The following is a 57,671-nucleotide window of genomic DNA, read 5'->3' on the forward strand; positions in this document are numbered from 1 at the left end:
TTGCTGGCCGTAGTGGTCAGCCTGGGTTATAACGCCTGGCGGCTGGTGCAGCGTCGGCGCATCAATCAGCACCGCGTCGCCGATATCCAGCGTTACTACGACAGCTGCTTCAACCCGCAGCTCAATCCGATGTCGATGCGGCCGATGGCCTGAACCTGACGCCGGGGGCTTCGGCCCTGTCATCCGCTTATGCTACGCTAACGCTATTATTCTCATCTGCGGACTGCCCGTCGGTCCGCCCGTGGAGTTTTTATGGTTCCCGAGTTTGATTGGCCGCAGATCGATACCGTGCTGCTGGACATGGACGGCACATTGCTGGATCTGGAGTTCGACAGCCACTTTTGGCTCAGCCTGGTGCCGCAGGCGTTGAGCGAAAGGCGCGCCATTCCGTTCGACGAAGCCCGCCACATCATCGAGCGGGAATACCAGGCGGTGCAGCACACCATGAACTGGTATTGCTTCGATTACTGGAGCGAGCGGCTGGATCTGGACATTTACCGCATGACCAGCGAAGTGGGCAGCCGCGCCCGGCTGCGCGAAGACACCGAGCCTTTTTTACGGGCGCTGCGCGACGCCGGCCTGCAAACCATTTTGCTGACCAACGCCCATCCGCACAGCCTGGCGGTGAAAATCGAGCATACCGGCCTCGATCGGCACCTTGATTTATTGTTTTCCACCCACACATTTGGTTATCCGAAAGAAGATCAGCGTCTGTGGCAGGCAGTGCAACAGCACACCGGATTCAACCCGCAGCGCACGCTGTTTGTCGACGACGGCGAGCCGATCCTCGACGCGGCGCGCACTTTCGGCATTCGTTACTGCCTGGGCGTGCAAAACCCGGACTCCAGCACGGCGGAGAAAAGCTTCCAGCGCCATCCGTCGATGCGCGACTACCGCCTGCTGATACCGGCGCTGCCCAAGGGGGAAGCATGAAGGAAAAAGCGACGCGCGACGACGCGGTCCGACTGGATAAGTGGCTGTGGGCCGCACGCTTCTACAAGACCCGCGCGCTGGCGCGCGAAATGATCGACGGCGGCAAGGTGCATTACAACGGCCAGCGCGGCAAGCCGAGCAAGATTGTCGAGCTCAACGCCGAGCTCAAACTGCGGCAGGGCAACGAAGAACGTACGGTGATCGTGCTGGCGCTGACCAGCCAACGCCGCGGCGCCAACGAGGCGCAGCAAATGTATCAGGAAACCGAAGCCAGCATCGCCAACCGCGAAAAAATGGCGCTGGCGCGCAAGATGAACGCGTTGACCATGCCGCATCCGGACCGACGTCCGGACAAAAAGGAGCGGCGCGACCTGATGAAATTTAAATTTGGTGAGCAGGAATAACCCCTCACCGCAATGAGAGAAGATTATGTCCAACCATGACCAATTGCACCGTTACCTGTTTGAAAACTACGCGGTGCGCGGCGAGCTGGTTACCGTCAGCGAAACCTATCAGCAGATCCTGAACAACCACGACTACCCGGCGCCGGTGCAAAAACTGCTGGGCGAGCTGCTGGTCGCCACCAGTCTGCTGACCGCAACCCTGAAGTTCGACGGCGACATCACCGTTCAGCTGCAAGGCGACGGCCCGCTGAAGCTGGCGGTGATCAACGGCAACAACCGCCAGGAGATGCGCGGCGTTGCGCGCACCCAGGCGCCTATCGCCGACGACAGCACCCTGCATCAGATGATCGGCAACGGCGTCATGGTCATCACCATTTCCCCAACGGAAGGCGAGCGCTATCAGGGCGTGGTCGGTCTGGAAGGGGAAACGCTGGCCGAATGCCTGGAAGCCTACTTCCGCCAGTCTGAACAGTTGCCGACCCGCCTGTTCATCCGCACCGGCGAAGCGGAAGGCAATGCCGCGGCGGCCGGCATGCTGCTGCAGGTGCTGCCGGCGCAAGACGGCAACCTCGATGATTTCGATCACCTGGTGCAACTGACCAACACGGTCAAAAGCGAAGAGCTGTTCGGCCTGCCGGCCAACGAGGTGCTGTACCGTCTGTATCATCAGGAAGAAGTCACGCTGTATGAACCGCAGGACGTGCAATTCCGTTGTACCTGTTCACGCCAGCGTTGCGCCGACGCGCTGCTGACGCTGCCGACCGACGAAGTGGCGGACATGCTGGAGCAGGACGGCAATATCGACATGCACTGCGACTACTGCGGCAGCCACTATGTCTTTGACCCGGTTGATGTTGCCGCGTTGTATGCGGGCAACGCCGGCGAAAGCGACCGGTTGCACTAAGTCACACCCTCTCGGCGGGCGCGCCCGGCGCCCGCCAAGCCCCGCCGTTTGCACGTTTGCTTTTTTCCGTGTGCTATCTCTCAGATCGTAACGAAATACCGCCTAAAACGTTAAATATTTGATACCCATCGCGGTTACGCACCGTTAGATCCCTACAATTGCCGCCAGAAATTCTGTGACCAAGGAGTAGTAACATGCGCGTTAAAGGTATAACCCCTCAGGATCTGGCCGCTTACGGCATTCACGACGTCAGCGAAATCGTTCACAACCCGAGCTATGAACTGCTGTTTAAGGAAGAAACAGACCCATCTCTGGAAGGTTTTGAGCGTGGGGTAGTCACCAAGCTGGGTGCCGTCTCCGTCGATACCGGCATCTTCACCGGCCGTTCGCCGAAAGACAAATACATCGTCCGCGACGACATCACCCGCGATACCGTGTGGTGGGCCGATCAGGGCAAAGGCAAAAACGACAACAAACCTCTCAGCCCGGAAGTCTGGGCCGATCTGAAACACCTGGTCACCGAGCAACTGTCCGGCAAGCGCCTGTTCGTGGTGGATACCTTCTGCGGCGCCAACGCCGACTCGCGCCTGAAAGTGCGTTTCATCACCGAGGTGGCCTGGCAGGCGCACTTCGTGAAAAACATGTTCATCCGCCCGAGCGACGAAGAGCTGGCAGACTTCGAACCGGACTTCGTGGTGATGAACGGCGCCAAATGCACTAACCCGAACTGGCAGCAGCAAGGCCTGAACTCGGAGAACTTCGTCGCCTTCAACCTGACCGAGCGCATGCAGCTGATCGGCGGCACCTGGTACGGCGGCGAAATGAAGAAAGGCATGTTCTCGATGATGAACTACCTGCTGCCGCTGAAAGGCATCGCCTCGATGCACTGCTCGGCCAACGTGGGCGAGAAAGGCGACGTGGCGGTGTTCTTCGGCCTGTCCGGCACCGGCAAGACCACCCTCTCCACCGATCCTAAGCGTCAGCTGATCGGCGATGACGAGCACGGCTGGGACGACGACGGCGTGTTCAACTTCGAAGGCGGTTGCTACGCCAAGACCATCAAGCTGTCTGAAGAAGCCGAGCCGGACATCTACCACGCCATCAAACGCGATGCGCTGCTGGAAAACGTCACCGTGTTGGCCGACGGCAGCATCGACTTCAACGACGGTTCGAAAACCGAGAATACCCGCGTTTCTTACCCGATCTACCATATCCAGAACATCGTCAAGCCGGTGTCCAAGGCGGGTCACGCCACCAAGGTGATCTTCCTGACCGCCGACGCCTTCGGCGTGCTGCCGCCGGTATCGCGCCTGACCGCCAACCAGACTCAGTACCACTTCCTGTCCGGCTTCACCGCCAAGCTGGCCGGCACCGAGCGCGGCGTGACCGAGCCGACGCCAACCTTCTCCGCCTGCTTCGGCGCCGCATTCCTGTCGCTGCACCCGACGCAGTACGCCGAAGTGCTGGTGAAACGCATGCAGGCCGCCGGCGCCCAGGCTTACCTGGTCAACACCGGCTGGAACGGCACCGGCAAACGCATCTCGATCAAAGATACGCGCGGCATCATCGACGCCATCCTGAGCGGTGAAATCGACAAGGCGGAAACCGTTACCCTGCCTATCTTCGATCTGGCGATGCCGACCGCGCTGCCTGGCGTGAACCCGGAGATCCTCGATCCGCGCAACACCTACGCCAGCCTCGAGCAGTGGCAGGAAAAAGCGCAGGCTCTGGCCGAGCGCTTCATCACCAACTTCGACAAATACACCGACACGCCTGCGGGCGCCGCGCTGGTCAGCGCCGGCCCGAAGCTGTAATTCGGTAACGTTACCTCTTCAGCTAAGGCGCGGATCCCGCGCCTTTTTTTATTTCAATTGATTGCTTTTTAACCGGGGAGACGAGAGAATAAGTCAATGCAATCATTGATAGCAAAGGAGGTTTCAATGGCTACTATCACCGTCAGAAATCTGGACGACGAAATCAAAGAGCTGCTGCGTATCTCAGCGGCGAAAAACGGCCATTCCATGGAAGAGGAAGCGCGCATGATCCTGAAACAGGCGCTGGTGAAAAAGCCGCCGCGCTATGGATTGGGTACCTGGATGCATCAGCACTTCGCCGAATTCGGCGGCGTTGAGCTGGAGATCCCACCGCGTGACGCCGTGCCGCCACGCATCGTCACCTTTGATGATGAAGATGACAACGCATGATCATTATCGACACCGACGTCATTTCAGAAACGCTGCGTCCCAGCCCGTACTACAACGTCATTAACTGGTTAAATGAAAAGGACAATGACGAGCTCTATCTCAGCGCCATTGTCCTCGCCGAACTGTTCAGCGGCGTGGCCTGCATGCCTGACGGCAAACGCCAGCGGGATCTCAAGCTGAAATTGGCGGACGCCATTGAATTGAAGTTCGAGGGGCAGATATTGCCGTTTGATGGGCTGTGCGCGATGCAATACGCGGAATTGACGGCAAGGAATCGGCTGTTGGGTAAAGCGATGAGCGTGCCCGATACCCAAATCGCCGCCACCTGCCTGCATTACGGCGCCGCGCTGGCCACCCGCAATACCAAAGACTTCCTCCACTGCGGCATCGAATTAATCGATCCGTGGCAGGCGCCGACCGGCCGCCGGTTGCATGAGGATGCGGCGGAATACTACGTGATGAGCAGAAAATCCTGACGGGGCCGCAGCGGCGCGGCCCACATCAGAGGTCAGGCGGTTTCCCTGGCCGTTTGATGGCCGTTGGTCGACTCTTTTTTCTCCATCGGCAACGGAATATAAGCGCGGATCAATAGCCCGCCGCGCTCGCTGGTGCCGATATCCAGTTCGCCATCATGCGCGTCGATAATACGCTGCACGATCGCCAGCCCCAGGCCGGTGCCGCTGGTGCTGCGCGCGCTGTCACCGCGTACGAACGGCTGCAGCAGGTGCTTCAACTCGTCCGGCTTGATGCCCGGGCCGTCATCTTCCACCTGGAACCAGCCGCGCTGCAGCTCACGGCCGCTGCTGACCTTGATCCAGCCGTTGCCGTAACGCGCCGCGTTCACCACCATATTCACCGCCGCCCGTTTAATCGACAGCGGATGCACGTTCATCATCAGCTCGCCCGGCGACAGCGCGGTTTCAATCACCCGCTCATAGCCGCTCTCGGCCGCGACCACTTCGCCTAAAATGGCGTTCAGATCGCTGCTTTCGGTCGGCATTTCCTGCCCGGTGCGCAGATAATCGATGAACTGCTCGATGATGGCGTTGCACTCTTCGATGTCTTTATTGATCGACTCGGCCAGATAGCCGTCTTCGGCGCTCATCATCTCCGTCGCCAAGCGGATGCGCGTCAACGGCGTGCGCAGGTCGTGGCTGACTCCGGCCATCAGCAAAGTGCGGTCATCCGCCAGCTGTTTGACGCCCGACGCCATCTGATTGAATGCGCGAGTCACCGACCGCACTTCGGAAGCGCCATACTCGCGCAGCGGCGGCGGAATAATGCCCTTGCCCACCTGCAGCGCCGCATGTTCCAGCTCCACCAGCGGGCGGTTTTGAATACGAATAAACAGCCAGGCGCCGCCGATCGCGAGCAGCATAATCGCCAGCGTATAGCGGAACAGCGGCGAGAAATCGCCCTGGTGGATTTCCGTCAGCGGCACGCGCACCCAGATATCGGGCTGCAGCCAGGTTTTCAGCCACACCACCGGGGAGTTCTTGTTCACCTCCACCCGCACATCGGTCGGCCCGCCGAGCTGCTGCGCCATCTGCTGGCTGAGGAACTGGTAGTGCTGCGCCCAGCGCAGGCCGCTCTCCTCCGCCGCCGAGTTGGTGTAGAGAGAGATGCCCAGCTCGCGGTAGATCTCACGGCGGAACGCCGGCGGCACCTCCAGCAGCGTGCCGTCCTCCAGCTGCAGCCGATCGGTCATCAGCATACGCACTTCGTAGGCCAATACCTTGTTGAACTGCTGCAGGCTGGGCAGGATGGCGAAGTTCAGCACCACCAGATAGGTCGTCACTAGGCTGACGAACAGCAAGGTGACGATCAACAACAGGGTTCGGGCAAACGAGCTACGCGGTGAAAAGCGCAATCGCCTCATGCCTTACTGCCGTCCGGGACGAAGACGTAGCCGAGACCCCACACGGTCTGGATATAACGCGGATGCGCCGGATCTTCTTCAACCATACGGCGCAGACGAGAGATCTGCACGTCGATGGAGCGTTCCATGGCGCTGTATTCGCGGCCACGCGCCAGGTTCATCAGCTTATCGCGCGACAGCGGTTCACGCGGGTGGCTGACCAGCGCCTTCAGTACCGCGAACTCGCCGCTGGTCAACGGCATCGGCTCGTCTTCGCGGAACATCTCGCGGGTGCCGAGGTTCAGTTTGAATTTGCCGAAAGCGATCACCGCTTCTTCCTGCGAAGGCGCGCCCGGCAGTTCGTTCGCCTGACGGCGCAGCACCGCGCGGATACGAGCCAACAGCTCACGCGGGTTGAACGGTTTAGGAATGTAGTCATCGGCGCCGATTTCCAGGCCCACGATGCGATCGACCTCTTCGCCTTTCGCGGTGACCATAATGATCGGCATCGGGTTGCTCTGGCTGCGCAGGCGGCGGCAGATGGACAGGCCGTCTTCGCCCGGCAACATCAGATCGAGCACCATCAAATGGAAGGATTCACGAGTCAGCAAGCGATCCATTTGCTCAGCGTTGGCAACGCTGCGAACCTGGAAGCCCTGCTCGGTTAAATAACGTTCTAAAAGCGCGCGCAGGCGCATGTCATCATCGACAACCAGGATCTTATGATTCTCTTGCATGGTATTACTCCCAAAGGCTTTATTGCCTGACTCGAATATTGTTAGAAAACCTTGCCATTTGAGACAGCGTTTAATGGTATGTATTCTAGACGAAATTGTTACAAAGCTTATTCTTTTCCCCATTTATCAACAATTTTCAGTGAATGTCGACGGGGGTTCGTCAAAATTTCGCCCTTTATCGGCGCAATGTGGGGCGACGGCCCAATTTTGTGCAATTTCGCCACCGGGAAGCGCCCGGTGGCGTTCAGCTGTCGGGTCAGGAAGTTTGCAGGAAACGCGCCAGCTGCCTGCGCAGCTGCCGGTTCTCTTGCTGTAGCGCATCAACCCGGTCGAGCAGCGTCAGCGCCATGGCGATCCCCGGCCAGTCCAGATCCAGCTCCGCCCGCAGCCTGCGTGCGCGCTGCAGATGGCTCAGCGCCGGATAATCAAACTCCCAGCGCGGCTGCGCCGGCTCCAGCGGCACGATAACGCCCAGGCCGACGATCTCGACCAGCTCGTCCTCTGAAATCTCCACCCTCTGACACAATTCCACCACGGTGAAAGTGATCTCTTTTTTCATCATCTGCTTTACTCCCATTCCGCGCGCGGGTTGAACGCCGCCTGTTCAGCCAGTTCCCGCCACAGGGCGCTGGCCTTCTCGTTCGGCTTCGGCGGCATCACCACCTTGAGAATAACGTACAGGTCACCGGGCTCTTTCTTGCCCGCCAGCCCTTTGCCTTTGACCCGCAGCCGTTTGCCGCTCTGGCTGCCGGCCGGCACGGTCAGCGCGATTTTGCCGGTCAGCGTCGGCACCTCAATGCTGGCGCCGAGCGCCGCTTCCCACGGAGCGAGCGGCGCCACGATGCTCAGGTTGTGGCCGTCTATCTCAAACAGCGGGTGCGGCGCGAGGCGGATAACCAGATACAGGTCGCCGTTCTGGCCGCCGCCCACGCCGGCAACGCCCTGCCCCTTGAGGCGAATGCGCTCGCCGTCGCCCACGCCGGCCGGAATTTTCACGTTCAGCGTCTTGCTGGCTTCGCTTACCTGCCGCCCCAGTTCGTCGTACACCGGCAGCTTGTAGGAAATCTCGCGGCTTTGACCATGCAGCGTTTCCTCGAGGAACAGCGGCACCTCCATCTCCAGATCCTGGCCGCGGAAGCCATGCCCGCCGTGCGAATGCGAAGCGGAACGGTGCCCGCCCGCCGCTCGCCCGCCGAACATGCTCTCGAAGAAGTCGGAGAAGTCTTGCGCGTCGGCGCCGCCGCCGTGCCATGAGGCGCTCTGCTGATAGCCGCCGTGATCGCCGCGCGCCTGGCGGCCAAAGTTCGGATCGTTGCGATGCAGCCGGATCTGATCGTACTCGGCGCGGCGCTCGTCGTCCTTCAGTACCTCATAGGCTTCGGCCAGTTCCTTGAACTTGCTCTCGGCGTCGTCTTCGGTGCTCACGTCAGGGTGATATTTACGCGCCAGCCGGCGGTAAGCCGTTTTGATGGTTTTCAGATCGGCGTTGGGCTCAATGCCCATCGTGGCGTAGTAATCTTTAAATTCCATGCGGTAATACCTTCAATGTGTTGGGTTGTGCGCCAAAATTCCTTGTCTCTCTCGCCAGATATCCTCCTTTCGTCACATTCTTTTTCCGCTATCGCTAAGCATACTCCCGATTGTTAAAAGCTGCGCAAACTGAATAAAAACCGTGCGACAAGGCGCAGGCCCGCGCGCCATTTTTAAAGCCCTCCGCATTCACGTACACTGTGGCGGTGGCCCCATAAAGATAAATCACGATGAGAACTCAACTGATAACCCGTGAAGGGTATGACAAGCTCAAACAAGAGCTGGATTACCTCTGGCGCGAAGAACGCCCCGAGGTGACCAAGAAAGTGACCTGGGCCGCCAGCCTGGGCGACAGAAGCGAAAACGCCGATTACCAATACAACAAGAAGCGGCTGCGCGAGATCGATCGCCGCGTCCGCTATCTGACCAAATGCCTGGAGCAGTTGAAGATCGTCGATTACTCCCCGCAGCAGGAAGGCAAAGTGTTCTTCGGGGCCTGGGTGGAGGTGGAGAATGACGACGGCGAGATCAAACGTTTTCGCATCGTCGGCTACGATGAGATTTTCGGCCGCAAGGATTACATCTCCATCGATGCGCCGATGCGCGCGCCCTGCTGAAAAAAGAGGTCGGGGACGTCGCCACCGTCAATACCCCGCTGGGCGAGGCGCAGTGGTACGTTAACGAGATAAACTACCCGAAGTAAGCTTTCAGCTTTTTCCGAACCGCCGCCAACGCCGCCGCCTGAGCTGTTCTCCACGCCGCGGCCGCGCGGCGGCGGCCCGCTCCGCTGGCATTTTCCGCGATCAATCCGTATAACTGTCCCCTGTTTATTCACCGTTCTCAATACAGATACCAGACCTATGAATGACCCACTGAGCCGCATTATTGCAACAGAACTGCAGGCCCGGCCGGAGCAAGTCGACTCCGCCATCCGTCTGCTGGATGAAGGTAATACCGTGCCCTTTATTGCACGCTATCGTAAGGAAGTCACCGGGGGCCTGGACGACACCCAACTGCGCCAGCTGGAAACCCGCCTGGGTTATCTGCGTGAACTGGAAGATCGTCGTCAGACCATCCTGAAGTCGATCGATGAACAGGGCAAACTGACCGAACAACTGGCGGGGGCGATCAACGCCACGCTGAGCAAGACCGAACTCGAAGACCTCTACCTGCCGTACAAACCCAAGCGCCGCACCCGTGGCCAGATCGCCATCGAAGCCGGTCTGGAACCGCTGGCGGACACGCTGTGGCAGGATCCGCAACAGCAGCCGGAACAGCTGGCTGAACGCTACGTCGACGCCGAGAAGGGCGTGGCGGACGTGAAAGCCGCCCTCGACGGCGCGCGCTATATCCTGATGGAGCGCTTCGCCGAAGACGCCGCGCTGCTGGCCAAGGTGCGCGACTACCTGTGGAAAAACGCCCATCTGGTCTCCAAAGTGGTCGAGGGCAAGGAAGACGAAGGCGCCAAGTTCCGCGACTACTTCGATCACCACGAACCGATTTCCCAGGTGCCTTCGCACCGCGCGCTGGCGATGTTCCGCGGCCGCAACGAAGGCGTGCTGCAGCTGGCGCTGAACGCCGATCCGCAGTTTGAGGAAGCGCCGCGCGAAAGCCAGGCGGAGCTGATCATCATCAATCACCTCAATCTGCGCCTGAACAACGCTCCGGCCGACGCCTGGCGCAAGGCGGTGGTCAACTGGACCTGGCGCATCAAGGTGTTGCTGCACCTGGAAACCGAACTGATGGGCACGGTGCGCGAACGCGCGGAGGATGAAGCGATCAACGTCTTCGCCCGCAACATGCATGATCTGTTGATGGCCGCGCCGGCCGGCATGCGCGCCACCATGGGCCTCGATCCGGGCCTGCGCACCGGGGTGAAAGTCGCCGTGGTCGACGCGACCGGCAAACTGGTGGCCACCGACACCGTCTATCCGCACACCGGGCAAGCGGCCAAAGCCGCCGCCATCGTCGCGGCGCTGTGCATCAAACACAACGTGGAGCTGGTGGCGATCGGCAACGGCACCGCTTCGCGTGAAACCGAGCGTTTCTATCTCGACCTGCAAAAGCAGTTCAGCGACGTCCGGGCGCAAAAAGTGATCGTCAGCGAAGCGGGCGCGTCGGTGTACTCCGCGTCCGAACTGGCGGCGCAGGAGTTCCCGGATCTCGACGTGTCGCTGCGCGGCGCGGTGTCCATCGCCCGTCGTCTGCAGGATCCGCTGGCGGAGCTGGTGAAGATCGACCCGAAATCCATCGGCGTCGGCCAGTATCAGCACGACGTCAGCCAGAGCCTGCTGGCGAAAAAGCTGGACTCGGTGGTGGAAGACTGCGTGAACGCCGTCGGCGTCGATCTGAACACCGCTTCGGTGCCGTTGCTGACCCGCGTGGCCGGCCTGACGCGCATGATGGCGCAGAATATCGTCAACTGGCGCGACGAGAACGGCCGCTTCAGCAACCGTGAACAGTTGCTGAAAGTCAGCCGTCTGGGGCCGAAAGCGTTCGAACAGTGCGCCGGCTTCCTGCGCATCAACCACGGCGACAACCCGCTGGATGCCTCTACCGTCCACCCGGAAGCCTACCCGGTGGTGCAGCGCATTCTGGCCGCCACCGAGCAGGCGCTGCAGGATCTGATGGGCAACGCCTCGGCGGTGCGCAGCCTGAAAGCGGTCGATTTCACCGACGACAAGTTCGGCGTGCCGACGGTCACCGACATCCTGAAAGAGCTGGAGAAGCCGGGCCGCGACCCGCGTCCTGAGTTCAAAACCGCCACCTTTGCCGAAGGCGTAGAAACCCTCAACGATCTGCAGCCGGGCATGATCCTGGAAGGGTCGGTGACCAACGTCACCAATTTCGGCGCCTTCGTGGATATCGGCGTGCATCAGGATGGCCTGGTGCACATCTCCTCGCTGGCGGACAAGTTCGTCGAAGATCCGCACACCGTGGTGAAGGCCGGCGACATCGTCAAAGTGAAGGTGATGGAAGTCGATCTGCAACGCAAACGCATCGCGCTGAGCATGCGTCTGGATGAGCAACCGGGCGAAGGCTCGCCGCGCCGCGGCGGCAACGCGCCGGCACAGCGCGACAACGCCAACCGTTCGGCGCCCGCCAACAAGGCTAAACCGCGCAATGCGGCGCCGGCCGGCAACAGCGCCATGGGCGACGCGCTGGCGGCGGCTTTCGGCAAGAAACGCTAAGTCAGACCAACAGGGCGGAGCCTGCTCCGCCCTTTCCAATGAAGAAAACTTGCGGCATTTTTGACCCGCCTCAATAAACCATCATCTTTTTATTTCCCGTTCTTGTGTGACCGTCCTCCCATTATTCAGCCAGCAAAAATCCCTTCTGCAGCCGTTTATTAACAACTCCGTTAACACGTATTTTTCATTTTGCGAATTGTGAGCGAAACACAAATGGTTACCGCTCGCATTACGGCGGAATAATGTTATTGAATTGCCTTTCACCAGAAATAAAAAAGGAAAAAACGCCATCGCCATTTGCAAACGAGATAACCTGGCTACAAATACGTAACTGATTTAACTCGCCATTCTCATTTGTTCCCAAGTGCAAGCAGTGATAAAACATCGTTAATCAAGACAACTCCATTAAAAACTGCCGTCACCATAATAATTGGTTACAATACCCTTACTTTTTGTATTGAACGCGATAATGATAATTACTATTATTTTCGCTCACTTTATTGCATGACCTTATGGATGAATACCGCCGACGGCGTGGCATTTTCGCCGGCAACGTCCAATTATCATCAGCCCGATGCTCATCGGCACCCGGAAGGTTAATGACATGCAGCTTCAACCTAAACACACATATAAGATTGTCGGCTTTTCCAGCGAGATTGCGCCGGCCTACCGCCAAAAATTGTTATCGCTCGGCATGCTGCCCGGCTCTTCGTTCGACGTGGTGCGCGTCGCGCCGCTGGGCGATCCGATAGAAATTAAAACCCGCCGCGTCAGCCTGGTGCTGCGCAGGAAGGATTTGGCTCTGCTGCAGCTCGACGGCCAGCCCTGAGCCGGCGCGCCCTCCGTTTGCCGGTGCGCCTTTGCGCCGGCGCTGTTCTCCTTGAAGACGACACGCAGAACTATGAAAAAACTCACCATCGGCTTAATCGGCAACCCGAACTCCGGCAAAACCACGCTGTTCAACCAACTGACCGGCGCGCGCCAGCGGGTCGGCAACTGGGCGGGCGTGACGGTCGAACGTAAGGAAGGCCATTTCACCACCCCGCAGTCCGACGTGCGGCTGGTCGATTTGCCCGGCACCTACTCCCTGACCACCATTTCGGAGCAGACGTCGCTCGATGAGCAGATCGCCTGCCACTACATTTTGAGCGGCGACGCCGATCTGCTGATCAACGTGGTGGATGCCTCCAACCTGGAACGCAACCTCTACCTGACGCTGCAGCTGCTGGAGCTGGGCATTCCCTGCATCGTGGCGCTCAACATGCTCGACATCGCCAAAAGCCAGCATATCGATATCGACGTCGCCGCGCTGTCGGCGCGCCTCGGTTGCCCGGTAGTGCCGATGGTCTCCACCCGCGCCGACGGCATCGGCGTGCTGAAACAAATGATCGACAATCATCGCATCAACGAACAGCAGGCGCTGGTGAACTACCCGCCGCTGCTGCTGAAAGAGGTCGCCACGCTGAGCGACGCCATGCCGCAAACGCTGCCGGCGGCGCAGCGCCGCTGGCTGGCGCTGCAGATGCTGGAGGGCGACATCTACAGCCATCGCCTGGCCGGCCCCGCCGTGGCGCGGCTGCCAGCGGCCATTCAGGCGCTGCAACAGCAGCAGCAGGAGGACCCGGCGCTGGTGATCGCCGACGCGCGCTACCAGTCCATCGCCGCCCTGTGCGACGCGGTCAGCAACTCGCAGCAGGCGATGCCCAACCGCCTGACCGACATACTGGATAAAGTGATCCTCAACCGCTGGCTGGGCGTACCGATCTTCCTGCTGGTGATGTACCTGATGTTCCTGCTGGCGATCAATATCGGCGGCGCGCTGCAGCCGATCTTCGATATCGGCTCGGCGGCGATCTTCATTCAGGGCATTCAGTGGCTGGGTTACACCCTGCACTTCCCCGACTGGCTGACCGTCTTCCTGGCGCAGGGCGTCGGCGGCGGCATCAACACCGTGCTGCCGCTGGTGCCGCAGATCGGCATGATGTACCTGTTCCTGTCGTTCCTGGAAGACTCCGGCTACATGGCGCGCGCGGCGTTCGTGATGGACCGCCTGATGCAGGCGCTCGGGCTGCCGGGCAAATCCTTCGTGCCGCTGATCGTCGGCTTCGGCTGCAACGTGCCGTCCATCATGGGCGCCCGTACGCTGGACGCCCAACGCGAACGCCTGATCACCATCATGATGGCGCCGTTCATGTCCTGCGGCGCCCGTCTGGCAATCTTCGCGGTATTCGCCGCCGCGTTCTTCGGCCAGGACGGCGCCGGCGTGGTGTTCTCGCTGTATATGCTCGGCATCGCGGTGGCGATCCTAACCGGCCTGGTGCTGAAATACACCCTCATGCGCGGCGAAGCCTCGCCGTTCGTGATGGAGCTGCCGGTCTACCACGTGCCACACCTGAAAAGCCTGTTGCTGCAAACCTGGCAGCGGCTGAAAGGCTTCGTGTTGCGCGCCGGCAAGGTGATCGTGGTGGCCAGCATGTTCATCGGCGGCCTGAACAGCTTCTCGTTCAGCGGCAAGACGGTCGACAACATCAACGACTCCGCGCTGGCCTCGGTCTCCAAGGTGCTGACGCCGCTGCTGCAGCCGATGGGCGTCCACAGCGATAACTGGCAGGCCACCGTCGGGCTGGTGACCGGCGCGATGGCGAAAGAAGTGGTGGTCGGCACGCTGAACACGCTGTATACCGCCGAGCACATCAACAAAGAGGCGTTCGACGCCGCCAACTTCAACTTGCTCGACGAGCTGGGCGGCGCGCTGCAGGAAACCTGGGACGGGCTGAAAAACACCTTCAGCCTGAGCGTGCTCTCCAACCCGATCGAAGCCAGCAAGGGCGACGGCGAGATGGGCGTCGGCTCGATGGGCGTGATGAGCAGCAAATTCGGCTCCGGCATTTCCGCCTACAGCTACCTGATCTTCGTGTTGCTGTACGTGCCTTGCGTCTCGGTGATGGGCGCCATCGCCCGTGAATCGAGCCGCGGCTGGATGACCTTCTCAATCCTGTGGGGGCTGAACGTCGCCTACTCGCTGGCGACGCTGTTCTATCAGGCGGCCACCTTCAACCAACATCCGCAGTACAGCCTGACGGCGATCCTGGCGGTGGTGCTGGTAAACCTGCTGGTGCTGTTCGGCCTGCGCCGGGCGCGCAGCCGCGTCACGGTTCGCCTGGGCAACGCCACGCCGGCGGCCTGCTGTCAGGGCGCCAAAGGGAGCTGCCACTGATGGCCGGGCTGCTGCAGGTGCGCGATGCGTTGGCGCTGCGCGGCAGCGCTCAGGCGCAGCAGCTCAGCCAATCGCTGGCGACGCCGCTGCCGCTGGTGCAGGCGATGCTGGACCGTTTGACGGCGATGGGGAAAGTGGAACGCATCGAACAGGATGACGGCGCCTGTCTGAGCGGCGGCTGCAAAAGCTGCCCGCAGGGCCAGGGGTGCAGCACGGTGTTCTACCGGCTGAAGGCCTGACGTTCAGGGGCGCCGCTGCGGGCGCCCCTTTGCCGTTCAAGGCTTATTGCTTGTCTTTGTAAACTTCGGCGATGGCGCTGAATTTACCGTGTTCGCGGCCCGCCAGGATCACGTAGTATTGACCGCCCTTTTCGTCCGCCAGTTTGGACAGCTCTTCCTTGGCATCCATCGGCGACGTGGTTTCCGCCGTGGTGGTCACGGTGCCGATCTTCTCGTATTTACCCGGATTCTTATCCAGATCTTCCTTGGTCAGCAGGGTTGCCGCCATGGAGCCGAAAGACACCGAACCCAGCACTGCCGCTGCAATAATCATCTTCAATGATTTCATGACACTAACCTCTCAATGGATAATTTATCTGTTATGAAAGCCGTCCAGGATCCATGCGTAGTACTGCAGGCTGCCGCGACATCCTCAGGCCTCGTTGCTTTCCCTAACGGGGCCTGTTTCCCAGAGACGAAACGCCAAAATGAAAATCGCCGCACGCGGTCTTTTCATTTTGCAGCCAACGCATTGACTCACTAAGTATTGAACAGCTTTGTCTTTTATCCACCCGGCAGCGTTTTTTTTCGCGCTCTATCGTGCGTTTTCACGCTGCATTCAATGTGCTGCAATAAACGCTTCGATCATCGTCACAAATTCATCGGGATGAGAGATAAACGGCGCATGGGCGGCTTTAGCCACGATCTGCGACGTGGAGTTCGGCCAGGCGGCGTCGAGCAGCTCGGCGACCTTGCGCGGCACCAGCCCGTCCAGATAGCCGTAGATCCGCAGCAGCGGCAGATTCAACTCCGCCAGCGGCGCGCGCAGATCGGCGGTGCGCAGGATCTCCAACCCGCCGTTCAACACTTCGACGCTCGGCGTCGGTTGGTTGAGCACCACCGCTTTCAGCTGGCGCGCATCCTGACGCGCGCTCTCGGTGCCCAGCGTCTGCAGCGCCAGAAAACGCTCGACGGTGCGCTGGAAATCCAGGCTTAGCTGGTGCTGGAAACCGCTCAGCACGTCCGGACGGATCCCCGGCCACTCATCGCGGGCGGCAAAGCACGGCGAGGAGGCCACGGTGATAAGCCCGTTGACCCGCTGCGGCTGCATCAGCGCCGCCTGGCTGGCCACCAGCCCGCCGAGCGACCAGCCGAGCCACCAGGCCTGCGGCGGGGCGGCCGCCAGCACGATTTCTGTCATCTGCGCCAGCGACAGGGCGCCGAACCCCTGGCTGCGGCCGTACCCCGGCAGATCGACCAGGTGCAGACGAAAATGCGGCGTCAGCCGCGCCTGAATGCAACTCCACACTTCGGCGTTCAATCCCCAGCCGTGCAGCAGCACAAGATCGCGTTCACCTTCACCTATTGTTTGCCAGTACAGCGCTGTCATTGGTTATTGTCCTTTCATGCTTACCCGTCTCGGAGACACTATGCTATCAATCCGCAGCCGCTGTTGGCTATGCCGACAGCCATTGAGCCTGATGCGTCATGGCCTCTGCAGCTGCTGCCTGCGTCACCTGCCGGCCAGACCGCCGTGTTGCCCGCGCTGCGGGCTGCCCGCCGGGGAGAAGCGCACGCCCTGCGGCCGCTGCCTGCAACGGCCACCGCCCTGGCAACGGCTGGTGTTCGTCGGCGACTACGTGACGCCGCTCAGCGGCTTGGTAAAAAGGTTCAAGTTCCACCGCGCGCCCGAGCTGGCGCCGGCGCTGGCGCGCCTGATGCTGTTGCGCTGGCAGCAGGCGCGCAGAGAGCAGTATCTGAACAGACCTGACCTGATTTTGGCGGTACCCTTGCATGCAACACGCTGCTGGCGCCGTGGCTATAACCAGAGCGATCTGCTGGCCCGGCCGCTGGCGCACTGGCTGGGCTGCGCCTACCGGCCCGCCGCCTTGCGCCGGGTGCGCAAAACCGCTCTGCAACAGCGGCTGAGCGCCTCTGCCCGCAGACGCAATCTGCAGCGCGCGTTCGCCTGTACCGTGCCGGTCGCCGGCCGGCATATCGCCCTGGTGGATGACGTGGTGACCACCGGCAGCACCGTCTCGGAGATCGCGGCGCTGCTGCGGCGGCAAGGCGCCGCCTCGGTGCAGATATGGTGCGTTTGCCGCACGTTGTAGTGCCACGGCAATGGGCGTATTATAACCGACTATAGAAGTCAACTATTGAGCTAATGCTATGATCCGTATAACAGATGCTGCACAGGAACACTTTGCCAAACTGCTGGCAAATCAAGAAGAAGGCACCCAAATCCGCGTATTCGTGATCAACCCGGGCACGCCGACGGCCGAATGCGGTGTCTCTTATTGCCCGCCGGACGCGGTAGAAGCGACGGATACCGAACTGAAGTTCGACAAACTGTCCGCCTATGTCGATGAACTGAGCGCGCCGTATCTGGAAGACGCCGAAATCGACTTCGTGACCGACCAGTTGGGTTCTCAGCTGACGCTGAAGGCGCCGAACGCCAAGATGCGCAAGGTCGATGACGACGCGCCGCTGATGGAACGCGTGGAATACGTGCTGCAGTCGCAGATCAACCCACAGCTGGCGGGCCACGGCGGACGCGTAACGCTGATGGAGATCACCGACGACAACATGGCTATTCTGCAGTTCGGCGGCGGTTGCAACGGCTGTTCGATGGTCGACGTCACGCTGAAAGAAGGCATCGAGAAAGAGCTGCTGCAGAAGTTCCCGGAGCTGAAGGGCGTGCGTGATTTGACCGAGCACCAGCGCGGCGAGCACTCCTACTACTGATACCCTTCTTACTTGAAGTTGCAGCGTTGTTGGCCGCATGCGCGCACCCCAGTCACTTACTTAAGTAAGCTCCTGGGGTTTTACGCACTTGCCGCCTAGCTGCAACGCCAATTAATTCGGGTATCCGTCATTTGGATGGGACTAAAGTTCTCATCCTTTGACCTAATACAACGACACCTCATCGTCACCCCACCGACACCTTGCGTCGGCGCTTGTCCAAATCCTTCAGCAGCCGGTTTATCCGCGGGTCGGCGAACATCTCCTCCAACGTCCGGGTCAGCTTGCGCCGCCAGTTAGGGTACTGATCGCTGGTGCCGGGGATGTTGACCGGATCGGCCATGTCCAGCCAGTCTTCCGGCTGCAGGCCAAGCAAGGCGCTGGCGCTGTCAGCGACATAACGCTGCAGGCCGCGGTTGAGCAGCGGGCTCATGCCGAGCAGCGCCGCCTTCTTGCCCACCTTCTGCGGCACGCAGCCATAACGATGCAATCCATCCAGCAACCCCTGCTTGGCGCGTTCCCGATCGGCGAACAGCGCCCGCAGGATTTCCGCGTCCGGGTAGAGACCCAGCCGGTTGCCGAGCGTCAGATCGTCGCTTTGCCAGTAGCCGCGCAACGTCGGCAGATCGTGAGTGGTGATGGTCGCCATCGCCTGTACCGGATAGGCCTGCGGCGCGCGGAAATGGTGTTCGCCGTCGCTTTCGAAATAGAGCACTTTGTAGGAATAGACGCCGCTGTCGCGCAGCTTGCCGACGATTTCCACCGGCACCGTACCGAGATCCTCGCCGATCACCATACAGCGATGGCGTTGGCTTTCCAGCGCCAGCACCGCCAGCAGATCGTCCACCGGGTATTTGACATAGGCGCCGCGATCGGCGGTTTCACCATACGGGATCCACCACAGCCGCAGCAGCGCCATGACGTGATCGATACGCAGCGCGCCACAGCTGGTCATGTTGGCGCGCAAAAGATCGATGAACGGCTGATACCCGCGCGCCGCCATCACGTGCGGATCCATCGGCGGCAGGCCCCAGTTTTGCCCCAGCGGGCCCAGAATATCCGGCGGCGCCCCGACCGACGCTTTCAGGCAGTACAGCTCGCGGTCGCACCAGGTTTCCGCCCCGCCTTCCGCCACCCCGACCGCCAGATCGCGATACAGGCCGATCGGCATCTGCTGCTGCCTGCTCTGGTCAAAACACTGCGCGAACTGGGTGGCAGCCAGCCACTGCAGCCACAGGTAAAAACGAACCGTTTCCTGGTGTTCAGCGCAGAACTGCCGCACCGCTTCGCTATCTCCCTGCCGATAACGTTCGGGCCAGGCCGGCCAGCCCCACTGGCTGATGTCATCCGCCGCCAAATGGGCATGCAGCGCGTCGAAGGCCGCCTGCCGGTACAGACTGTCGCCGCCGTCCGTCACGAATTGCTCGAACGCCTGACGCTGCGCGTCGTTTGGCTTGCGCGCCTGAAATACCGGAAACGCCAGCCTCAGCGCCGCCAGTTTCAGCTGCATCACGGCGGTGTAATCCACCCACTCCGCAGCGCGCGCTTTGGCGAGCTGTTTCTGCGTCGCCGGCTTCTGCCACCAGCGCTGCGCCGCGTCGCTGCGCTGGAAATCCTCCACCGCGTTGACGTCGATATACGCCAGGTTCAGCCAGCGGCGCGACGAGGGGCTGTAAGGGCTGGCGCTCTCCGGGTTGGCGGGGTACAGCGCATGGATCGGGTTGAGGCCGACGAAAGCGCCGCCGCGTTCCCCCACCTCTTCCACCATCAGGCGCAGATCGCCGAAATCGCCGATGCCCCAGTTGCGATCGGAGCGCAGCGTGTACAGCTGAACGCAGGCGCCCCACAGCTTTTTGCCGGTCAACAAGGCGTCCGGCTCGAAGCAGCGCCTCGGCGCGACGATCACTCGGCATGACCACTGCCGTGCGCCCTGGCTCAGCGTCAATTGGTGGTAACCCGCCGGCAGCTCGCCGGGCAGCGTCAGGGTCTTGCGCGCGCCGACGCGCCCCTGCAGGCATTCGCCGTCTTCACGCTGCAGCGCCCACAGGTATTCGCCTTCGCCCGTCGGCGTCAGCGCCAACGGCGCGCCCTGATAGAACACCTTGACCGCCGGTAACGGCGGCGGCGCGGTATCCTGCACCGCATCATCGGCCCACTTCATGGCCGCCAGCAGCTTGCGCTTGGTCTGCGGCTCAATCGCCTGCCGTTTGCCGTGAGCATTGATGAAATCGGCAGCGATCCCCGCCTGCGCTGCCGCCTGATCGATACGCTTGCGATCCATTCGCTCTCCTTAACGTTTGGCTTGCCAGATGCGCTGCTGGTAATCGCGGATCGAGCGATCCGAGCTGAACATGCCGACGCGCGCGGTGTTAAGGATAGTCCGCCGCGTCCACTCATCCCGATCGCGATACAGCTCATCGACCCGGCGCTGCGCCTGGCAGTACGAGGCAAAGTCCGCCAGCACCAGATAGGGATCGCCGCCTTCCAGCAGGCTGTGCAGCATCATGTCGAACGCGTGCTTGTCGCCATGGCTGAACGCGCCGCTCGCCAGTTCATCCAAAATCGCCTTCAGGTGCTTGTCCTTCTTGCGGTAGCTGAGCGGATCGTAGCCCTTCGCCACTATCGCCTTCACCTGCTCCACGGTATTGCCGAAGATAAAGATATTGTCTTCGCCCACCTGCTCGGCGATTTCGACGTTGGCGCCGTCCAGCGTGCCGACCGTCAGCGCGCCGTTCAGCGCCAGTTTCATGTTGCCGGTGCCGGAGGCCTCTTTACCGGCGGTGGAGATCTGCTCGGAGATATCCGCCGCCGGGATCATCAGTTCGGCCACCGACACGCGGTAGTCCGGAATAAACGCCACTTTCAGGCGATCTTTCACCAGCGGATCGTGATTGATCTTCTCGGCCGCCTGATTGATGGCGTAGATGATGTTCTTCGCCAGGTAGTAGCCCGGCGCCGCCTTGGCGCCGAACAGGAACACGCGCGGCACGATGTCCAGGTTCGGGTTGTCACGCAGCTGGCGATACAGCGACAGGATGTGCAGCAGATTCAGGTGCTGGCGTTTGTACTCGTGCAGGCGTTTGATCTGCACGTCGAAGATCGCGTCCGGATCGAGCGTCAGCCCCATCACGCCGTGCACGTAATGAGCCAGCGCCACCTTGTTGTCGCGTTTGATCTGCTGATAACGCTGGCGGAACGCCGCGTCGTCGGCGAATTTCTCCAGCCCGCGCAGCGCGTCGAGATCGCTCGCCCACTCCACCTTCAGCGTCTCGTCGATCAGGCCCGACAGCGCCGGGTTGCACTGTTTCAGCCAGCGGCGCGGCGTGATGCCGTTGGTGACGTTATGGAATTTGTTCGGCCACAGCTGGTGATATTCCGGGAACAGATCCTTCACCACCAGATCCGAATGCAGCTGCGCCACGCCGTTAACCGCAAAGCCGCTGACCACGCACAGGTTGGCCATGCGCACCTGCTTGTTGTGGTGCACCGCCAGTTTGGCCCACACTGCCTCGTCGCCCGGCCAGTGCTTATCCACCAGCTTTTTGAACCTGGCGTTGATCTGTTTGATGATGGAGAAATGGCGCGGCAGCAGGCTGCGCACCAGTTTTTCATCCCAGCACTCCAGCGCTTCCGGCATCAGGGTGTGGTTGGTATAGGCGAAGGTATTGCTGGTGATCGCCCAGGCCGCCTCCCACTCCAGCTGGTGCTCGTCCAGCAGAATGCGCAGCATTTCCGGAATGGCGATGGTCGGGTGGGTGTCGTTCAGCTGGATCACTTCGTACTTCGGCAGCTCTTCAATCTTGCGGCCGGCCTGATGGTGCTTGCGCAAAATATCCGCCACCGAGCAGGCGCACTGGAAATACTGCTGCATCAGGCGCAGGCGCTTGCCGGCCTGATGGTTGTCGTTCGGGTACAGCACCTTGGTCAGCTTGTCGGCTTCTACACCCTGCTTCTCCGCCTGCAGAAATTTGCCGTCGTTGAAATCGCTCAGGTTGAACGGATGCTGATGGGTCGCCTGCCACAGGCGCAGCGGCTGCGCCACGCCGTTGCGATAGCCCAGCACCGGCAGATCCCAGGCTTCGCCGCGCAGGGTGAAGGCCGGGCGCCACAGTTCGCGGCCGTCGGCCTGCTTTTCCAGCTTGCCGCCGATGCCCACGTCCACCGCCAGCGCGGCGTTGTGGCGGAACCACGGATAGCTCTCGCGTTGCCAGTTATCCGGCGCCTCTTGCTGTTGCCCACCCTGGAACGACTGGCGGAACAGCCCGTACTGGTAGTTCAGCCCATAGCCGGTGGCCGGTTGTTCCACCGTCGCCATCGAGTCGAGGAAACAGGCCGCCAAACGCCCCAGCCCGCCGTTGCCCAACGCCGGATCGGTTTCCTGCTCGAGCAGATCCGCCAGCTTGACGTTCTGCTCGGCCAGCGCCTGCTCGACGGTGTCGTACCAGCCCAGGTTGATCAGGTTGTTCGCCGTCAACCGGCCAATCAAAAACTCCATCGAGATGTAGTTCACGTGACGCAGCGGTTTGGCGCTTTTGCGCGGCGCCGGCTGTGCGGCCAGTTGCTCGGCCAGCGCCGCACTGACGGCTTCCCACCATTGATGTTGCGTCATTTGCTGCGCGGAACTGAGGCCGAACCGTTGCCACTGACGGGCGAGCGCCGCCAGAAAAGCATCCTTCTTGAGCGTAGGCTGTGACATAAGGAAAACTCTCTATCCAGTAAGTGGGTCAAATTGCCGCTATCGTGCCGGTGAGAAAGCCTGACGGCATCATCCCGCCTGGGGATTAGCTGGGGAGGAGGATTGGGGCGTAGCTGGAATTGTGATCTCAGGCACTTTTTGACTCCCTTGCAACGATGCAAAAAAGCCCGCCAACGCGTGCGGCGAGCACTGAGAACGTTAACCATGACGTTAGCACAAGTATTCGCGCTGCTGAAGTTTTGTCCATGGCCGGAAATGCGATCCGCAACCGCATCGCCGTACTCCGACACCAAACGTAAAAAAGTGTGATCGATAGCAACTTAACTCCAAGCCGATGCGGAAGCTTGTTGCAATACGTTTAGGGTTGGCAGAAGTTAGGGGGAGCTATTAATTACGAACCATAAAATAATTAGCGCCACTCCAATCCCGGCGGGAACCGCGATTTATACCCTGGAATACTATGCTGATCCCATCAAAACTGAGCCGCCCGGTACGGCTGCAAAATACCGTGATCCGCGATCGCCTGCTGGCCAAACTGGCCAGCGCGGGCAACTATCGCCTGACACTGGTCAATTGCCCGGCGGGATACGGGAAAACCACGCTGATCGCCCAATGGGCGGCCGGCAAGGCCGATCTGGGCTGGTATTCGCTGGATGAGAGCGACAACCAGCCGGAGCGCTTCGCCAGCTACCTGATCGCCGCGCTACAGCAGGCCAGCGGCGGCCGCTGCGTCAAGAGCGAGGCGCTGAGCCAGAAACACCAGTACGCCAGCCTGTCGGCGCTGTTCGCCCAGCTGTTTATCGAACTGGCCGACTGGCACCAGCCGCTGTACCTGGTGATCGACGACTACCACCTGATCACCAACGACGCCATTCACGAAGCCATGCGCTTCTTCCTGCGCCATCAGCCGGAAAACCTGACGCTGATCCTGCTCTCGCGCACCCTGCCGCCGCTCGGCATCGCCAATTTGCGGGTGCGCGATCAGTTGCTGGAAATGGGCACGCAGCAGCTGGCATTCACCCACCAGGAAGCCAAACAGTTCTTCGACTGCCGCCTAGCGGCGCCGATGGAGCAGCAGGACAGCAGCCGCCTGTGCGACGAAGTCGAAGGCTGGGCCACCGCGCTGCAGCTGATCGCGCTGTCGGCCCGCCAATCCGCTTCGTCCGCTCAACTGTCGGCCAAGCGGCTAGCGGGGCTGAACGCCAGTCACCTGTCCGACTATCTGGTAGACGAAGTGCTGGATCACGTCGATGCCGATGCGCGCGCCTTCCTGCTGCGCTGTTCGGTGCTGCGCTCGATGAACGACGCGCTGATCGTGCGCCTGACCGGCGAAGACAACGGCCAGCAACGGCTGGAGGAGCTGGAACGCCAGGGGCTGTTTATCCACCGCATGGACGACACCGGCGAATGGTTCAACTTCCACCCGCTGTTCGCCTCTTTCCTGCGCCAGCGTTGCCAGTGGGAACTGGCGCTGGAGCTGCCGGGGTTGCACCGCGCCGCCGCCGAGGGCTGGCTGGCGCTGGGGTATCCGGCGGAGGCTATTCACCATGCGCTGGCGGCCAGCGACGTCAGCATGCTGCGCGATATCCTGCTGCAACACGCCTGGTCACTGTTCCACCACAGCGAACTGGCCCTGCTGGAGGAGTGCCTCAACGCGCTGCCCTATGAGCGCCTGATTCAGAACCCCAAACTGGCGCTGCTGCAGGCCTGGCTGGCGCAGAGCCAGCACCGCTACAGCGAGGTCAACACCCTGCTGGAGCGCGCCGAGCGCACCATGCGCGAACAGAAAATCGAGATAGACCAAACGCTGCACGCCGAGTTCGACGCCCTGCGCGCCCAGGTGGCGATCAACGCCGGCAAACCGGAAGAAGCCGAGCGGCTGGCGACCGAAGCGTTGAAATTCCTGCCGCTGTCCAGCTATTACAGCCGCATCGTCGCCACCTCGGTGACCGGCGAAGTCCACCACTGCAAGGGCGAGCTGGCGCGCGCGCTGCCGATGATGCAGCAAACCGAACAGATGGCGCGTCGTCATCAGGCCAACCATTACGCGCTCTGGGCGCTGCTGCAGCAGAGCGAAATCCTCATCGCCCAGGGCTTCCTGCAGGCCGCTTACGAAACCCAGGATAAGGCGTTCGAACTGATCCGCGAACAGCATCTGGAACAGCTGCCGATGCACGAATTCCTGCTGCGCATTCGCGCGCAGATCCTGTGGTCGTGGTCGCGGTTGGACGAAGCGGAAGACGCGGCGCGCGCCGGGCTGAAAATCCTGGCGAACTACCAACCGCAACAGCAGCTGCAGTGCATCGCCATGTTGGCCAAATGCTCGCTGGCGCGCGGCGATCTGGACAACGCCAATACCCATCTGCAGCGCTGCGAAACCCTGCTGCACGGCGCCCACTATCATCGCGACTGGTTGACCAACACCGACAAGTCGCGGGTGATCCACTGGCAGATGACCGGCGACACCGCCGCCGCCGCCCAGTGGCTGCGCCACACCGAAAAGCCCGGCATGGCGGACAACCACTTCACGCAGGGCCAATGGCGCAACATCGCGCGAGTGCAGATCCTGCTCGGCCAGTATGAAGAGGCCGGCGTGGTGCTGGATGAACTGAACGAAAATGCCCGCCGCCTGCGGCTGGTGAGCGATCTCAACCGCAATCTGCTGCTCAGCAACCAGCTCTACTGGCTGCAAGAGCGCAAGGGCGAAGCGCAGCAGGCGCTGATCGAAGCGCTGTCGCTGGCCAACCGCACCGGCTTTATCAGCCACTTCGTCATCGAAGGCGAAGCGATGGCGCAGCAGCTGCGCCAGCTGATCCAGCTCAACACGCTGCCGGAGCTGGAACAGCATCGCGCCCAGCGCATCCTGCGCGACATCAACCAGCATCATCGGCACAAGTTCGCGCATTTCGACGAGAACTTCGTCGATAAGCTGCTGACCCATCCGCAGGTGCCGGAACTGATCCGCACCAGTCCGTTGACCCAACGCGAATGGCAGGTGCTGGGGCTGATCTATTCCGGTTACAGCAACGACCAGATCGCCGGTGAGTTGGATGTAGCGGCCACCACCATCAAGACCCATATCCGCAATCTATACCAGAAGCTGGGCGTGGCCCATCGCCAGGAAGCGGTGCAGCAAGCGCAGCAGCTGCTGAAGATGATGGGGTACGGCGCCTGATAGTCAGCGCTGGCCGTAATAAGCGCCGACGCCATGTTTGCGGCTGAAATGTTTCGCCGACAGGTGTTCATCGATCCGGCGCAGGCCGGGGTTAATGCCCCGGCTGATCCACGCCATCTTAGCCACCTCCTCGAGCACCACCGCGTTATGCACCGCCTCATCCGGCGAGCAGCCCCAACTAAACGGGCCATGCTGATACGCCAGAATGCCGGGAATGTGCAACGGCTCGTGCCCGCACAGGGTTTCGATAATCACCTGCCCGGTGTTCAATTCATATTCCCCCGCCACCTCTTCCGCCGTCAGCGCGCGGGTGCAAGGAATGTCGCCGGAAAAATAGTCGGCATGGGTGGTGCCAAACGCCGGTATCGCCTCACCCGCCTGGGCCCAGGCGGTGGCGTGAGTGGAGTGCGTATGCACGACGCCGCCGAGTTGTGGGAATGCCCGGTACAGCGCCAGATGCGTCGGCGTATCGGATGAAGGCCGCAGTTGCCCCTCAACAACCTCCCCTCGCGCATTCACCACCACCATATCTTCCGCCCGCATCGTTTCATAAGGCACGCCGCTGGGTTTTATCACCATCAGATCGCTGGCCCGATCGATGCCGCTGACATTGCCCCAGGTATAGGTCACCAGCCCGTGCTCAGGCAGCGCCATATTGGCTTTGTAGACCTGCCATTTCAGTTGTTCCAGCATGTTAGCTCCCTATTTCCAACCCGGCCTCTGCCATGCGTTCAACCACCCAGGCACGCGCCTCCCGCACCGCCTGCAGCGGGTCGGGCGCCTTCTCGCTCCACATTTCGAGCAGATAGGGGCCGCGATAGCCGCTCGCAAGCAGCGTTTCGAAGCAGCGGGTGAAATCGACCACTCCCTCGCCGAACGGCACGTTCTTAAACTCTCCCGGCCGCGTATCCTTAACGTGCACCGCTACGATATGCCCGCGTCCGGCTACGAGCTCCATCTGCACATCGTTGTCCCAGGCAGACAAATTGCCGATGTCCGGGTACAGCTGAAACCATGGGTTTTTCAGGTAGTGGACATAACCCAGCGCCTTGCTGATCGAATTCATCAGCGCATAATCCATGATTTCCATCGCCAGCATGACCTGCGCGCGGCTGGCCATCTCCACCGCCTGCGCCAAGCCGGCGCGGAACCGGGCGCGGGTCTGCGCAGTAGCCTGTTGGTAATAAACGTCATATCCGGCCAGTTGGATCACCCGTATGCCGGTATCCTGCGCCAGCCGGATGGCCTTGCGCATGATCTCCAGCCCCCGCTCGCGCGTCCTGTCGTCTTCACTGCCCAACGGAAAACGCCGATGGGCGCTAAGGCACAAAGAAGGGACGCGCACACCGCTGGCCGCAACGGCGCCGATCAGCGCCAGTCGCTGCTCGCTGTTCCAATCCAGCCGCGCCAGACGGTCGTCGCTTTCATCGATCGACATTTCAACGAAATCGAATCCCAACTCCCCCGCCAGTTGCAAGCGCGCCAGCCAGTCCTCGCCCGGCGGCAACGCCTTCTCGTAGATGCCCAACGGTACGGATTTTTGCAACATAACCGCTCCTCAGCCCCACAGTTGGGCGATGACGCGTTTAAATTCCCGCGCCGCCGCGACCGGATCGGCGGCATCGCGAATGCTACGCCCGGCGATAAAAACATGGATGGGAATGCCCCGGAACAGAGGCAAATCCGCCAATGACAATCCGCCGGTAACCGTCACCTTGAAACCCATCTCGCTCAGGCGATGAACCGCGCGGATATCGTCATCGCTCCAGGCGACGCCCGCCGCCTGCGCGTCACGGCTGCGGTGATACACCACCTGACCAATACCCGCCTCACGCCACGCCTGCGCCTGTTCCCAGGTCCAAAATCCCGTCAGTTCGATCTGTACGTCGCCACCGAACTCATGCGCCACCTGCAGCGCGCCCTTGGCCGTATTGATGTCAGCGCAGCAGATCACCGTGATCCAGTCGGCGTGTGCCTCGAAGCACATCCGCGCCAAAATTTGCCCCGCATCGGCGATTTTCGCGTCCGCCAACACGATGCGATCCGGATACAGCGCTTTCAGATCGCGCACGGCCCGTACGCCTTCCGCCACGCACAAAATAGTGCCGACCTCAATGATGTCGACTTCGGCCGCGATCAGGCGCGTCGTATTGTAAGCCGCGGCCATGGACAGGTTATCCAGCGCCACTTGCAGCATCGGTAAATGCGTTTTCATAGCATATCTCCTTCAATTCGCCGCCGCCGCGGACGTTTTGTCGATTAACGCCAGTACCTCGCCCGCCCGGCGACAGGCCCGCAAGCGATCGAAGTTCGCCTCATCTTCGAACAGGTTAACCACTTGCATGATGCCCACCTCCTGATGCGTTTTGGCGTCCACCGCCGCCATGGTGATCAAGATATCTATCGGATCGTTGTCCTCATCGCCGAAGCACACCGGCGTTTTCAAGGTGACCAAGGCGAAGCCGGTTTTCAGCACCCCTTCCTCCGGCCGACCATGCGGCATCGCCAGGCCGGGCGCCAACACGAAGTAAGGGCCGTGCCGTTCGACGCCGGCCAGAATGGCGTCGAAATAGCGAGGCTCCACCACGCCGGCGGCCACCAGCAGATCGACCCCCAGCCGCACCGCCTGACGCCAGTCGGCGGCCTCCGCCTGCAGGTGAATAGCGTTGTTCTGCGCCAACGAATCGCTCAGCTTCATGACTCGCTCCTCACTGCTTCAAATCTTGCGGAAAATGCGCGCCGATGACTTCCATCAGCTTCGGACCAAAGTCGGCCGCCGAGAGCATATTGCGCACCCCGACCACGTATTTGTTGCCGCTGACGACGATCTCATCCGCGACATGGGTGGAAGCGATGATGATGTCAGCCCCGCTCAACTCGGATTTGTATTCCCCCACCGCACAGCTGTTGACCGAATGATCCACGCCTTGCTGCGTTAAAAATTGGTCGACTTTCATTTTCATGATCATGGAACTGCCTTGTCCGCAACCGCACACCGCCAGGATTCGTACCGTCATAATCTGCACTCCTATTAACGTGACGCTGGTTCAACCGATTGTTTTTCAGCATCTTCCTCCGCGCGCAGGGTGCGCCCGGCGAAGAACATGTACAGCAGCGCGATGGCGATCACCACGCCCATAAACCACAGGCCGAAGCTCAGCCCTTGCATCAGCGGCGGCGCCAGAATCGACCAGTCCGCCATTCCCATCCAGGCGCTCAGCCCGGTCAGCTTGATGGCCCACACGCAGCCCAAGATCTCTATCATCCCCATCACCAGGCAGATCTTCATCGCCGCGCGCCAGCCGCCAAAGTGGTTAGCGAACACGCCGATGGTGGCGTTAGAGAAGAACATGGGAATGAAACCGGGGATGATCATGATGGAAGCGCCGCACGCCAGGAGGATGCCGACGGCGATCAATTGGCCGATGGTGCCCCACATAAAGCCCCACACCACGGCGTTGGGCGCGAAGCTATAGATGGCGGCGCAGTCGATGGCCAGTACCGCACCGGGGATCAGGCGTTGGGAAATCCCATTGAAGGCCTCGGTCAATTCGGCGACGAACATGCGCACGCCCTGCACGATGATGAAAATCGCCACCGCGAACATCAGCCCGGTTTGCAGGATATAAATGCTCCAGTGGGTTTTACCGGCCATCGCCTGCAGGGTATCCAAGCCGAACGAGCAAAGAATGATGCCGAAGAACAGCGTCATCACGATGGCGGTGGAAACGATGTTGTCATGGAAAATGTTCAGCCACCCGGGCAGCTTCAGATCTTCCACGCTGTCCTCTTTTTTACCGAGATACGGCGCTGCCTTATACGCCAGCCACGAAGCGAACTGCTGTTGGTGCCCAATGGAGAAACCGCTGTTTTCCGTCACCGCCTGCGTCGGTTTGAACATCATGTTGGACGTGATGCCCCAATACAGTGAAGCCAACAGCGCGCTGCACAATACCGTTGTCCACATGCCGTAGCCCAGAATGTAGAAAAATACCGCGATCAACCCCACCTGCTGAAACATGATATGGCCGGTAAGCATGATGGTGCGGATGCCGGTAATGCGCCTCAACAACACGTAGAGTATGTTCAGCGCCAGCGCCAGCAAGACCGCGTAGCCGACCCAGCTATAGGCCTCCCCCATCCGATCGATGGTGGCCATCATCGAGGCATAGGTATCTGAAATCGCCCCGTTGATGCCGTACACCTCGGACAGCTTCGCCACCACCGGTTTGAACGTGCCGGTCAGGATGCCGGAACCGGCTTGCAGCAACATGAAACCGATAATGGTTTTGATCGTGCCTTTGATAATGACCGCCGCGCTTTTGCGCAGCAACGTGTAACCCAGCAGCGTAACCAGCCCCAACAGCAGCGGCGCATTGGTCATCACCTGGTTAAAAAAGACGGTGAAGATGGTGTAAAGAGTTTCCATACGGCTCTCCCGAAAAGGTTGGCATGCAGGTAACGCCTTCACCATACCAATCACAAGAAATCACAAAAAGATCATAAATGATTATTTGTGAACAACCTCGCAAGTTAAAAATCAATTCCACTAACATTCAATGAATTAGACGACTTACATTTTATTACTCATTGAATTTAATAGCAGTTAATCAAACAAAAAGGAGATAAAAGGACGGCGCGGCACGTAAATCCGGCGGTGTTATCGTGTATTTCGATCGTTGTCAGTTGAAAAAAACGGTGCTAGATTCGATCAAAACAAATCACATAAAATCTTAAAATGATTATTTGTGATTGCATTATCACCGCCAACGAGGAACGACCCATGAGTAAAGTCAACGACATCACCCGCGAATCCTGGATATTGAACACCTTTCCCGAATGGGGCACCTGGCTGAACGAAGAGATAGAGCAGGAGAAAGTTGCGCCCGGCACCTTCGCCATGTGGTGGCTGGGCTGTACCGGTATCTGGCTCAAATCCGAAGAAAGCGCCAATCTGTGCGTCGACTTTTGGTGTGGTACCGGCAAGCAGAGCCACGGCAACCCGCTGATGAAAACCGGCCACCAAATGCAGCGAATGGCGGGAGTGCGCAAGCTGCAGCCTAACCTGCGCACGACCCCATTCGTACTGGATCCCTTCGCGATTACCCAGCTCGACGCCGTCTTGGCCACGCACGACCACAACGATCACATCGATGTGAACGTCGCCGCGGCGGTGTTGCAAAATTGCGCCGCCACCGTTCCGTTTATCGGGCCGCAAAGCTGCGTGGATATCTGGATTGGCTGGGGTGTGCCGCCTGAGCGCTGCATCACCGTCAAACCTGGCGACGTGATAAAAATCAAAGACATTGAAATTCATGCGCTGGACGCCTTCGATCGCACGGCGCTCATCACACTGCCGGTGGAACAAAAAGCGGCGGGCGTTCTGCCGGACGGCATGGACCTGCGGGCGGTCAACTACCTGTTCAAAACGCCGGGCGGCAACCTTTATCACAGCGGCGATTCCCACTACTCCAACTATTACGCCAAGCACGGCAACGATCATCAGATCGATGTCGCCCTCGGTTCCTACGGCGAGAACCCGCGCGGCATTACCGACAAGATGACCAGCGCCGACATCTTGCGCATGGCGGAATCGCTGAACGCCAAGGTCGTTATCCCCTTCCACCATGACATATGGTCGAATTTCCAGGCGGATCCGCAGGAAATTCGCGTGCTGTGGGAAATGAAGAAAGACCGGCTCAAATACGGTTTTAAACCGTTTATCTGGCAGGTTGGCGGCAAGTTCATCTGGCCGCAGGATAAAGACAATCTGGAGTACCACTACCCGCGCGGTTTCGATGATTGCTTCACCCTCGAACCCGATCTGCCCTTCAAGTCTTTCTTGTAATCAACCGGTGTTGCATACGGATGCGCGCTTTTGAACGGGAATGATTCAAATCGTCAAACGGCGCGCATATAATCATAGGCAACGACGTTTTCTCTCTCCGACGGAGCCCGCATGACAGAGTCCCAACGCCACAACGCCATTCTCGATCTCTTGCAGCGCAAGGGGCAAATCTCCGTGGCGGACGTCATCGCGGCGTTTGACATCTCTCCGGCCACCGCGCGCCGGGACATCAACAAACTGAATGAAATCGGCAAATTGCGCAAAGTGCGCAACGGCGCCGAAGCCACACAAACTCCGCGCCCGGCCTGGACGCCGCTCAATATCCACCAAACTCAGCACCTGGACGAAAAAATGCGTATTGCGGCGGCCGCGGCACAGCTCTGTCAGCCGGGTGAAAGCGTGGTGATCAATTGCGGCTCCACCGCATTTCTGTTGGGCCGTGAAATTTGCGGCAAGCCGGTTCAGGTGATCACCAATTATCTGCCGCTGGCCAATTACCTGATCGAGCAGGAACACGACAGCGTGGTGATCATGGGAGGCCAGTACAACAAAACCCAGTCGATTACTCTGGCGCCCCAGGACGGCGACGCCACCCTGTACGCCGGGCACTGGATGTTCACCAGCGGTATCGGCCTCACCGCTGACGGCCTGTATAAAACCGATATGCTGACCGCGATGGCGGAACAGAAGATGCTCAACTACGTCGGTAAACTGGTGGTGCTGGTCGACAGCAGCAAAGTCGGCCAACGCGCCGGCGTGCTGTTCAGCCGCACCGAGCAAATCGCCATGGTGATCACCGGCCGCGCCGCCGATTCGGCGATCGTTGAGCAACTGCGTCAACAAGGGGTAGAAGTGCTGCTGGTGTGAGAAAACCACAAGCTTGCTCTGGTCTTAAACGCCGCAGAGTTGGTTACAATAGCGGCGTCCCCCAATAATGAGGCAGTCAGCAGTATGGAACAGTTCGAAGCGATCAACGTTGAACAGGCTTACACCCGCTGGAAAGAGGGCAGCGCCGCCCTGGTCGACATCCGCGATCCGCAAAGTTTTGAAGCCGGGCATACGCCGGGCGCCTTTCACCTCACCAACGCCACCCTGTCGGCCTTTATGCAACAAAACGACTTCGAGCGGCCGGTGATGGTGATGTGCTACCACGGCAACAGCAGCCGCAGCGCGGCGCAATACCTGCTGCACCAGGGGTTCGACGCGGTCTACAGCATCGACGGCGGCTTCGAGGCCTGGGCCCGTCAGTATCCGCAAGACGTGGAAACCTCTGCCTGATCCCCGCCGCCCGCCGTGCGTCGGCGGGCTTCCCCTTCGTTTTTATGCGCGTTTTCGCGGGTTTTTCGCAGATCCGTTTGCCAGCGCTCAGGATTTCGACGTTATAATCGGCCGTCAGGGTCGCCGGCGCGCAAGCGGCGGCCAAAATCATTCACTTACGACGGAAGAGCAATGGTTAGAGTAATCGCCGTATCCAACCCGCGCCTGGCGCTGGCCTTTGTCGACTATATGGCGACCCAGGGCATCCGGCTTGAGCTGCGCAACAGCGGCGAGGCGGCGGAAATCTGGCTGGCCGACGAAGGTCATCTCGAGCAGGTGCAACACGAGCTGCAGCAGTTTCTGGTCGATCCGCTCAACCGCCGTTATCAGGCCGCCAGCTGGCAGACCGGCCATACCGACGCCGGCCTGCACTATCAGAGCGAGTCCTACCTGCACACCCTGCGCAGCAAAGCCGGGCCGCTGACGCTCGGCGTGATGGTGCTGTGCATCGCAGTCTATATTCTGATGCAGGCGCTCGGTGACGATACCGTGATGTACTGGCTCTCCTGGCCGCAGGACAGCAGCCAATACACCCAGCTGTGGCGCTGGATCAGCCATGCGTTCCTGCATTTCTCCCTGCTGCATATCCTGTTTAACCTGATGTGGTGGTGGTATCTCGGCGGCCAGATGGAAAAACGCCTCGGCGCCGGCAAGCTGTTCGTGCTGGCGGTGGTGTCGGCGTTCTTCAGCGGCTGGGCGCAATCGCTGTTCAGCGGCGCGCTGTTCGGCGGGCTGTCCGGCGTGGTCTATGCGCTGATGGGCTATGTCTGGCTGTCGGGCGAACGGGCGCCGGAGCGCGGCCTGATGCTGCCGCGCGGCCTGATGGTGTTCTCGGTGCTGTGGCTGGTGGCCGGATATTTCGATATTTTAGGAATGTCGATCGCCAACGCGGCACACGTAGCCGGTTTAGTGTTAGGGTTATTGATGGCATTTTGGGATACGCGTCATCGCGCACACAACGAACAATAACAGCCGGGAGCTATGCCCAGCGGGCATAGCGGGCGTTTTAGGGGATTATCGTGAAGCAAACACAGCGTCATGACGCAATTATCGAGCTGGTGCGCCTGCAGGGTTACGTCAGCACGGAAGAACTGGTCGAGCATTTTGACGTCAGCCCGCAAACGATTCGCCGCGATTTGAATGACCTGGCCGACCAGAACAAGATCCAGCGTCACCACGGCGGCGCGGCGCTGCCTTCCAGCTCGGTCAACGCTGCCTATAACGATCGCAAGGTGATGTGGTCGGAAGAGAAAGCCCGCATCGCGCAGCGCGTCGCCAGCCAGATCCCGGACGGCGCCACGCTGTTCATCGATATCGGCACCACGCCGGAGGCGGTGGCCCATGCGCTGATGAACCACAAGAACCTGCGCGTGGTCACCAACAACCTTAACGTCGCCACCCTGCTGACCGCCAAAGAAGACTTCCGCCTGATCCTGGCCGGCGGCGAAGTGCGCACCCGCGACGGCGGCATCATGGGCGAAGCCACCCTGGACTTCATCTCCCAATTCCGTCTCGATTACGGCATTCTCGGCATCAGCGGCATCGATATGGACGGCTCGCTGCTCGAATTCGACTATCACGAAGTGCGCACCAAACGCGCGATTATCGAAAATTCCCGCTGCGTGATGCTGGTGACCGACCACTCCAAATTCGGCCGCAACGCCATGGTCAACCTGGGCAACATGAACCTGATCGACTACCTGTTTACCGACCAGCTGCCGCCGCCGAGCGTGATGAAAATCATCGAACAGTACGACGTGCAGCTGGAGCTGTGCTGATTCGGCCTTAACCTGCGGGGCGCGCCGCCGCCCCGTTTCATCCCTTTAGCCCCCCTCACCGACAACCGTTTGCGCGCCCGCGCCATATCCATGCTACTTGTGTGACTATCATCACCAAACTGTTACCTCTATCACGCCTAAATGTTTTTGTTTGGTTAAGTCTTGGCTTGCTTGTTGGTTTTTGATTACAATCATGAGCGAAAACGAACATGAAAGAGCTATTTCGAACATCTGGAGGAAGATGACGTGGAAACCAAAGACTTGATCGTTATCGGTGGCGGCATCAACGGTGCCGGCATCGCGGCGGATGCTGCCGGGCGCGGGCTGTCGGTACTGCTACTGGAAGCGCAAGACTTGGCCTGTGCTACGTCTTCCGCCAGTTCCAAACTGATCCACGGTGGCCTGCGCTACCTGGAACACTACGAATTCCGGCTGGTGAGCGAAGCGCTGGCCGAACGTGAAGTGCTGCTGAAACTGGCGCCGCACATCGCGTTCCCGATGCGTTTCCGCCTGCCGCACCAGCCGCATCTGCGTCCGGCCTGGATGATCCGTATCGGCCTGTTCCTGTACGATCACCTGGGCAAACGCACCAGCCTGCCGGGCAGCAAGGGGTTGCGCTTTGGACCAGAATCGGTGCTGAAGCCTGAGCTGAAGCGCGGTTTCGAATATTCCGACTGCTGGGTCGACGATGCTCGCCTGGTGGTGCTGAACGCGCAGGAAGTGGAAAAACGCGGCGGCGAAGTGCGCACCCGCACCAAAGTGACCCGCGCATGGCGCGAAAACGGCCTGTGGATGGTGGAAGCGGTCGATATCGACAGCGGCAAAACCTTCACCTGGCGCGCCAAAGGCTTGGTGAACGCCACCGGTCCATGGGTGAAAAACTTCTTCGACGACGGCCTGAAGCTGAAATCGCCTTACGGCATCCGTCTGATCAAAGGCAGCCACATCGTGGTGCCGCGCGTGCACGATCAGCCGCAGTCTTACATTCTGCAGAACGAAGACCACCGCATCGTGTTCGTGATCCCGTGGAATGACGAGTTCTCCATCATCGGCACCACCGACGTGGAGTACAAAGGCGATCCGAAAGACGTGAAGATCGACGAGAACGAAATCGCTTATCTGCTGAAAGTGTACAACGATCACTTCAAGAAGCAGTTGGGCCGCGACGACATCGTCTGGACTTACTCCGGCGTGCGTCCGCTGTGCGACGACGAATCCGATTCACCGCAGGCGATCACCCGCGATTACACGCTGGACGTGCACGACGAGCAAGGCAAAGCGCCGCTGCTGTCGGTCTTCGGTGGCAAGCTGACCACCTATCGCAAGCTGGCCGAACATGCGATGGAAAAACTGGCCCACTACTACCCAGGCTGCGGCCCGGCGTGGACCAAAAACGCCACGCTGCCGGGCGGTGACATCGACGGCGACCGCGACGGTTACGCGGCCAAACTGCGCCGTGCGCACGGCTGGCTGCCGGAAGCCCTGGCGCGCCGCTATGCCCGCACCTACGGCAGCCAGAGCGAGCTGATCCTGGCCGGCGCCAACGGCCTCGCCGATCTGGGCGAAGATTTCGGCCACGGTCTGTATGAAGCCGAACTGCGCTACCTGACCGAGAAAGAGTGGGTCGTGGAGCTGGACGACGCTATCTGGCGCCGCACCAAGCTGGGCATGTGGCTGGACGAAGCGCAGCAGGCGCGCGTGAAAGCCTGGCTGGCGGAACACGCGAAAACGAAAGCGCTGTCGCTGGCTTCCTGAGCCGCAGCGTAACGAAAAAGGGCCGGTTATCCGGCCCTTTGCTTTTTTCCTGTCCCGCTTTACAGCTTCACCGGCTTAATGTGCCAAATTTCATCCGCATATTCCTGAATAGTGCGATCGGATGAGAAGTAACCCATATTGGCGATATTCAGCACCGCGCGCCGCGTCCACTCGTCCTGATTGAGATACACCTCGTCCACCTTGTCCTGCGTGTCCACATAGCTGCGGTAATCCGCCAACAGCTGATAGTGGTCGCCGAGGTTCACCAGCGAGTCGAACAAATTGCCATAGCGCTTCGGCTCCTCAGGGCTGAACATGCCGGTGGCGATCTGCGTCAGCGCCTGATGCAGTTCTGGGTCTTGCTCGTAGTACTGGCGCGGGTTGTAACCGTTGCGGCGCAGTTCCTCGACCTGCTCGGCGGTATTGCCGAAAATAAAGATGTTCTCCTCCCCCACGTGCTCGCGCATCTCGACGTTGGCGCCGTCCAGCGTGCCGATGGTCAGCGCGCCGTTCAGCGCGAACTTCATATTACTGGTGCCCGAGGCTTCGGTGCCCGCCAGCGAGATCTGTTCCGACAGATCCGCCGCCGGGATGATGATCTGCGCCAGGCTGACGCCGTAGTTCGGAATGAACACCACCTTCAACTGGGTATGCACGCGCGGATCGTTGTTGATCACTTTGGCCACGTCGTTGATCAGGCGGATGATCTGCTTGGCGGCATAGTAGGCCGAGGCCGCCTTGCCGGCGAAGATCACCACCCGCGGCACGCGCTCGATATCAGGGTCGGCCAGTAAACGGTTATACAGCGTGATGACGTGCAACACGTTGAGCAACTGCCGTTTGTACTCGTGGATGCGTTTGATCTGCACGTCGAACAGCGCATCCGGGTTAACCACCACGTTGAGCGTTTTGGCGATGTACAGCGCCAGCCGCTCCTTGTTCTGCCGCTTGGCGCGCTGCACCGCCTGCAGGAAGCTCGGGTAATCGATGTTGGCCTTGATCTCGCTCAGCTGGCTGAGATCGGTGCGCCAGGTTTGGCCGATGCAGTCGTCCAGCACCGCCGCCAACGGCGGGTTGGCCAGCGCCAGCCAACGACGCGGCGTCACCCCGTTGGTTTTGTTGCAGAAACGAGTCGGGAACAGCCGGGCGAAGTCGGCGAACAGCGACTGCACCATCAGTTCGGAATGCAGAGCGGAAACGCCGTTGACCTTGTGGCTGGCCACCACCGCCAGCCACGCCATGCGCACCCGACGGCCGTTGGTTTCGTCGATGATCGAGACCCGCGCCAGCAGATCGTTGTCGCCCGGCGCCACCTCCTGCACCATTTTGAGGAAGTGATCGTTGATCTCGAAAATCAGCTGCAGATGGCGCGGCAAGATGCGGCCGAGCATGTCCACCGGCCAGGTCTCCAGCGCCTCGCTCATCAGCGTGTGGTTAGTGTAGGAGAATACCTGCTCCACCACTTCCCAGGCGTCGAGCCACTTGAACTTGTGCTCGTCGATCAGCCGGTGCATCAACTCCGGAATCGACAACACCGGGTGAGTGTCGTTGAGGTGAATGGCGATCTTGTCCGCCAGGTTGTCGAAGGTTTTGTGCATCAGCCAATGGCGATTGAGAATATCCTGCACCGTGGCCGACACCAGGAAATACTCTTGTCGCAAGCGCAATTCACGCCCGGAGGAGGTCGAATCGTCCGGATAGAGCACGCGCGACACGTTCTCCGAATGGTTTTTATCTTCCACCGCCGCGAAGTAATCGCCCTGATTGAACTTGCCGAGGTTGATCTCGTTACTGGCCTGCGCGCCCCACAACCGCAGCGTGTTGGTGGCGTCGGTGTCGAAACCGGGGATCACCTGATCGTAGGCGATGGCCACGATCTCTTCGGTCTCCAGCCAGCGGGCCTTGGCCCCCTCCTGCTGCACGCGACCACCGAAGCGCACCTTGTAGCGGGTGTTATGGCGCGGAAACTCCCACGGATTGCCGTACTCCAGCCAGTAGTCCGGCGATTCCATCTGTTGGCCGTTGACGATGTTCTGCTTGAACATGCCGTACTCATAGCGAATGCCATAGCCGCGCCCCGGCAGCGCCAGCGTCGCCAGCGAGTCGAGGAAGCAGGCCGCCAGCCGGCCCAGACCGCCGTTGCCGAGCCCGGGGTCGTTCTCTTCCTCCAGCAGCTCCGCCAGGTTCAGCCCCATCTCGTTCAACGCGTTGTCGATGTCCTGATAAATGCCCATCGACAGCAGCGCGTTCGACAACGTGCGGCCGATCAGAAACTCCATCGACAGGTAATACACCTGCCGCACGTCTTGAGACAGCTGGGCGCGGTTGGAGCGCAGCCAGCGCTCAACCATGCGATCGCGCACCGCGAACAGGACGGCGTTGAGCCAGTCGTGGCGGTTGGCGATCGCCGGATCCTTGCCGACGATAAACATCAGCTTATAGGCAATGGAATGTTTCAGCGCTTCCACACTGACCGTAGGTGAGGTGTAACTAAACGGTGAAGTCATGGCTTTTAATCCCTAATGGGGAGCCCAGCCATCCGCCGCGGAATAGCTGGCCCCGCTGAACATGGGCGCGGTACGCTGCGCCCCGACAATCTACCCTTACGGTTGCCCGCCGCGCGTCAACTCGCGACGCGAATCGCGGGCTACAAGCGTTGATAAAGCGATAAATACTCTTTCGCCGCCACCGGCCAGCCGAAGTCCACGCTCATGGCGTGGCGCTGAACGTGGCGCCAGTGTTTCGGCCGGCTCCACAGCACCATGGCGCGGCGGATGGCGTTGCCCAGCGCGACAGCGTCGCAATCGTCGAACACGAATCCGCTGGCGGTGCCGTCGGCCAGGTTCTCCAGCGCGCAGTCCACGACCGTGTCCGCCAGTCCGCCGGTGCGGCGCACTAGCGGCAGCGTGCCGTATTTCAGGCCGTAGAGCTGCGTCAGGCCGCAGGGCTCGAAGCGGCTCGGCACCAGAATGACGTCGGCGCCGCCGATGATGCGGTGGGAGAAGGATTCGTGATAACCGATCTGCACGCCGACCTGCTCAGGGTAGTCGGCGGCGGCGGCCAGAAACGCCTGCTGCAGCACCGCGTCGCCGGCGCCCAGCAGCGCCAACTGCCCGCCCTGCGCCAGCAATTCGGGCAACGCCTGCAGCACCAGATCGAGGCCTTTCTGGCTGGTCAATCGGCTCACCACCGCGAACACCGGCAGCGATTCGTCCACCTTCAGCCCCATGGCCTTTTGCAGATGCAGCTTGTTTTTGACCTTGCTTTTCAGATCGTCGGCGTCGTAGCGGGCGCTCAGCCGCGGGTCGTGGGCCGGATCCCAAATCTTGTCGTCCACGCCGTTGAGGATGCCGCTCAACCTGCCTTGCCGCTGCCGCTCCTGCAGCAGCCCCTCCATGCCGTAGCCAAACTCCGGCCGGGTGATCTCGCGCGCATAGGTCGGGCTGACGGCGGTCACGTGGTCGGCATAAAACAGCCCGGCCTTGAGGAACGACATCTGGCCGTAGAACTCCAGGCCATAAACGTCGTAAAACGACGCCGGCAGCCACAGCTCGGTCACGTGATGGGCGGAGAACAGGCCCTGATAGGCCAGGTTGTGCACGGTGAACACCGAACGCGCCGGGTGGCCGTTGGCGGCCAGATAGGCGCAGCTCAGACCGGCATGCCAGTCGTGGGCGTGCACCAGCTGCGGACGCCAGTAGCGATCCAGCCCCTTGGCCAGCTCGCAGGCCATCCAGCCCAGCAGCGCAAAGCGCCGGTGGTTGTCGGGGTAGGCGTACATGGACTGATCGTGGTATGGGCTGCCCGGCCGGTCATACAGCCAGGGCGCATCGATCAGGTAAATGCCCACGCCATGGTAGGTGCCGTAACGCAGGCCGACACGGCCGGCGAACGAGTCTATCTCCGCCACCAGCACGGTGTCGGGTATGCCGTTGCGTACGTCAGGGAAAGCGGGCAATAGCACCCGAACATCGGCGCCTTCGGCGATTTGCGCCGCCGGCAGCGCGCCAACCACGTCTGCGAGTCCGCCCGTTTTCAGCAGGGGGAACATTTCAGAACATACGTGTAAGACCTGCATTATCACTCCTGAAAGTCGGCCGAAGGCCTCTGGATAAGAAATAAAGCAGGCTTGCCGCTGTTATGTGTGCCGCGTTGCGCAAGCCATCGAACCGTTCATCGGGCGGCAGGCTATCGTTCTGCCCCCCACGTTAACTCACAATTTTGACAACATTTCGCGCGTCACCAGCACGATGCCGCCTTCCGAGCGATAGAAACGCTTGCTGTCCTCATCGGCGTTTTCCCCGATCACCATGCCCTCCGGAATATGGCAGGCGCGGTCGATGATGCAGCGCCGCAGGCGGCAGGAACGGCCGACGTTCACGTCCGGCAACAATACGGTAGAGTCGATGGTGCAAAACGAGTTCACTCGCACGCGCGGGAACAGCACCGAATGCACCACCACCGAGCCCGAGACGATGCAACCGCCGGACACCAGCGAATTCATGGTCATGCCATGGCTACCGGAGCGATCCTGCACGAACTTGGCCGGCGGCAGCGGTTCCATGTGGGTGCGAATCGGCCAGGCGCGGTCGTACATGTCCAGCTCCGGCGTCACCGACGCCAGATCGAGATTGGCGCGCCAGTAAGCGTCCAGCGTGCCCACGTCGCGCCAGTAAGGCGGCAAGTCGGGGTTGGACGTCACGCAGGACAAGGTAAACGGATGCGCCCACGCCGCCTGCTGCGCGGTGATTTTCGGGATCAGATCCTTGCCGAAATCGTGGCTGGAGCCGGGGGTCGACATATCCTCTTCCAGCAGTTGGAACAGGTAGGCGGCATTAAAAATATAGATGCCCATGCTGGCCAGCGACATATCCGGGTTGCCCGGCATCGCCGGCGGATCGGCGGGCTTTTCCAGAAACTCGATGATGCGGTCGCTTTCATCCACCTTCATCACGCCGAATTCGCCGGCTTCGCTGCGCGGCACCGGCAGGCAAGCCACGGTGCACTGAGCGCCCTTCTCGACGTGGTCGATCAGCATGCGCGAATAATCCATCTTGTAGATGTGATCGCCCGCCAGGATCACCACGTATTCGGCCTCGTAGCGGCGGATGATATCCAGGTTCTGGTACACCGCGTCGGCGGTGCCCTTGTACCAATGCTCGGTGCTGAGGCGCTGCTGGGCCGGCAGCAGATCGACGAACTCATTCATCTCCTCGTTGAGGAACGACCAGCCGCGCTGAATGTGCTGCACCAGCGTGTGCGACTGGTATTGGGTGATCACGCCGATGCGGCGGATGCCGGAGTTCAGGCAGTTCGACAAGGCGAAGTCGATGATGCGGAATTTGCCGCCAAAGTGGACGGCGGGCTTGGCGCGGGTGGAGGTCAAATCTTTCAGACGTGAACCGCGGCCGCCGGCCAGGATCAGCGCTACGGATTTAATCGGCAGCTGGCGCGCCAACATCAGGGGGTCTTTATTTTCAAACCTAACCATAGCGGACTCCTTTTATTATTTCCGTACCAGTACGCAAAGCGAGCGCGCGGCCTGGTGCCAGGCGGGCAATACCGCCCGTGAGTCTTCCTGAGTGAACGGGGCGACAACCTGCCAATCGCCTTCCGGCAACCTCATCTCCGTCGTTTGCGGCGTGGCGTTGATCAGCAGCAGCCAGCGCTGCGACAGCAGGATCTGCATGAGCGGCTCGCCCTGCTCCCACTGCTGCGCGTCGAGCGCCTGCCCTTGCGCGTTCAGCCACTGCACGCTGCCGTCGTCCTGCTGCCACCAGCGGTCCTGCTGCAGCGCGGGGATCTGGCGGCGCAGCGCGATCAGCGCCGCGACGTAATCGGTCAGCGCGTCGTCCGCCGTGGCCCAATCGAGCCAGGTGGTGGCGTTGTCCTGACAATAGGCATTGTTGTTCCCCTGCTGGCTGTGTCCCTGTTCATCGCCGGCCAGCAGCATCGGCGTTCCCTGGGACAGCAACAGCGTGGCGAGCATCGCCCGCTGGCTGGCCCTGCGGCGTTGCACAATGGCGTCGTCGGCGACCAGGCCTTCGACGCCGTGGTTGTTGCTGAAATTGCGATCGCTGCCGTCGCGGTTGCCCTCGCCGTTGGGCTGATTGTGTTTCTCATTGAAGCTGACCACGTCCTGCAGGGTAAAACCGTCATGGGCGGTCAGCATATTGACGGTGGCGTAAGGCGCTCGCCCGCGCTGGTTATACAGATCGCTGGAAGCGGCAAAACGCCGGGCGAACTGGCCGAGCGATACGCCGCTCTGCAGCCAGAAACGACGCATGTCATCGCGGTAATGATCGTTCCATTCGGCGAAGCGGCCGGGAAACGCCCCCACCTGATAGCCGCCGGGGCCAATGTCCCAGGGTTCGGCGATCAGCTTGCAGCGCGACAGCACATCGTCCGCCAGCATCGCCTGGAACAGCGGCGCATCGCGATCGAACCCCGGCGTGCGGCCGAGCACGCTGCCCAGATCGAAACGGAAGCCGTCGACGTGGCACTCCCGCACCCAAAAACGCAGGCAATCCATCACCCAGGCCACGCCCTGCGGCTGATCCAACCGCAGCGTGTTGCCGCAGCCGGTGTCGTTGACATAGTCCCCTTCGGGCGTCAGCCAGTAGTAGCTCAGGTTATCGATGCCGCTCAGCGACAGCATCGGCCCGTCCATATCCAGCTCGGCGCTGTGGTTGAACACCACGTCGAGGATCACCTCGATGCCGGCTTTGTGCAGCGCCTTGACCGCATCGCGGAATTCGTTCAGCGGCGTGGCATCGGTGCTTAGGCTGGCGTAGCGGTTGTCCGGCGCATAGGGCGCCAGCACGTTATAGCCCCAATAGTTGATCAGCCCCAACCGCTGCAGGCGCGGTTCGGAGGTATGTTGCTGCACCGGCAGCAGTTCCAGCGCGGTGATGCCGAGGCGTTTGAAGTGGGCGATCATCGCCGGGTGCCCCAATGCGGCGAAGCTGCCGCGCAGCGCCGGCGGGATCTGCGGGTGCAGCAGCGTCAGGCCGCGCACGTGCGCTTCGTAAATCACCGTCTGTCCCCAGGGCGTGGCAGGCGGGCGATCGTCCTGCCAGTCATACTGTTCGTCCACCACCACGCACTTCGGCATCAGCTCCGCACTGTCGTGCGGGTCCGGCTGCTCGTAACCGCCGTGCAGGTGCGGGTGATCCGCCACCGGCCCTTCCACCGCGCGCGCGGCCGGATCGAGCGCCAGTTTGTTGGGGTTAAAACGCTGTCCGTTCGCCGGGTCAAACGGGCCGTAGACCCGGTAACCGTAACGTTGCCCCGGCCTGCCGCCCGGTAAGTAGCCATGCCAGATATCGCCGCTGCGCGCCGGCAGCGGCAGGCGCACTTCGCGCTGCTGGCCGTCGAACAGGCACAGCTCCACCCGCTCGGCGTGCGCCGAGTACAGGGTAAAGTTGATGCCTTCGCCGTCGTAATGCGCGCCCAGCGGCGCGGCGAGGCCGGCCGTCAGCTCCGTCATGGCGCCTCCCGCAGCAGATAAATGGTCGCCAGCGGCGGCAGCGTTACGCAGATGGAGAAGTCGCGGCCGTGGCTGCCGACCGCTTCGGAAGAGACCCGCCCCTGATTGCCGGCGTTGCTGCCGTGATAGTGGTGCGAATCGGTATTGAGGATCTCGCGGTAGTCACCGGCGCGCGAGAGGCCGATGCGGTAGCGGTAGCGCGGCACCGGGGTAAAGTTGCTGATGGCGATCAGCTCATTGCCCTGCGAATCGTAGCGCGCGAACGCGAACACCGAGTTGTCGTGATCATCGACCACCAGCCACTCGAAGCCGTCCGGCCGGTAGTCGCGCTCGTACAGCGGCGCCTGCTGCCGGTAGCAGTGGTTCAGATCGCGCACCAGCCGCTGCACGCCGTTATGCCAGTTATCCAACCCTTCCAATAAATGCCAGTCGAGGCTGGTATCGAAATTCCACTCGCGCCCCTGTGCGAATTCGCAGCCCATAAACAGCAGCTTCTTGCCCGGATGCGCCCACATAAAGCCGTAATAGGCGCGCAGGTTGGCGAATTTCTGCCAGGCGTCGCCCGGCATACGGTCGAGGACCGATTTTTTGCCGTGCACCACTTCATCGTGCGAGATAGGCAGCACGAAGTTCTCGGTATAGGCGTACAGCATGCCGAAGGTCATCTGGTTGTGGTGATACTTGCGGTGCACCGGATCGCACTTCATGTAATTGAGCGTGTCGTGCATCCAGCCGAGGTTCCATTTGTAGTGGAACCCAAGGCCGTTGGCGTCCGGCGGCAGGGTGACGCCGGGATAGTCGGTGGATTCCTCCGCCAGCGTCACCGCGCCCGGCTGCGCCTGGCCGATAGTCTGGTTGGTATAACGCAGGAAGGCGATGGCCTCCAGATTCTCGTTGCCGCCGTAGTAATTCGGCACCCACTCGCCGTCGGCGCGGCTGTAGTCGCGATAGATCATCGACGCCACCGCATCCACCCGCAGCGCGTCGATGCCGAAGCGCTCCAGCCAATACAGCGCGTTGCCCGCCAGGTAGTTGCGCACCTCGTGGCGACCGTAGTTGTAAATCAGCGTATTCCAGTCCTGATGGTAGCCCTCGCGCGGATCGGCGTATTCGTACAGCGCAGTGCCATCGAAATTCGCCAGGCCGTAGGCGTCGCTGGGGAAGTGCCCCGGCACCCAGTCGAGGATCACGTTGATGCCCGCCTCATGCGCCGCCGCCACAAACGCCCTGAAGTCGGCCGGCGTGCCGAAGCGCCGGGTCGGCGCATACAGCCCCAGCGGCTGGTAGCCCCAGCTGCCGTCGAACGGGTGCTCGTTGACCGGCAGCAGCTCGATATGGGTGAATCCCATGTCCTTCACATAGTCGATCAGCTGCACCGCCAGTTCACCGTAGCTGAGCCAAAAGTGGTTATCGGTGTGGCGCCGCCATGATCCGAGATGCACCTCGTAAATGGCGATCGGCTGGTCAAAATCGTTGGCGCGGCGGCGCGCCGGCGTCGACGGCACCACCTCCGGCAGCGGCGCCACCAGCGAGGCGGTATCCGGGCGCATCTGCGCCTCAAAGGCGTAAGGATCGGCTTTCAGTTGGGTATTGCCATAGCAATCGACGATTTCATATTTGTACAGCTGCCCGGCCCGCACGCCGGGCAAGAACAACTCCCAGATGCCGTTCTCACGCCGCAGACGCATCGGGTGGCGGCGGCCGTCCCAGAAGTTGAATTCCCCCACCACCGAGACGCGCTGCGCGTTGGGCGCCCAGACCGCAAAGCTGACGCCGTCGACGCCATCCAGCGTGACGAGGTGAGCGCCCAGCCGTTCATAGGGGCGCAGGTGCGTGCCTTCGGCCAATAACCAGCTGTCGATATCCTGCAGCAGCGGGCCGAACCGGTAGGGATCGTCGACGATCTGTTGATGATCGCGCCAGCTGACCTGCAGCTGATAGCGGAAAGGATTTTTTCGCCGCGGCACCACGGCGCTGAAGAAACCGCGCGGATCGTCGCAGTTCAGCTGCACCAGTCGCCGGCCGGTTTGCTGTTCCACCAGCCAGACTGCGCCGGCGTCCGGCAGCAGCGCGCGCACTTGCAGACCGTTATCGGTCGCATGCATGCCAAGCAGAGCAAAGGGATCGGCGTAATGGCCGGAGATGATCTGATCAATCACGTCACGATCGGGAAGTACAGGCATAGTCTTCTTCCTTAGATTAACAGCATGATCTAAGCACGGCTTGTTGGTTATTCCTTGGCCGTTTTGGTCATCATGCAATGCATTCGGACTCTAAAGCGTGATTGCGGTCGGTTATTGACCAATCTTTACTCTGCCGACCTGAATTTCGCTCTTTATGCTTATTTTTTGAAATATTTCAGTCATGGTGAAAAAGTGTTCACCCCTGCGTTAAGCATAGCCAATGTCTGTTAAAAACGGCTCGGCATTGGTGAGGAAAATTCTTCATTAAGAAAACTGCCAGCCTGACGGCATCTGCATGCGGCGGCCGACGAGAAGAGATGCGGGGTACAGCCCAATGAAACGAGACTTGCGATAACGCTGCCCGACGCGGCGCGCAGCGAACAAAAAAGCGGAAAATAAGGCGTTAGGGGGCTGAAAGCGCTCAGCCCCCAGGAAGTGCGGGTTTACAACAAAGTACAGAAGCAGCAGGTATCGCCTATTCCAAAGCAGAGATCACCTTCTCAAGAAACGATCGCGCCGTGTATCCCCATGGCGCTGGTGCAAACTCCCCATCAGCAAGTTCAGCAACAGCAAGTTCAAGCTGTTGTTCCTCAGGATATTGCGCCAGCAACGCTCGTGCTTCATCGACGGTTTTTCTCACTGTCGCGGTATTTTCCGTCTCCCGATAAGAGGCCAGGATCTCTTCTACAGACTCTCCAAATAAATCATAATCTTGCCCAAAAAAAACACGCACAAGTGTACCGAGATTAGCGACTGAAAAGCCCATAGGGTCCCTTATCTGATAATGGGGTAAGCGGTTAAAATGTAATACGGCTTACCGTTGTAAATTTTCTTTAGCAAGACAACCCGCACGCTGTTGGACGTTAATTGAATTGTGCTTCCTTGCCTGTAGCCAAAACCAACCGCTTTACCCACCTTATGCGTGAGTTCAAGCACGTTGGCCGAAGTAGGCTGTTGCGCCCAGCGCTTAATAAGCGCGTTATTCACTTTCAACGCCCGACTAATCGCGTCTTCAGCAGTACGTAAATCTGTAAATGTCGAGGCTGACTGTAAACCAGGACTCTTTGCCAAGCGCTCCAGCAGCTCTTCTGAACTTTTAGCAACATGCTTAGCAATAGTGTGCCCACCTCCTTTTGCACCGGCTATAGACTCGTGTTCAAGCAATTTTAATTGCCCCACCCGAACGGAAGCCACGCGTACAGCGCCTAAAGCGGTTGCAAACACCAAAGGAACGGCAATATCTACCGTTAAACCGACGTTGTAAGCCATATCTTCGTCGGCCCCCAGACTCTGAGCCAGCAAAACCGCCGACTTGTAAGTGTCTGTAGTCAATGATCGGCCGGTAATGATCTGATTTGATGCGGTTTTTATGCTATCCATGCTATGAGTGCCAACGACCACGCATCCCACTTTGGTTAACAATGTTGGGTCAGGCGCATAGCACATCACCCCAGCCCCAAGAAGTTCGACGACTCCCCCCGCTAAACCCAGTCCACCCATGAGCCGATTACCCCAGGTTTCCCCTTCTGTGACCGTGCTATCCGACATCACGGCCGCTAGCTGCACGGGTGAAAGCGCGACCTGCAATCCTTCGTTGGAAATCATATCCCTATACCTGCGCTATGTTGCCAATGCGCTTATAAATATCACAGGGAAGATTAACTTGTAACCACATTCAGACCATACCGACATGACTCCGCTCATATGAAAAAGCCCGCAATAAGCGGGCTTTGAAATACAACAGATGAACTGGCGAGCGGGTTTACAGCAGGATGCGCAGCATGCGGCGCAGCGGCTCGGCCGCGCCCCACAGCAGTTGGTCGCCCACGGTGAACGCCGACAGGTACTCCGGCCCCATATTCAGCTTGCGCAGACGGCCGACCGGCGTATTCAGCGTGCCGGTCACCGCCGCTGGCGTCAGTTCGCGCATGGTCAGCTCGCGGTCGTTCGGGATCACGCGCACCCAGTCGTTGTGCGTCGCCAGCATCTGCTCGATTTCCGGCAGCGACACGTCTTTTTTCAGCTTCAGGGTGAACGCCTGGCTGTGGCAGCGCAGCGCGCCCACGCGCACGCACAGGCCATCGACCGGGATCACGCTGCCGGTGTTGAGGATCTTGTTGGTCTCCGCCTGGCCTTTCCACTCTTCGCGGCTCTGGCCGTTGTCGAGCTGTTTGTCGATCCACGGGATCAGGCTGCCGGCCAGCGGCACGCCGAAGTTGTCGGTCGGCAGTTTGCCGCTGCGGGTCGCCTCGGTCACCTTGCGTTCGATATCCAGAATGGCGGAGGCCGGATCCTGCAGCTCTTTCGCCACGTCGGCGTGCAGCATGCCCATTTGGGTCAGCAGTTCGCGCATGTGGCGCGCGCCGCCGCCGGAGGCCGCCTGGTAGGTGGCGACCGACGCCCACTCCACCAGATCGTTGGCGAACAGGCCGCCGAGGGACATCAGCATCAGGCTGACGGTGCAGTTGCCGCCGACGAAGGTTTTGATGCCTTTGTCCAGGCCCTGCTGGATCACCGCGTGGTTGACCGGATCCAGAATGATGATGGCGTCATCCTGCATGCGCAGCGACGAAGCCGCGTCGATCCAGTAACCCTGCCAACCGCTGGCGCGCAGCTTAGGATAAACTTCGTTGGTATAATCGCCGCCCTGACAGGTAATAATGATATCGAGCGCGCTCAGGGCGTCGATGTCATAGGCATCCTGCAGCGTGCCCTGCTGGCCGCCGAAGGCCGGCGCGGCAGAACCGTGCTGCGAGGTGGAGAAAAAGACCGGGCGAATGGCGTCGAAATCGCGCTCTTCCGTCATGCGTTGCATGAGAACCGAGCCGACCATTCCGCGCCAACCGATGAAACCAACGTTTTTCATGATATCTGTGTCCCGCCCGGATAAGGGCTTATTAGGTGATAACGAGTTGTGTGCAATATCTCCTCACCTTACAAAATGTCGGCGCGGGCGCAAAGTGAATTTATTCGATGGCTGGGGATTTCTCAGCAATCCTTCTTATATAGCCGTCGTCTTTCAAACTGCAGCGTTGTTGCCTGCACGTAGTTACGTGGCCCATCCGTGGGCCACGCCCCAAGGGGCCGCTGCGAGCAGCGTTCAAATCTGCTCCCGGCAGATTTGTCATACCCCAGTCACTTACTTGAGTAAGCTCCTGGGGATGCGATCGCTGGGCGCCTAGCTGCAATTTGAAATCCATAGGGTACAGGCAAGGACGCGGCCGAAAAGGCCGAGGCGTTTTCCCAATCACGAGGGCACCATGACAGAGATGATTTCCGCTACGGTATTGCTGTTTTTAATTATGGATCCGCTGGGCAACCTGCCGATTTTCATGTCGGTGCTCAAACACCTGGAACCGCGCCGCCGCCGCGTGGTGTTGATTCGCGAGCTGCTGATCGCCCTGCTGCTGATGCTGATCTTCCTGTTCGCCGGCGAGAAAATTCTGGCGTTCCTCAACCTGCGCACCGAAACCGTCTCCATTTCCGGCGGCATCATCCTGTTTCTGATCGCCATCAAGATGATTTTCCCCTCGCAGGAAGGAAACAGCTCCGGGCTGTCCGCCGGCGAGGAGCCGTTCCTGGTGCCGCTGGCGATCCCGCTGGTGGCCGGGCCGTCGATTCTGGCTGCATTGATGCTGCTGTCGCACCAGTATCCGCATCAGCTGCCCCATCTGGTGGCGGCGCTGTTGATCGCCTGGGGCCTCTCTGCGGCCATTTTGCTGATGTCGAACCTGTTCCTGCGCCTGCTGGGCAGCAAAGGCGTCAGCGCGCTGGAGCGGTTGATGGGGCTGATTCTGGTGATGCTGTCGACCCAGATGTTCCTGGACGGCGTGCGGGCTTACATGAAGCTGTAGGCGCCTGGCGGCGCCGACAACGGCCCGTGCTCAGCGGGCGGTAACGCGGCGAATATAGGCGAGCGTATCGGCGACCACGCCGTCCAGCGGCTGGTTGATGTCGATCGCTTGCACATCCGGCTCCTGCTCGCCCGGCTCTTCCAACGTGGCGAACTGCGAAACCAGCATCTGCGGTTTGAAGAAGTGACCTTTGCGCTGCTTCAGGCGCTCCTCGATCACCGCCTTGTCGCCTTTCAGGTAGAGGAAATGCAGGTTGCTATTCCCTTCGCGCAGGCGGTCGCGATAGCTTTTCTTCAGCGCCGAGCAGACCAGCAGCGACACGGGATTGGTGCGTTGCATGGCGAAGATGGCGTCGTTCAAGGCCGCCAGCCACGGGGCGCGATCGTTGTCGTCCAGCGCATGCCCGGCAGCCATCTTGTTGATGTTGGCGCGCGGATGCAGATAATCGCCGTCCAGCATGGCGGCATCGGCCTCGCGGGCGACGGCGCTGGCTACGGCGGATTTGCCGCTGCCGGACACGCCCATCAGGATAAATACGTGATTCTGCGGATTGCTCATTGTGTCATGCCCTTATGGGAACTGGCGCAAACGCGCCAAATGCGTCCCGACTGATAAAGATACTTTGGAACGCCGACGCCCCGCAGGGCGCCGGATAAAGATTATACGACCGTCGCCAGCAGCAGGCAGCCCACCAGGCCGCACACCGAGATGATGGTTTCCAACACTGACCAGGATTTGATGGTTTCCATGATGCTCAGGTTGAAGTACTCCTTGAACAGCCAGAAACCCGGATCGTTGACGTGCGAGAAGATAACGCTGCCGGAACCGACCGCAATCACCATCAGCTCAGGGCTGACGCCGGTAGTGGCGATCAGCGGCGCCACGATGCCGCCGGCGGTGATTGCCGCCACAGTGGCGGACCCCAGCGCCAGACGCAGCGCGGCGGCGATCGACCAGGCCATCAGGATCGGCGAAACGTTGCTGCCTTCCATCAGACCGGCGATGTACTTCTCGACGCCGCTGTCCACCAGCACCTGCTTGAAGGCGCCGCCGCCGCCGATGATCAACAGCATCATGGCGATGATTTTAATCGAATCGGTGATGGTGCCCATCACTTCATCCATGGTGCGGCCGCGGTTCAGGCCGAAGGTGAAGATGGCGATCAGCACGGCGATCAGGGTCGCCATCACCGGGTCGCCGAAGAACTCGGCGAAGCGCAGCAGGCTGTGCCCCTTCGGCAGCACCATTTCAGCGACCGCGCGCAGCGCCATCAGGATCACCGGCACCAGCGACGTGGCGACGCTGACGCCAAAGCTCGGCATCTCCGCGTCGGTAAAGGTTTTCGGGTTGTACAGGCCTTCCGGCACCGGCTTGTCGATGCCTTTCAGGAAGCGGGCATAGACCGGGCCGGCCAGGATCACCGTCGGGATCGCCAGCAGCGTGCCGTACAACAGGGTTTTACCCATGTCGGCATGGAAGATGGTGGCGATAGCGGTCGGGCCCGGGTGCGGCGGCAGGAAGCCGTGAGTCACCGACAGCGCGGCGGCCATCGGCACGCCGACGTACAGCAGCGGAATGCGCGCGGAGGCGGCGATGGTGAACACCAGCGGCAGCAACAGCACGAAGCCCACTTCGTAGAACAGCGCGAAGCCGACGGTGAAACCGGTCAGCACCACCGCCCATTGAATGTGTTTTCTGCCGAACTTGTCGATCAGCGTGGTGGCGATGCGCTGTGCGCCGCCGCAGTCCGCCAGCAGCTTGCCGAGCATGGCGCCGAAGCCCATGATCAGCGCCAGGCTGCCCAGCGTGCCGCCCACGCCGGCCTTGATGGAGCCGATGACCTTATCGACCGGCATCCCCTGTGCAATCCCGACCGCCAGAGCAACCAGAACCAGAGAGATAAAGCCGTTCAGCTTGAAGCGGATCATCAGCAGCAGCAGCAGCGCTACGCCGCCTGCAACAATCACTAATGGCATAGTTTTTCTCCAACCTTTTATCGCGACTCTCTTTACGATAGGCGTAAAGCGTGCGGTTGTTTTATTTTTAGGCTCTTTCCCGGTGTTTAAGAAGAGCTGTAGGTGTTGTTGATTCAGAGGTTCAGTCTTGCAGCAAGATGACCGCCCACTCGTTGTTACCGGTATCATGATACCGGTAACAACATAATCCTCGGAACCGGGTAAGCGGCTAAAATTCGCGTTCTGGGACAGAGATCAAACTTATGTCGGCAACGAGCGGCGGGCTTACAGGCGGGATAACCAGCGCGCCTCAGGACGCGCTGCAAAAAGAAAGGGTGTTAAAACAGAACGTTAAAATGGCTCAGATGCTGCCGCCTGGGATCACGGTGAAACCGACGTCCACCATGCGCGGACACACCGTTTCGCCGCGCAGCCGGGCCAGCAGGCGCTCGGCGCCGATCTGCCCCATGCGCTCGCGCGGGGTCAACACGCTGGCCAGCTTCGGCACCATCACCTGACCTATGTCATGGCCGTGGAAACCGGCGATCGCCATGTCCTGCGGGATCGACAGCCCCTGTCGCTGGCACTCGAAGGCCGCGCCGATCGCCAGGTCATCGTTGGTGCAGAAGATACTGTCGATCTGCGGATAATCGCGCTGCGCCTGGCGCAGCAGCTCGCCGCCGGCGGAATAGGAGGAAGAACGCGCGGTCATGATGCTGTACGGCTCCAGGCCGGATTCACGCATCGCCTGCTCATACCCCTGTTGTTTGATGATAGTACGTTCATCCTGACGGGCGCCGAAGTAGACCACGTGACGGTGGCCGTGCGCGATGATTTGCTGCGTCATCTGGCGCGCCGCCTCGAAGTTGTTGAAGCCCACCGCCAGATCGATGCACGGCGAGACGCAGTCCATCAGCTCTACCACCGGAATGCCCGCCACCTCGATCATCTTCAGGGTGCGCGGCGTGTGGTGGCGCTCGGACAGGATCAAACCGTCGATATTGTAAGACAGCAGCGAGGTCAGACGCTCTTCTTCGCGCTCCGGCAGATAGCCGTAGTGCGCCAGCATGGTCTGGTAGTTGTGCGCGTCGGTCACGCTTTCGATGCCGCGCAGCACTTCGGCGAACACCTGGTTGGTCAGCGACGGCAACAGCACGCCAATCGCCCGGCTGGTGGCGTTGGAGAGAATGTCCGGCGCGCGGTTGGGGATGTAGCCCAGCTCATCCAGCGCGACGGCGATTTTTTGCTGCAGGGCGGCGGAAACCTGGTCGGGATTGCGCAGATAACGGCTCACCGTCATCTTGGTCACGCCCACCTTGTCCGCCACATCCTGGAGTACCGGCCGTTTTTTCTTCATTATCAATGAACTGACTAACCGTGAATGGGCAGTCATTTTAGCAAAAAAAACGGCGCGCCGATATTGTCGGTTATGCGACGGCCAACGCAAAAAGGGCTCACACCGTGAGCCCTTCATACGCAGACAAAGGGGGAAAAAGCGTGGTTTCTCCCCCTTTGTGACGAGCAGCCGAAAATCAATAAATTGATTTTCCTTGTTTTTATATGTTTTGCCGGCGTTAAGTCAGGCAACGTCGGCAGGCGAATCACTCACTTCAAGGGCTCACACCGTGAGCCCTTGATATTTACCGCTTAATCACACCGGCGGCAGATCGAACAGCAGGATTTCGCTCTCTTCGTCGGCCTGAATCGTCAGCGCCGATTCATCCCACACCGCAAACGCGTCGCTGATGCCGGCGGCCTGGCCATTGACCGAGACCTTGCCGCGCACCACCTGGATCCAAATGCGGCGTCCGGCGTCGATCGCGTATTCCGCCTGCTCACCTTTATTCAGCGCCCAACGCGACAGCGTCATGTCCTGGAACACCTTCAGCGAGCCGTCACGCGCATCCGGCGACAGCACCAGCTGACGGCCCTGCGGCGCGTCGAACATGCGCTGTTCGTAGCGCGGCTCCAGCCCGACCTGATCCGGGATGATCCAAATCTGGTACAGGTGCAACGGACGATCCTGATTGGCGTTGTACTCGGAGTGACGCACGCCGGTGCCCGCACTCATGATCTGGAATTCGCCGGCCTGGATCTGCTCCTTGTTGCCCATGCTGTCCTGGTGTTCCACCGTGCCGCTCAGCACGTAGGTCAGGATTTCCATGTCTTTATGCGGGTGGGTACCGAAACCCTGCCCTGCGTCGATCACATCTTCGTTGATCACCCGCAGCGCCGAGAACCCCATAAAGTTCGGATCGTAGTAATCGGCAAATGAGAAGGTGTGCCAGCTATCCAGCCAGCCATGATTGGCGTGGCCGCGGTCTTCCGCTTTACGTACATAAATCATATTCAACTCTCCTCAATGTTTTTTTACAGTCTAGTCCTGCCAGCAGAATAAGAAAGCGTAAAAAACTCATGCCTCTGTTCAAAAATTTCGATGAAATGAAACGGCGGATGGGCAGCGGATTTGTTGAAAGCGGGAACGACTGAAAAATGGCAAAAAAAAGCCAGCACCCGAGCTGGCTAAGTAAACACTGGAAGCAATGTGAGCAATGTCGTGCCTTCGCAGCGAGAGTATCAAGGGTTGATGCCCTCCCCGGAACGCATCGCAATAATAATCATTATCATTCGCACCTGTAAAGCGTTTTTTTTTGACCCGTTTAAATAATATTGACTCAAGGCAGTAAACGGATAAATTCAGAGGTTATTCAACCGGTAAGCGACAGGAGCAGCGAGATGAGCGAGATCGTGATACGCCACGTGGAAACAACGGATGCGCAGGCCCTGCATCATCTTTATTCTCAGACGCCCGTCTACCGCGATACGCTGCAGCTCCCGCTACCGTCCGTCGAGTCCTGGCAGAAGCGCCTCGCCAATCCCGAACCGGGCACGCATAACCTGGCCGCCATCATCGACGGGCAGCTTGCCGGCCAGTTGGTTGTGATGCTGAATCAGCGCGTTCGCCGCCGCCACGTCGCCACCTTCGGCATCGGCGTCGATCCGCGCTACCACGGTAAAGGCGTCGGCAGCCGCCTGATGCAGGCGATGCTCGACCTGTGCGACAACTGGGCGGCCATCGAGCGCATCGAACTGACGGTGTTCACCGATAACCCGGCGGCCATCGCGCTGTACCGCAAATTCGGCTTTGAGATAGAGGGCACCAGCCGTGCCTATGCCATGCGCGACGGCGTGCTGGTCGATGCCTACCATATGGCGCGTCTGCGCTCCGGGCAGCCACGCGCAGATGCGTGATCTCATCCCCCCGCAGGAGCCGCTGCGCCGGCCCCTTAACATCAACCGCCGAACTTTTTTACAAGCGCTGGCCGGCCTGACCGCCGCCGCCGGCATGTTCTCTCCCCTCACCCCATTAGGTGCCGCTATGCCAACTTCCGCCACCGGGCGCCCTGGCGCCCGCAACCTGATTACCGATGTGCCGGGCCTGAAGGTCGGCGTGGCGCAGGACAGCCGGGTGCGCACCGGCGCGACGGTGATCCTGCCGGACAGCCCGGCGATGGCCGCCGTGGACGTGCGCGGCGGCGGCCCCGCCACCCGGGAAACCGACGCCTTGGGCGAAGACAATCTGGTGCAAACCATCGATGCGCTGACGTTCAGCGGCGGTTCAGTTTACGGCCTGGCGGCGGCGGACGGCGTCGCGGCCTGGCTGGGGCAACAGGGCAGAGGCTACGCGCTGCGCCCAGCGCCCGGCGTGCCGGTCTCCCCGATCGTGCCCACCGCCTGCCTGTACGATCTGGCCAACGGCGGTGACAAAAACTGGCAGCTCACGCCGCCGTATCGCCAGTTGGGCATCGACGCGGTCGGCAAGGCTGGATTGGACTTTCCGCTGGGCACCGTCGGCGCCGGCTACGGCGCCATGACCGGCATGGGCAAGCTGAAAGGCGGCCTCGGTTCGGCGTCTATCGTCGCCGCCAACGGCGCTACCGTCGGCGCGCTGGTGGCGGTCAACAGCCTGGGTGCGGTGGTAGCGCCCGGCACCCGCGCTTTCTGGGCGACGCCCTATGAAATTGACGGTGAATTCGGCAACGGCGGCGCGGCGGCGCAGGCGCAACTGCGCGCTCAGGGTGAAGACTGGATGGTGCAAGAGCCGCAGGGCGGCAGAAAGAACACCACCCTGGCCTGCATCGCCACCGATCTGGCGCTGACGCGCGTGGAGTTGAAACGGGTGGCCATCATGGCGCAAGACGGCATGGCGCGCGCTATTCGCCCGCTGCACAGCCCGTTTGACGGCGACGTGGTGTTCGCCCTGTCCACCGGGCAGCGCGAGGTACAGGGCAGCCGCGAACTGGCAGTGCTGCAGATCGGCGCGCTGGCGGCGGACACCCTGGCTCGGGCGATCGCCCGGGGCGTATACGCCGCCACGCCGTGGCCGGGCAGCCAGGTTGCCACCTGGCGAACGCTCGGCGGCTAACGCGCCGCCATCAAAAAGGGGCGCTGGCGGCGCCCCTCGAGTTTTATTGCCCCTTACCGCTTAAATGCCGGCGGTTTCCCGAATATAGCGGCGCGCTTTCACCGCATACTCGAACGGGTTGGCCAGCGCCGGATCCTGCTCGGCTTCCACCACCATCCATCCCTTGTAACCGCGCTCGTCCAGCAGCTTGAACACCGGCCTGAAGTCGATCACGCCATCACCCGGCACGGTAAAGGTGCCCTTCTTCACGCCGTCGAGGAAGCTCAGCTTGTTGGCCTTCACTTCCGCCACCACCTCATCGCGTACGTCCTTCAGATGGACGTGGTTGATGCGCGGCAGATACTTCTCCAGGATCGCCATCATCGCCTGCTGGCTGCCTTCCGAATAGTAGGCGTGGCCGGTATCGAACAGCAGGTAGACGTCGTCGTTGACCATACTCATGTAGCGATCGATTTCGGCGGTGGTCTGAATGCCGGTGCCCATGTGGTGGTGCAGACACACCTGCATGCCTTTGCCGGCAGCGATCTTCGCCAGCTCGTTGTAACCGTCGGCCACCCGCCGCCACTCTTCATCGCTGAAGTACGGCTTCTCTTCGAACACCCCTTTGGTGGTGCCCTGAATGCTCTTGCTCTGTTCGGAACAGCCGATCACCCTGGCGCCCATGGCATGCAGGAAATTCATGTGGTTGATAAATTCATCGATGGTTTTGTCTTTCTGACCATCGGCGAAAAAGGTGCTGAACCAGGCGTTGCAGATCTGGATGCCGCGAATATCCAGCATCGGCTTCAGCACCGCCGGATCGCGCGGATATTTGCTGCCCACTTCGCTGCCGGTGAAGCCGGCCAGCGCCATTTCGCTGACGCACTGCTGAAAGGTGTTTTCCTTGCCCAGATCGGGCATGTCGTCGTTGGTCCAGCCGATCGGCGCAATGGCCAATTTCACGTTGTCTTTATTCATGGTCTGCCTCGGTCCTTGGAGGGCCGCCGGTGCAAACGCCGCCGGCGAGCCGAATAAGATTAGTTGCCCAACAGCTCTCTTTCGATGCGCTCTCTGGTCGCCACCGCCTGGCTCGGCATCTTTTCCGGATAGCCGAACAGCGAGGTACAGATGATCGATTCGCCACCGACCTTGAAGTTGCGGTTGGCGAATTCCATGTCGCGCAGCGTCTGGAACAGGGCGTCGAAATTCACCTCGCCTTCGCCGATGCCGACATGCTGGTGCACCGCGGCGTCAACGCCCGGCGGGTTGACGATA

Annotated in this window: 51 protein-coding genes and 1 pseudogene (2 of these 52 cut by a window edge); 24 read left to right on the plus strand and 28 right to left on the minus strand. The window is 60.5% G+C overall.

The features are described from left to right. The 7 genes from ITX55_RS18680 to ITX55_RS18710 form a co-directional block, all read left to right on the plus strand. Positions 1-153 carry the 3' end of an intracellular growth attenuator family protein gene (locus ITX55_RS18680; RefSeq protein ID WP_042785500.1) on the plus strand. 1,983 nt of this gene lie to the left of the window's left edge, so the window shows 153 of its 2,136 coding nt (coding positions 1,984-2,136); its start codon lies off the left edge, out of view; its stop codon occupies positions 151-153. A gap of 99 nt (positions 154-252) precedes the next feature. Beyond that, positions 253-933, plus strand: coding sequence for a GMP/IMP nucleotidase (yrfG, locus tag ITX55_RS18685; protein ID WP_047026496.1), 681 nt, complete (start codon positions 253-255; stop codon positions 931-933). Then, positions 930-1,337: a ribosome-associated heat shock protein Hsp15 gene (hslR, locus tag ITX55_RS18690; protein ID WP_033645283.1), complete on the plus strand. Its 408-nt coding sequence runs from the start codon at positions 930-932 to the stop codon at positions 1,335-1,337. Before yrfG ends, hslR begins: the two co-directional genes overlap by 4 nt. A 25-nt stretch (positions 1,338-1,362) precedes the next feature. Next, the gene (gene hslO / locus ITX55_RS18695; protein ID WP_033645284.1) at positions 1,363-2,241 is read left to right on the plus strand and encodes an Hsp33 family molecular chaperone HslO; all 879 of its coding nucleotides are present in this window, start codon (positions 1,363-1,365) and stop codon (positions 2,239-2,241) included. Positions 2,242-2,435: 194 nt separating this feature from the next. Continuing rightward, complete coding sequence (pckA, locus tag ITX55_RS18700; protein WP_108682144.1) at positions 2,436-4,055, plus strand: phosphoenolpyruvate carboxykinase (ATP); 1,620 nt, start codon at positions 2,436-2,438, stop codon at positions 4,053-4,055. A gap of 126 nt (positions 4,056-4,181) precedes the next feature. Next, positions 4,182-4,445: a plasmid stability protein gene (locus ITX55_RS18705; RefSeq protein ID WP_004930730.1), complete on the plus strand. Its 264-nt coding sequence runs from the start codon at positions 4,182-4,184 to the stop codon at positions 4,443-4,445. Then, on the plus strand, positions 4,442-4,921 hold the full coding sequence (locus tag ITX55_RS18710; RefSeq protein ID WP_033645285.1) for a type II toxin-antitoxin system VapC family toxin: 480 nt from the start codon (positions 4,442-4,444) through the stop codon (positions 4,919-4,921). The genes ITX55_RS18705 and ITX55_RS18710 overlap by 4 nt, the downstream gene beginning before the upstream one ends. Positions 4,922-4,953: 32 nt before the next feature. Here the strand turns inward: ITX55_RS18710 and envZ are convergent, their stop codons facing one another. The 4 genes from envZ to cbpA all read right to left on the minus strand — a co-directional run bounded on the left by envZ (position 4,954) and on the right by cbpA (position 8,570). Continuing rightward, on the minus strand, positions 4,954-6,324 hold the full coding sequence (envZ, locus tag ITX55_RS18715; protein WP_033645286.1) for a two-component system sensor histidine kinase EnvZ: 1,371 nt from the start codon (positions 6,322-6,324) through the stop codon (positions 4,954-4,956). Next, positions 6,321-7,040, minus strand: a complete 720-nt coding sequence (ompR, locus tag ITX55_RS18720) for a two-component system response regulator OmpR (protein WP_004709363.1) — start codon at positions 7,038-7,040, stop codon at positions 6,321-6,323. The genes envZ and ompR overlap by 4 nt, the downstream gene beginning before the upstream one ends. A gap of 256 nt (positions 7,041-7,296) precedes the next feature. Further along, positions 7,297-7,602: a chaperone modulator CbpM gene (locus tag ITX55_RS18725; RefSeq protein ID WP_004930739.1), complete on the minus strand. Its 306-nt coding sequence runs from the start codon at positions 7,600-7,602 to the stop codon at positions 7,297-7,299. A 5-nt stretch (positions 7,603-7,607) separates the two neighbouring features. Continuing rightward, a complete protein-coding gene (cbpA, locus tag ITX55_RS18730) occupies positions 7,608-8,570 on the minus strand; it encodes a curved DNA-binding protein (RefSeq protein WP_108682146.1) in 963 nt (320 codons plus the stop codon). A gap of 230 nt (positions 8,571-8,800) precedes the next feature. On the opposite strand from cbpA, the pseudogene greB reads away from it, so the two are divergent. The 5 genes and pseudogenes from greB to ITX55_RS18755 all read left to right on the plus strand — a co-directional run bounded on the left by greB (position 8,801) and on the right by ITX55_RS18755 (position 15,217). Further along, positions 8,801-9,273 (plus strand): annotated as a pseudogene (greB, locus tag ITX55_RS18735) (transcription elongation factor GreB). A gap of 157 nt (positions 9,274-9,430) precedes the next feature. Next, positions 9,431-11,761 (plus strand): Tex family protein, encoded by a 2,331-nt coding sequence (locus ITX55_RS18740; RefSeq protein ID WP_108682148.1) that lies wholly within the window; start codon positions 9,431-9,433, stop codon positions 11,759-11,761. 604 nt (positions 11,762-12,365) lie between these two features. After that, positions 12,366-12,590, plus strand: coding sequence for a ferrous iron transporter A (gene feoA, locus ITX55_RS18745; RefSeq protein ID WP_042785505.1), 225 nt, complete (start codon positions 12,366-12,368; stop codon positions 12,588-12,590). Positions 12,591-12,662: 72 nt separating this feature from the next. Then, positions 12,663-14,978 carry a Fe(2+) transporter permease subunit FeoB gene (gene feoB / locus ITX55_RS18750; RefSeq protein ID WP_042785506.1) on the plus strand — a complete coding sequence of 772 codons (2,316 nt, stop codon included), beginning with the start codon at positions 12,663-12,665 and terminating at the stop codon, positions 14,976-14,978. After that, positions 14,978-15,217 carry a FeoC-like transcriptional regulator gene (locus ITX55_RS18755; protein ID WP_004930758.1) on the plus strand — a complete coding sequence of 80 codons (240 nt, stop codon included), beginning with the start codon at positions 14,978-14,980 and terminating at the stop codon, positions 15,215-15,217. Before feoB ends, ITX55_RS18755 begins: the two co-directional genes overlap by 1 nt. Positions 15,218-15,260: 43 nt before the next feature. On the opposite strand, the gene ITX55_RS18760 is transcribed toward ITX55_RS18755, so the two are convergent. Next, on the minus strand, positions 15,261-15,545 hold the full coding sequence (locus tag ITX55_RS18760) for a YdgH/BhsA/McbA-like domain containing protein (RefSeq protein WP_004930765.1): 285 nt from the start codon (positions 15,543-15,545) through the stop codon (positions 15,261-15,263). Between the two features lie 270 nt (positions 15,546-15,815). Next, positions 15,816-16,586: a pimeloyl-ACP methyl ester esterase BioH gene (gene bioH, locus ITX55_RS18765; RefSeq protein ID WP_072626815.1), complete on the minus strand. Its 771-nt coding sequence runs from the start codon at positions 16,584-16,586 to the stop codon at positions 15,816-15,818. 40 nt (positions 16,587-16,626) lie between these two features. Here bioH and gntX point away from each other — a divergent pair, with 40 nt between their 5' ends. After that, positions 16,627-17,310, plus strand: a complete 684-nt coding sequence (gene gntX, locus ITX55_RS18770) for a DNA utilization protein GntX (RefSeq protein WP_108682150.1) — start codon at positions 16,627-16,629, stop codon at positions 17,308-17,310. Between the two features lie 58 nt (positions 17,311-17,368). Beyond that, the gene (gene nfuA / locus ITX55_RS18775) at positions 17,369-17,944 is read left to right on the plus strand and encodes a Fe-S biogenesis protein NfuA (protein WP_004930777.1); all 576 of its coding nucleotides are present in this window, start codon (positions 17,369-17,371) and stop codon (positions 17,942-17,944) included. Between the two features lie 184 nt (positions 17,945-18,128). On the opposite strand, the gene malQ is transcribed toward nfuA, so the two are convergent. Next, a complete protein-coding gene (malQ, locus tag ITX55_RS18780; protein WP_108682152.1) occupies positions 18,129-20,222 on the minus strand; it encodes a 4-alpha-glucanotransferase in 2,094 nt (697 codons plus the stop codon). 9 nt (positions 20,223-20,231) lie between these two features. After that, positions 20,232-22,637, minus strand: coding sequence for a maltodextrin phosphorylase (malP, locus tag ITX55_RS18785; protein WP_033645296.1), 2,406 nt, complete (start codon positions 22,635-22,637; stop codon positions 20,232-20,234). Positions 22,638-23,097: 460 nt separating this feature from the next. Here malP and malT point away from each other — a divergent pair, with 460 nt between their 5' ends. Beyond that, entirely contained in the window at positions 23,098-25,812 is a 2,715-nt protein-coding gene (gene malT / locus ITX55_RS18790; protein WP_033651750.1) for an HTH-type transcriptional regulator MalT, read from the plus strand. Between the two features lie 3 nt (positions 25,813-25,815). Here the strand turns inward: malT and ITX55_RS18795 are convergent, their stop codons facing one another. From ITX55_RS18795 to ulaA, 6 genes are read right to left on the minus strand one after another with little or no spacing between them, the layout of a single operon-like run. Continuing rightward, positions 25,816-26,502: an L-ribulose-5-phosphate 4-epimerase gene (locus ITX55_RS18795; protein WP_197756227.1), complete on the minus strand. Its 687-nt coding sequence runs from the start codon at positions 26,500-26,502 to the stop codon at positions 25,816-25,818. Between the two features lie 4 nt (positions 26,503-26,506). Then, positions 26,507-27,361 carry an L-ribulose-5-phosphate 3-epimerase gene (locus ITX55_RS18800; RefSeq protein WP_197756223.1) on the minus strand — a complete coding sequence of 285 codons (855 nt, stop codon included), beginning with the start codon at positions 27,359-27,361 and terminating at the stop codon, positions 26,507-26,509. 9 nt (positions 27,362-27,370) lie between these two features. After that, complete coding sequence (locus tag ITX55_RS18805; protein WP_033645299.1) at positions 27,371-28,027, minus strand: 3-keto-L-gulonate-6-phosphate decarboxylase UlaD; 657 nt, start codon at positions 28,025-28,027, stop codon at positions 27,371-27,373. 12 nt (positions 28,028-28,039) lie between these two features. Continuing rightward, positions 28,040-28,510 (minus strand): PTS ascorbate transporter subunit IIA, encoded by a 471-nt coding sequence (ulaC, locus tag ITX55_RS18810; protein ID WP_099784951.1) that lies wholly within the window; start codon positions 28,508-28,510, stop codon positions 28,040-28,042. Between the two features lie 10 nt (positions 28,511-28,520). Then, positions 28,521-28,829 (minus strand): PTS ascorbate transporter subunit IIB, encoded by a 309-nt coding sequence (ulaB, locus tag ITX55_RS18815; RefSeq protein WP_033645301.1) that lies wholly within the window; start codon positions 28,827-28,829, stop codon positions 28,521-28,523. Positions 28,830-28,843: 14 nt separating this feature from the next. Next, positions 28,844-30,241, minus strand: coding sequence for a PTS ascorbate transporter subunit IIC (gene ulaA / locus ITX55_RS18820; RefSeq protein ID WP_033645302.1), 1,398 nt, complete (start codon positions 30,239-30,241; stop codon positions 28,844-28,846). Between the two features lie 354 nt (positions 30,242-30,595). Between ulaA and ulaG the strand changes: the two genes are divergently transcribed. From ulaG to glpD, 6 genes are all read left to right on the plus strand, one after another. Continuing rightward, positions 30,596-31,660 (plus strand): L-ascorbate 6-phosphate lactonase, encoded by a 1,065-nt coding sequence (gene ulaG / locus ITX55_RS18825; RefSeq protein WP_033645303.1) that lies wholly within the window; start codon positions 30,596-30,598, stop codon positions 31,658-31,660. Between the two features lie 111 nt (positions 31,661-31,771). Beyond that, on the plus strand, positions 31,772-32,527 hold the full coding sequence (gene ulaR / locus ITX55_RS18830; protein ID WP_197756224.1) for an HTH-type transcriptional regulator UlaR: 756 nt from the start codon (positions 31,772-31,774) through the stop codon (positions 32,525-32,527). 84 nt (positions 32,528-32,611) lie between these two features. Then, positions 32,612-32,938 (plus strand): thiosulfate sulfurtransferase GlpE, encoded by a 327-nt coding sequence (gene glpE, locus ITX55_RS18835; protein ID WP_004930790.1) that lies wholly within the window; start codon positions 32,612-32,614, stop codon positions 32,936-32,938. A gap of 171 nt (positions 32,939-33,109) precedes the next feature. Continuing rightward, complete coding sequence (gene glpG, locus ITX55_RS18840) at positions 33,110-33,946, plus strand: rhomboid family intramembrane serine protease GlpG (protein ID WP_033651754.1); 837 nt, start codon at positions 33,110-33,112, stop codon at positions 33,944-33,946. Between the two features lie 50 nt (positions 33,947-33,996). After that, positions 33,997-34,755, plus strand: a complete 759-nt coding sequence (locus ITX55_RS18845; RefSeq protein ID WP_004930797.1) for a DeoR/GlpR family transcriptional regulator — start codon at positions 33,997-33,999, stop codon at positions 34,753-34,755. A gap of 246 nt (positions 34,756-35,001) precedes the next feature. Further along, positions 35,002-36,510 carry a glycerol-3-phosphate dehydrogenase gene (glpD, locus tag ITX55_RS18850; protein WP_004930801.1) on the plus strand — a complete coding sequence of 503 codons (1,509 nt, stop codon included), beginning with the start codon at positions 35,002-35,004 and terminating at the stop codon, positions 36,508-36,510. A gap of 59 nt (positions 36,511-36,569) precedes the next feature. Here glpD and glgP read toward each other — a convergent pair whose 3' ends face one another. From glgP to asd, 8 genes are all read right to left on the minus strand, one after another. Continuing rightward, on the minus strand, positions 36,570-39,017 hold the full coding sequence (gene glgP, locus ITX55_RS18855; RefSeq protein ID WP_033645307.1) for a glycogen phosphorylase: 2,448 nt from the start codon (positions 39,015-39,017) through the stop codon (positions 36,570-36,572). Positions 39,018-39,157: 140 nt separating this feature from the next. Beyond that, positions 39,158-40,588, minus strand: coding sequence for a glycogen synthase GlgA (gene glgA, locus ITX55_RS18860; protein WP_033645308.1), 1,431 nt, complete (start codon positions 40,586-40,588; stop codon positions 39,158-39,160). A gap of 135 nt (positions 40,589-40,723) precedes the next feature. Next, positions 40,724-42,001, minus strand: coding sequence for a glucose-1-phosphate adenylyltransferase (glgC, locus tag ITX55_RS18865; protein WP_004930810.1), 1,278 nt, complete (start codon positions 41,999-42,001; stop codon positions 40,724-40,726). 15 nt (positions 42,002-42,016) lie between these two features. Then, positions 42,017-43,999 (minus strand): glycogen debranching protein GlgX, encoded by a 1,983-nt coding sequence (glgX, locus tag ITX55_RS18870; protein ID WP_033645309.1) that lies wholly within the window; start codon positions 43,997-43,999, stop codon positions 42,017-42,019. Next, positions 43,996-46,182 (minus strand): 1,4-alpha-glucan branching enzyme, encoded by a 2,187-nt coding sequence (gene glgB / locus ITX55_RS18875; protein WP_033645310.1) that lies wholly within the window; start codon positions 46,180-46,182, stop codon positions 43,996-43,998. The genes glgX and glgB overlap by 4 nt, the downstream gene beginning before the upstream one ends. A 475-nt stretch (positions 46,183-46,657) precedes the next feature. Further along, positions 46,658-46,948, minus strand: a complete 291-nt coding sequence (locus ITX55_RS18880) for a contact-dependent growth inhibition system immunity protein (RefSeq protein ID WP_033645311.1) — start codon at positions 46,946-46,948, stop codon at positions 46,658-46,660. A gap of 8 nt (positions 46,949-46,956) precedes the next feature. Continuing rightward, positions 46,957-47,787, minus strand: coding sequence for an RNase A-like domain-containing protein (locus ITX55_RS18885; RefSeq protein WP_047026502.1), 831 nt, complete (start codon positions 47,785-47,787; stop codon positions 46,957-46,959). Between the two features lie 157 nt (positions 47,788-47,944). Then, a complete protein-coding gene (gene asd / locus ITX55_RS18890) occupies positions 47,945-49,048 on the minus strand; it encodes an aspartate-semialdehyde dehydrogenase (RefSeq protein ID WP_016930397.1) in 1,104 nt (367 codons plus the stop codon). A gap of 394 nt (positions 49,049-49,442) precedes the next feature. On the opposite strand from asd, the gene ITX55_RS18895 reads away from it, so the two are divergent. Continuing rightward, positions 49,443-50,036, plus strand: a complete 594-nt coding sequence (locus tag ITX55_RS18895) for a YhgN family NAAT transporter (RefSeq protein WP_025159894.1) — start codon at positions 49,443-49,445, stop codon at positions 50,034-50,036. Positions 50,037-50,066: 30 nt separating this feature from the next. On the opposite strand, the gene gntK is transcribed toward ITX55_RS18895, so the two are convergent. The 4 genes from gntK to ITX55_RS18915 form a co-directional block, all read right to left on the minus strand. Then, on the minus strand, positions 50,067-50,594 hold the full coding sequence (gntK, locus tag ITX55_RS18900; RefSeq protein ID WP_046687937.1) for a gluconokinase: 528 nt from the start codon (positions 50,592-50,594) through the stop codon (positions 50,067-50,069). A 101-nt stretch (positions 50,595-50,695) separates the two neighbouring features. Then, a complete protein-coding gene (gntT, locus tag ITX55_RS18905) occupies positions 50,696-52,012 on the minus strand; it encodes a gluconate transporter (RefSeq protein ID WP_004930830.1) in 1,317 nt (438 codons plus the stop codon). Positions 52,013-52,352: 340 nt separating this feature from the next. Further along, positions 52,353-53,348 (minus strand): gluconate operon transcriptional repressor GntR, encoded by a 996-nt coding sequence (gntR, locus tag ITX55_RS18910; RefSeq protein WP_004930833.1) that lies wholly within the window; start codon positions 53,346-53,348, stop codon positions 52,353-52,355. A gap of 294 nt (positions 53,349-53,642) precedes the next feature. After that, the gene (locus ITX55_RS18915) at positions 53,643-54,338 is read right to left on the minus strand and encodes a pirin family protein (protein ID WP_033651758.1); all 696 of its coding nucleotides are present in this window, start codon (positions 54,336-54,338) and stop codon (positions 53,643-53,645) included. A gap of 389 nt (positions 54,339-54,727) precedes the next feature. Between ITX55_RS18915 and ITX55_RS18920 the strand changes: the two genes are divergently transcribed. Together ITX55_RS18920 and ITX55_RS18925 are read left to right on the plus strand one after the other, a co-directional pair. After that, the gene (locus tag ITX55_RS18920) at positions 54,728-55,243 is read left to right on the plus strand and encodes a GNAT family N-acetyltransferase (RefSeq protein WP_033651759.1); all 516 of its coding nucleotides are present in this window, start codon (positions 54,728-54,730) and stop codon (positions 55,241-55,243) included. After that, positions 55,236-56,417, plus strand: a complete 1,182-nt coding sequence (locus ITX55_RS18925; RefSeq protein ID WP_089192447.1) for a P1 family peptidase — start codon at positions 55,236-55,238, stop codon at positions 56,415-56,417. The genes ITX55_RS18920 and ITX55_RS18925 overlap by 8 nt, the downstream gene beginning before the upstream one ends. A gap of 60 nt (positions 56,418-56,477) precedes the next feature. Here ITX55_RS18925 and iolE read toward each other — a convergent pair whose 3' ends face one another. Together iolE and ITX55_RS18935 are read right to left on the minus strand one after the other, a co-directional pair. After that, positions 56,478-57,374 (minus strand): myo-inosose-2 dehydratase, encoded by an 897-nt coding sequence (iolE, locus tag ITX55_RS18930; RefSeq protein WP_033645315.1) that lies wholly within the window; start codon positions 57,372-57,374, stop codon positions 56,478-56,480. 59 nt (positions 57,375-57,433) lie between these two features. Next, positions 57,434-57,671 carry the final stretch of a sugar phosphate isomerase/epimerase family protein gene (locus ITX55_RS18935; protein WP_033651761.1) on the minus strand. Its footprint extends 647 nt past the window's final position, so 238 of the gene's 885 nt are visible here — the last part of the coding sequence; its start codon lies off the right edge, out of view; it ends in the stop codon at positions 57,434-57,436.

The sequence above is a fragment of the Serratia sp. EWG9 genome, from assembly GCF_019913725.1.
Lineage (GTDB): Bacteria > Pseudomonadota > Gammaproteobacteria > Enterobacterales > Enterobacteriaceae > Serratia > Serratia ureilytica.

Bases quoted from the DNA above. Each gene is read 5' to 3' on its own strand.
- ulaB (WP_033645301.1), bottom strand. From the start codon at position 28,829: ATGACGGTACGAATCCTGGCGGTGTGCGGTTGCGGACAAGGCAGTTCC.
- glgX (WP_033645309.1), bottom strand. From the start codon at position 43,999: ATGACGGAGCTGACGGCCGGCCTCGCCGCGCCGCTGGGCGCGCATTAC.
- ITX55_RS18755 (WP_004930758.1), top strand. From the start codon at position 14,978: ATGGCCGGGCTGCTGCAGGTGCGCGATGCGTTGGCGCTGCGCGGCAGC.
- cbpA (WP_108682146.1), bottom strand. From the start codon at position 8,570: ATGGAATTTAAAGATTACTACGCCACGATGGGCATTGAGCCCAACGCC.
- ompR (WP_004709363.1), bottom strand. From the start codon at position 7,040: ATGCAAGAGAATCATAAGATCCTGGTTGTCGATGATGACATGCGCCTG.
- glpE (WP_004930790.1), top strand. From the start codon at position 32,612: ATGGAACAGTTCGAAGCGATCAACGTTGAACAGGCTTACACCCGCTGG.
- feoA (WP_042785505.1), top strand. From the start codon at position 12,366: ATGCAGCTTCAACCTAAACACACATATAAGATTGTCGGCTTTTCCAGC.
- ulaG (WP_033645303.1), top strand. From the start codon at position 30,596: ATGAGTAAAGTCAACGACATCACCCGCGAATCCTGGATATTGAACACC.
- ITX55_RS18800 (WP_197756223.1), bottom strand. From the start codon at position 27,361: ATGTTGCAAAAATCCGTACCGTTGGGCATCTACGAGAAGGCGTTGCCG.
- ITX55_RS18740 (WP_108682148.1), top strand. From the start codon at position 9,431: ATGAATGACCCACTGAGCCGCATTATTGCAACAGAACTGCAGGCCCGG.
- ITX55_RS18760 (WP_004930765.1), bottom strand. From the start codon at position 15,545: ATGAAATCATTGAAGATGATTATTGCAGCGGCAGTGCTGGGTTCGGTG.
- ITX55_RS18805 (WP_033645299.1), bottom strand. From the start codon at position 28,027: ATGAAAACGCATTTACCGATGCTGCAAGTGGCGCTGGATAACCTGTCC.
- gntX (WP_108682150.1), top strand. From the start codon at position 16,627: ATGCTATCAATCCGCAGCCGCTGTTGGCTATGCCGACAGCCATTGAGC.
- ITX55_RS18915 (WP_033651758.1), bottom strand. From the start codon at position 54,338: ATGATTTATGTACGTAAAGCGGAAGACCGCGGCCACGCCAATCATGGC.
- ITX55_RS18920 (WP_033651759.1), top strand. From the start codon at position 54,728: ATGAGCGAGATCGTGATACGCCACGTGGAAACAACGGATGCGCAGGCC.
- glgC (WP_004930810.1), bottom strand. From the start codon at position 42,001: ATGGTTAGGTTTGAAAATAAAGACCCCCTGATGTTGGCGCGCCAGCTG.
- envZ (WP_033645286.1), bottom strand. From the start codon at position 6,324: ATGAGGCGATTGCGCTTTTCACCGCGTAGCTCGTTTGCCCGAACCCTG.
- malT (WP_033651750.1), top strand. From the start codon at position 23,098: ATGCTGATCCCATCAAAACTGAGCCGCCCGGTACGGCTGCAAAATACC.
- ulaA (WP_033645302.1), bottom strand. From the start codon at position 30,241: ATGGAAACTCTTTACACCATCTTCACCGTCTTTTTTAACCAGGTGATG.
- ITX55_RS18885 (WP_047026502.1), bottom strand. From the start codon at position 47,787: ATGATTTCCAACGAAGGATTGCAGGTCGCGCTTTCACCCGTGCAGCTA.
- hslR (WP_033645283.1), top strand. From the start codon at position 930: ATGAAGGAAAAAGCGACGCGCGACGACGCGGTCCGACTGGATAAGTGG.
- malP (WP_033645296.1), bottom strand. From the start codon at position 22,637: ATGTCACAGCCTACGCTCAAGAAGGATGCTTTTCTGGCGGCGCTCGCC.
- iolE (WP_033645315.1), bottom strand. From the start codon at position 57,374: ATGAATAAAGACAACGTGAAATTGGCCATTGCGCCGATCGGCTGGACC.
- ulaR (WP_197756224.1), top strand. From the start codon at position 31,772: ATGACAGAGTCCCAACGCCACAACGCCATTCTCGATCTCTTGCAGCGC.
- ITX55_RS18895 (WP_025159894.1), top strand. From the start codon at position 49,443: ATGACAGAGATGATTTCCGCTACGGTATTGCTGTTTTTAATTATGGAT.
- ITX55_RS18705 (WP_004930730.1), top strand. From the start codon at position 4,182: ATGGCTACTATCACCGTCAGAAATCTGGACGACGAAATCAAAGAGCTG.
- gntT (WP_004930830.1), bottom strand. From the start codon at position 52,012: ATGCCATTAGTGATTGTTGCAGGCGGCGTAGCGCTGCTGCTGCTGCTG.
- pckA (WP_108682144.1), top strand. From the start codon at position 2,436: ATGCGCGTTAAAGGTATAACCCCTCAGGATCTGGCCGCTTACGGCATT.
- yrfG (WP_047026496.1), top strand. From the start codon at position 253: ATGGTTCCCGAGTTTGATTGGCCGCAGATCGATACCGTGCTGCTGGAC.
- glgB (WP_033645310.1), bottom strand. From the start codon at position 46,182: ATGCCTGTACTTCCCGATCGTGACGTGATTGATCAGATCATCTCCGGC.
- ulaC (WP_099784951.1), bottom strand. From the start codon at position 28,510: ATGAAGCTGAGCGATTCGTTGGCGCAGAACAACGCTATTCACCTGCAG.
- feoB (WP_042785506.1), top strand. From the start codon at position 12,663: ATGAAAAAACTCACCATCGGCTTAATCGGCAACCCGAACTCCGGCAAA.
- glgA (WP_033645308.1), bottom strand. From the start codon at position 40,588: ATGCAGGTCTTACACGTATGTTCTGAAATGTTCCCCCTGCTGAAAACG.
- glpG (WP_033651754.1), top strand. From the start codon at position 33,110: ATGGTTAGAGTAATCGCCGTATCCAACCCGCGCCTGGCGCTGGCCTTT.
- asd (WP_016930397.1), bottom strand. From the start codon at position 49,048: ATGAAAAACGTTGGTTTCATCGGTTGGCGCGGAATGGTCGGCTCGGTT.
- ITX55_RS18710 (WP_033645285.1), top strand. From the start codon at position 4,442: ATGATCATTATCGACACCGACGTCATTTCAGAAACGCTGCGTCCCAGC.
- hslO (WP_033645284.1), top strand. From the start codon at position 1,363: ATGTCCAACCATGACCAATTGCACCGTTACCTGTTTGAAAACTACGCG.
- ITX55_RS18725 (WP_004930739.1), bottom strand. From the start codon at position 7,602: ATGATGAAAAAAGAGATCACTTTCACCGTGGTGGAATTGTGTCAGAGG.
- gntR (WP_004930833.1), bottom strand. From the start codon at position 53,348: ATGAAGAAAAAACGGCCGGTACTCCAGGATGTGGCGGACAAGGTGGGC.
- ITX55_RS18880 (WP_033645311.1), bottom strand. From the start codon at position 46,948: ATGGGCTTTTCAGTCGCTAATCTCGGTACACTTGTGCGTGTTTTTTTT.
- glgP (WP_033645307.1), bottom strand. From the start codon at position 39,017: ATGACTTCACCGTTTAGTTACACCTCACCTACGGTCAGTGTGGAAGCG.
- bioH (WP_072626815.1), bottom strand. From the start codon at position 16,586: ATGACAGCGCTGTACTGGCAAACAATAGGTGAAGGTGAACGCGATCTT.
- nfuA (WP_004930777.1), top strand. From the start codon at position 17,369: ATGATCCGTATAACAGATGCTGCACAGGAACACTTTGCCAAACTGCTG.
- ITX55_RS18925 (WP_089192447.1), top strand. From the start codon at position 55,236: ATGCGTGATCTCATCCCCCCGCAGGAGCCGCTGCGCCGGCCCCTTAAC.
- malQ (WP_108682152.1), bottom strand. From the start codon at position 20,222: ATGGATCGCAAGCGTATCGATCAGGCGGCAGCGCAGGCGGGGATCGCT.
- gntK (WP_046687937.1), bottom strand. From the start codon at position 50,594: ATGAGCAATCCGCAGAATCACGTATTTATCCTGATGGGCGTGTCCGGC.